Below are 57,671 nucleotides of genomic sequence, written 5' to 3'. Positions count from 1 at the left end.
AACACCTATAAAGAGGCTGAAACTACATTTTTGATTAAATTTTAGTGTTAACTAACCAAAAAGGTAGCCTGAAGGATTTGAAATGTAGCATTGACGATCAAAAAAGTAGCTCGGCGCCTTGACATGCTCACTAGACATTTTTCATGTAGCGGCAAGTGATGATAATTGAGCTCTAGATAATTCCTCATGTAGTTTAGAACATTGAAAAAGTAGCTCCAAACCGCACTATGAGATTGAAAATAAAGACTAAAAGAGACGCTTAATAGGTTAATGGGTCAATAGCTCAATATAAAAACAGGGTTGTTTCCTCCTAGTTCGTCAAAAACCAGCGAAGGTCCTACCTAAATCCACACGGGTTCGCTTTCATCCGTTACCGGTAGAAAACAAAGCCTCTTTCCTGCGAAGAACGTCACCGAGTTTGGTTAGATACCATTGTACACATCAATCACCCACAGAATGATTTCATTGTGCTATGCTGTTGCCCAATAGTGATGATGTGCTCTTTTTGGAGGTATCACCTCCTTCTGCGAACATTGATCTATGTGAACAATATTCGACCAGTGAAGGTGTCGCGCAATGGTGAGCAAAACCGAATCAGGTAAATGGCTTGGTCCTGGTGAACAAACGGATGAATACCTGGCACAAATTACGGAAGCCGGATACGACATCCTGGAGGATGCCCGAAGCGAGGTATATTCATTTGAAGAGGCAGGCAGCAATCGTCCAGCCAAACTCTGGCCAGCTAGTCAAGCTGCAGCAATTTTAGGACGATCGGTAGGATGGTTGCGCGAAGTTGATCCAGACAATCCTATCCGCAACGCTAGTGGACACACCGCATGGTCTTTGAAACGTTTGATGGCTATCGCTGACCGTGTTGGCGGTCTACTTTACCAGCGGCCTCCAAGTACAAGGGCCCTTATTCTGGCGATGGCGAAATTCAAAGGTGGTGTTGGCAACAGCTGCAATGCTGCACATATAGCTCATGGCCTTGCGATTAAAGGTTTAAAAGTACTAGCAGTCGATCTTGACGCTCAAGCGTCTTTGACTGCCGTTCTAGGAGGACTCATTCCGGATATACATCTGGAAATCGAAGATCTACCGAACGAGGCGCTCATCCGGGATCCTTCAGTGATTGCCAATCCTGACATGGGCGTCATCAAGCCTACTTACTTTCATAATGTTGATTTGGTCTGTGCCAACAGTTACCTCAACCGGGTTGAGCAGCATCTGAGTAGCTACCACCACGGCACTTTATCTGATGAAAGTGGACTGAATCCTGCTGAACGCCTCAAAGTAATGCTTTCCCATGTTGAGCAGGATTACGATGTTATTCTCCTAGACTGCCCACCTACCCTGGGTATGTTGACGACCAATGCATTGGAAGCCGCAGATGGCATTATCAGTTCCGTTCGCCCAGAAGCTTTTGACAGAACCTCATTGGTAAGTTTCTTTGATACGGTGCAAGGGCATGCTGAAATCACTGGTAAAAATTACGACTATATCCGTATTCTGATTAGTCAGTCCCGAGATCGGTTGCCTTTGGCTGGTCCAGACAACGCGCAGGTCAATGTTTCTGGTATGAAGGAGGAGGACGTTCGCGAGGGGCACCGACGGAATGAATTCAAGCTTCGTCGTGATTATGGTGACGCTATTATGAAATCGACAATGGATTGGTCTCCAGCGTTTGGGCAGGCTATTGGTCGATTCTCGACGGTTTTCTCCGCGCAAAAGCGAATTGGTTCGCGATCATCGTGGGATCGGGGAATTTCGATTGCACAAAGTGTTGTGGATGAAGTCTATTCAGATCTAAAAGCGATCTGGGAATTGCACATGAAAGATCAGGAGGAGGCAGCATGACTCAAGCTTCTGATTCCACGTCTAAGCGGTCTCCGCGCAAGCGCGCACGGGCATCAACTGGAAATGAAGTGTTGAAGAAGACCTTTGGCAAGACGGAAGAGTCCGTCACGCCGCTCTCTGGTAGTGAATTGCCGGCAGATGAGGTCGTCCCTGGCACTCCGATTCGCTCAGCTACGTCGAGGACCGATAAAGTAGAGCCAAAACAAGTGCCGGAATCGACGCGCAACATGGTGGAGGCTGTTAGTGCTAAAAGCTCTGATGGGGATGCGCTGCGGCAATATCAATGCACAACCAATTACTATATTCCAGCAAATAAGATTCGCGATTGGAAGTACAATGACCGGAGTCAAGAAGCCGTACTTTCGGATCCCAAATTTCCTGAGCTTAAGGACAGTATCGAATTGGCTGGGCGCCTTGCAGAGGCGATCGTCGTTAGACCTTTATCTTCAGTCGATGAGGATGGCTTTGAATTTGAGCAGGTTATTGGCTGTAAGCGGCTAACTGCTTGCAAACTGATTAGCCCAAACTTTCCAGTCGAATGCTCTGTTCAAGCCCTAACAGACGCTGAGGCTGCTGCTCTGCAGGCAGCTGAAAACAAAGGCAGAAGTGATCCACCGATATGGGATAGGGGTTGTGCTTGGGCTAGTTTGCTAGATCAAAAGGTGTATGGATCGGTAAGAGAGCTGGCCCTTGCCTTGGGGGAAAAACACGAGAAAACAGTTGCTAATTACGTACGGTTTGCCAGGTACATTCAGGCTGAGCCAGAGTTTCGAACGCTGCCGTTGAGTCGCTTGGCACAGGCACCGCTTGAGTTACTCGCAAACATTGCTAAAGGCAAAGACGTGCCAGTAGAAGAGCGTGATGAGCTCGTTCAACGTATTGTTGAAATCGAAGATGACCTGAGGGCGCGGCCAGAGCGGGCAACGAAGCTACTTGAGAAGGCTATTGTTAAGTTTAAAGCAGAGAAGAGCAATTCTGGTTTTGATAATCGATCCGTTGAAAAACCAAGAGTGTTTCAGTCAGAGTACGGCAAGACACTCACCCTTACTCGAAAAAACGGTGAGCTGCGTATGGTTTTGCATGCTGACGTCGCTAGTGAAGTTGATCATGACGAATTAGAGGGGATAGTTGTTTCCTACTTGCGCGAAAAAGGTCTACACATGAAGGAGAAGGCCGGTAAATAGTTTCCAGAGTTTGGTCACAACGAGTTTAACGGACATTATTAGGAAGCAGCTCAATTAAACACTAGAGGTAAGTCAACTCACTGCGAAGGTGGAAAATAGAGCGGCAGTTTGTGAGGTTGTCGCAGATTTCTGGTATTTCGAGTGACAACAAAACATAATTGTTAAAACTATAGTAAGCATGCTAACTGTTTGGTGGTGCAGACAATGGTTATTTGGCAACTCCGTTAAATATTTATAACGGTTACGCGTATCAACTGTGCTTGTGATTAAACCAAAAATCCATTTTTTGGAATCTTATTGAACCGCTCTGGTTTTAGAGACTTTTTTGATGTGATTGCGATAATCAAGAACGACGTCGAGCCACTAACTTATATAATTGAAACGTGCTGCGTGTACTTTTTGCCATGCCGAGTGCACATTAACTGAAGATCACTCTTCTAGACGAAATCAAAAATGCATTTCATTGATATTCATCAGAGGTATTTGGCTAATCCTTTGTTGTGCCATATATCAGACTGTTTTCGTTTAGAAATTGGTCGGAAATTGGGATGGCCTTTCATTGTTTCTTAGTCCCTCTCCCCTCCTCTCCTCTCCTCTCCCCTCCCCTCCCTTCCCTTCCCTTCCACCCCCTCCTCCTCTCATCATGAGACGGATATATTTTTGTTCATCAGATGCTAGAAGGTGTATGCGTGAGGATGTTCCGTTTGTTGATTTAGTAAGCTTTCCATTGAAAGAGATAAAGTAAAGTCAAGCTAGTGTCTTGTGTAGGCTGATGCAATATTGGAGTTTATTAAGCCATAGGTTGGGTTCACTGGCGGTTGAGTGATGCTGCAATAAAGAGAATGTCGAACGGTCATTATGACGATTTTTCGGGTGTACTCGCATGCGAGTACGGATCTGAGCGTACAGTAACGCTGAAGTTAGACCACAAAAATTTGCTTTGTTAGTGACCTCTCTAAAAAAATGACCAAAAGGCTATTCGCTACAGCAAAGGTTGGAAGTCCAGGAGTTGTGGTAACTATGCGCAGATTTATTGTCTTCGATTGTGTTTGCAAAAAAAGAAACGTTCAGTCTCGCCGCCTCTATTCCCCACTTTTTTAAAAAATTCCAACTTATAGCGACAAGGCTTTCTTGAATAACCCTATTTCGATTGGGCCCCCACTGGTTTCAACCATGCCCTCCTGCTGGGAGGATGTGAGCAAAATACTAAATGTAATGGCGCCTATAAACGTGTACTCCACTCCTAAACTTGGGGGAGCTTCTGCATCTCTGTCGCGCCTGTTGATCGGAGAGCCGAAACGATCATAGCCTGCGCCTTTAAAGCTAGCTTTGATCTCTTCTGCGTAGCGTGGAACGTACAACGGTGCTGGACTTGAACCTTCTGAGAAGGGTAGCACCCTAATGAATATCACTAACATAGTTAATAATGGTCACGGTATCTATAAAGTAGCTGAGTCAAAAGTCCAAGACGCACAGTAATACGTGTAGTAATTTGGCTGACTGCTGTAATGCGATTGGAATGGCTGCTCTGTAGGAGTGTGCTCTCAATTATTTGTTCCGACTACTGCTAATAAGTGAAACGCATTTTAACGCTTGGTGATAGATCTGCATCTGGATGTGGAAAGGTCAACGTTGAAAGCTCTAGAAATTTCCGCACCTGTGTAGTAAAAATCTCATAATACCAATAAAAGGGAAGCTGGTACTAAGATCGAAACCACTTTGACAGGGAGTGCCTGACGTAAGTTAGCAAGATTTGTTTTAGAAGTATTTTCTTAAGTTGGCCTTTGGAAGCTTGTTATGGAATGAGCGCACTATGACTCTCCCATATACCTGGCATCTGGATCGGCGAAGGCGCACGACGTGGTCAATAGCATTATATCTTGTGAGCGAAAGTTATTTTTTCAATGGCAGCGCTCAACAGGCATGTGATTTGTAATTTTAAATAAGTCACAGGGGCGGGCGGCATTAGTGGCAAAGCCTTTCAAGTATTCGGTGGCAAACTCCTTTCCTTGGGCATTGGCTGATTAGAATAGAGCTGGCGACATCAAAGGCCTGGCGTGTTCGTGTTGTTGGGGCAAGTAAACATTAACCATCGTGGTGGATAGGTTCCATAGTCTTCCACGGTAGTTCTTGAGTTAGGGGGCTGGAATATGAGCATCATTACGTACTCGTATGCGAGTACAATGTCCAAAGAGTTAATATGGCTACCAAGTTATGGCGTAGAAAGAAGGTTTTGGGCTGCAGTCGTAACCAAATGGGTTAGTTTGGCCCTGCCAGGCGTAAAAGATCGGAGCTATCGTTTGAGGTGTTTGACACAAGGTCTACGTGTAGTTCAGCCTTACGAAAGAAAATAAGTCCCCAGTCGAGCCTGACGAACACACGTCTGTTTATAAGTTTAACCAGTTTAAACAAATTGAATCTTTAAGTGACGTGGACGATTTCCATTAAAGATTTGAACTCGATAACAGCTTTCAAGGCTCGCCAGCCAATGCTAAGACAAAATTCAAAGGATGAGTACTCGTGTAAGAGTACAGGGCGTATGTTTTGGGAGAGAGAGACATTTCGAGAGTGACGAATCTCGTGCTAGAGCATCAAAAGAGCTAGAGCAGAAGCGGCACATTCATATGGATATCATTAGAGGGCGCTCCTTTGCAATTTACAGCCAGCTCAAGAAGGGGCGAAGATACCTTGGGCTCGAGACATTCCAGTCCAATGCTCGTAAGACCCATCTATCAATCAAACTGTAATAAATGATAGGTAATGGTTTGCCCCCGAAAAGCAAGTGAACACTACAAACCTACAATTGTTGTATTAAGGTATTGAGCGGACAGGTCTCGACTATAAACTTAAATTTTGTCAAATGACCTTAATTGAATCAGCATTTTATCACTAGTTGTAAATATATGGCTTTTATAATCCCGACCGCGATACTCGTGCGCGAGTACAAACGCGACAGAAGTATAGCTAAAATTATTGTCGTGGATATCTTTCTCCTCGATCTTTTTTGGGAAAGCCGGAACCCAATCAGTTGTGACAAGATATGATGTTGTTGCTGTCGAAACTGGCGGTGCAATAATAAACAGATAACAAAAAGCTCCAGTGATCCAAAGCTTTCTCATAAACATACTTCTAATCCTAGTGATCCAAATAATCACTGGCTACGGTTCCAAAACGTGCGCAAGTTCACTTAATGTTGTTTTGGCATAGTCTGCCGTTGTAGAAACGTTAGCATGACGCGCTAGCTTTTGCGCAATCGTGAGGCTACCCGTTTTCAGTGTTATTGCTTTAATGGCCGAGTGTCGGAACCAATGGGTTGAAGCACGACGAATAATGGTGGCATCCGCCGATTGCGAAGGCTCGCGCTGTTCCAACTCGCGGGCAAACTCGCTGAGCACGCTTTTGATGTGCTGGTAAAGACCAGCTCGACTTAGGGGCTGAAGTTGCTCCGCATGGCCGTTTCTTTTGAAAGTCTTCAGCCCAGGAATTAATGGAATGCGTGATTCCCCGGGGGAGGGTAGGGCAGTCAGTCCAAGCTGGATGCGCAGGTTAGAAATCTTAGTCATAATCGACTTGGGCAAAGGCAATACACCCGACTTGTTCCCTTTCCCATGAGGAATGTGCCACACCCAATCGACACCCGCATTGGCGGGGGCCGGACGAATATCCGTCATAGTTGCGTTCAACAAATCGCTTGAACGCGCAGCCAACACGCTTGATAGCTCAAGGATCACCGCAAGGCGCGCCTTAATGATTCGCCGGCGTTGTTGGCTGTGCGCGTTATTAGACCCTCCCTCGGGGGCAGTTTCGGGCGTCCAGTTATGTGCAAACTGGCGCAGTTCCTCCAAAAGCCGCGGAGGAATTTGACGTTCTGCAATTTGATCGGCCCGGTCTTGTTTTGCGACAGAAACGAGATTCCGTGGGTCGGGCATAGGGTTTACTGCAAGCCACCCCTTCGTATGCAAATAACTGATCAGGGATTTGAGGACCGTGAGCGATTGTTTGGCGGTCCCTGGTGATAATGGGCCCTCGAATGGTCGCCACCTCGGATCGCTTCGTTTCACACGGATACCGCTGCACCACTGCTCGGTGGGTTGCGGGTTTCTCAGGAAGCGCGCGTATAGAAGATAGTGCTCTCGCCTGGCGTCTGAAAGTGTTAAACCTTGATCGCCCAGCCAAACCACGAACCGTTCGGCTTCTTTTCGATAGGCGTTTGCGGTATGGGTGCTTGCGCTGGCTTTCTCTGCCAACCACACAGCAACCGCCTCCACATCGTTGTCGGCTGTCCAGCCTATTGGGTCGGGTACCCGCAACTTTCCGGCATGACCAGGCACCGTACGAAATTCCTCGGGCGTTTCCCAGGGTAGAGTGGCTCTCACTTTCGACTGAACACTACGTTCGGGCGTCAGTTCGGTGCTGTCTGAAAAAGGTTCCACGGTTTTGTCGATGCCTGTTTTCTGGCTCATGGTTTTCCTGCCCTAATCCTCTCTAACCCCTGCCACGCCTACCTTCCGTTTCGGTGGGGTAGGGCGGTGCCTGGTGCGGCCGCCCCTTGTTTCGCAGACGTTCCACGGCTCAATGTTCATAATACCAGGCTAAGCCGAATTCAGCAAACATAATGATACGTATGTTGTTTGATATATTTTTGAAATTTGGTATATACCGGTATATGAAAGGTGTACGTAATGATATTGGCTGCTACAATATGGCTAAATTGAGACACAAGGATGCCGTTATGCGGTTCCACAAAATGTGCGTACTAACAAACGACATCATTGGTACCAACTATTTAGTGAGCGACCTGGGCTGCCAGTGCAAGCGGCTCGTGGAAGTGTTGGGCAAGATAGGGTTTTATGCCCACAAAGACCGCTTTCTTTGTGTTGGCGATCTGGTTGAGCCATGGCGAAAGTACGCGGTGTCCTCACGGTTGCTGATAAATAGCGTGTTCTGTCATGAATTGGCAGACACAAGCACGTTAAGCCGAAAGCCGTGTTTTATGATTACGACAAAAACCTTCAATCATTGGAGGAACGGTTAATATGGCAGGTCGTCCCGCTTCCTTTTCACCTAATGATGTTGCGCGTATTGCCACTCGACTGATCGGGCAGGGAAAGAACCCTACCGTAGACTCGGTACATGAGCAGTTGGGCCGACGCGGATCGCGGACCACGGTAAATAATTATCTAAAGGCCTTTCGAGACGAGTTTAAAGAACGAGGCTTAACCGCCCTCCCGTCGGCGATACCGGAGCCTTTGATTCCGATCATTGAAGACTTCTGGGCACATGCGCTGGTTAAAGCAGGTGAACGTTATGATGAAGAACGGCAAAGCGTTGAGCAGGAGCGGCAGGCCGAACAAGAAGCTTACAATGCTGTTCATAGTGAGCAGATCGGGATTATTGATGAGCAGGCGGCTCTTCTTCAAGATCGTGAACAGTTTATCTCCGAGCAAGCTCGGACTGTTTCAGAGCTTGAACAACAAGTTCGTACGTTGAAGTCACTTTTATCTGGATACGAAGAAACTATCCTTGATTTAAAACGAGATAAATCCCGCTTGTCAGATCAATTGGATGAGGAGCGTCAGGAATCACATCGGCGCTTTGATCAGGCGAAAGAAGACTGGTACCGAGAGAGGGCAACACTTCGACAGTCAGTCGATGATGCTCGCAAACAACTGTCCGAAGATAACGAGAAGAATGCTCGCTTGGCCGATCACTGGATGCTTCAGCTCGATGATGCGCGCCAACAAGTTCGGGAGCTTAAGGAGCGACATCAAGAGGATAAGCAGCGATGGGAGGCAGATATTAAGCTTGAGCGTGCGCGTGCAGATCGATTGGCCGGTACCGTATCCGGTTACGAGCAGCGAATTGAAGAGCGGGAAAAAGAGGTAGAGATCTTAAACGCCCGGCTTGTTGAAATGGAGGAACTCAATTCGTCTCAGGCTCAGACCATTACTAGTCTCGAACACCTCATTGCCGATTGGGATGTTGACAACAAACCCTTCAAGTCTTGACAGGCGCTTTTGTAAACATCTAATCGGGGCAGGCGGTGCCTGCCACTGGCCATGAGGGCTGTTCCCTGTGGGATGGTTGGTAGGTTTGTTGACTAAGCTGCCGGCTGGGCACCAGCAAGTCGCACTCAGTACGTGGCAGTCGTATACCAGAACGGACGCTTGGACATCGTACGTATCGCTGTGCTGGTCGGAGCCCGCTTTGCAATAGGTTTTGTATCCTATAGTCGTGGATCTAGTCGATCCAGCGAACCCAATATGTCCGTTGGAATAGACACTTTGTGAGCGACACACTCGCGATTAGATCAGTTCACAGGCAATTTTGTCTGGTGGTTAGAAGATGCGCCTAGCTCAATGGCTGCCCCTCTAACACGCAGAATTTATAATCATGGCAATACAGGCAAAGGGTTGTCGATCAGGGGCTCTCTCTCATGCCCGTCATCATGGGCTTCCGTGCCCTTGAGTATTCAAATCCTTTTACCCTTGCCAGTCCGACGTTGAGTTAGTTGCTTAATGGCCGCTTTTAGTAAAGTCAGTGATGAGGGGGCGCCACTCAAGACGCCCACGAATGGAAGATGCTGTATGCTCACCTTTTCTCACTGGGATTATCCATTGGGTTTGACTGTCCTGCTGAGATTGCGATGTCCGTGACAAACGGGGGTCTACCCAGCCAAAACTACCTGAACCAGAAACTTGTAACCACCTGTTTCCGCCCGTGACTTCATAGCTCTGGCTTTGGGGTAAATTTTTCCAGTACGAACTTTGCACGTTTGCCTCGACGCTGTTTTGCGTAAAACGCAAAAAAGGCCGTTGGTTACTGTCATAGACAGTCAGCATGTCGGTCGCTTCATAGCGAATCATGACTGCTGGTTGGGGAGCGTCAAGTATCACCACAGACATGCCAGCAATGTCGCCTTCGTCGCTAATCGTGGCAATGTACAGGCCTTTAGGTACCTCGCTCGCTCCTGGCGGCTCGTGGGCTAGCACTACTTCAGCCAAACCAATCAATCCAACGAGGACGGCTAATAAATATACGTTCTGTATAGGATGGCGTTGTCTCATAGACGTCATGTGGCCTCCTATCGCTGACCGAATAATGTGGAAAGCAGGTTAGAGAGTGGACTGTCGGACGGCGCCACCGTGTTTCCACTCTCGTCTACCAACTGAGTACCACCGCTGCACTGCAGAGAGTCAGGCGTTTGCACGCTGACAGAGGCAGCAACAGATGGTACCCGTCCTTCTGGCGTATCTTTGCTAATAAAGAGCATATACTGACCTGCGGGGACAACGCTGTTCTTTTGCGGCATTGCTAACTTCAGTTCATTTCCGCTCTTTTTGGCTATCGGTAACTCAATTGCTCTTTGGTCGCTGTCAACGGCATGTGTCATAACGGTTCTGCGGATCAACAAGACCTTGTCGATTGCGTCTGCCTGATCGACTTCTATACTGAAGTCGTCACCGGGCATTAGCATTTCAGGCGCGCTCAGGATCTTTGGACGATCGTTTCGCATAGCATATGGCGGCGTGTAAATCTCGAAACTTGGATCTCGACCGTCGTAAGGTGCAAGTCCAAAATCTTGGAGATCGACAAATTTGAGATAGGCGGTATTGATTGGTGAGTGGCCGCCAACAAGAACCCGACCGTCTGGCAGAAGAATCGCTGTGTTGTGGTAAGTGCGGGACCGAATGCCGGAGGCCATCTCAGTCCAGGTGCCAGTCTCGGGATCAAAGCGTTCGGCGGTTTTGATCGGACCTTCCAAGCCAGGGACGACAACGCCGTCGCGGTTGCCGCCGCTGAAAACCATTACGGAACCGTCGGGTAACAGGACATTTGTGCCGTACCAACGTGGCTGATTAAGGGGCCCTGCAAGGCGAGATTCGTAGTCAATGTCGTCACCGTTTGTACGCACTGTATCGATGCGTGTTTGTGCGATAGGCAGGTATCCACCGGGATTGGTCAGCAATGCGTAGCTCGGAACGCCGCCTGCTGTTAGAAATTCAGCGTCGTTGTACTCGCCATTTTCATTGGGTTTCAGAGGAAGCATAGTGGACGACGTTGATCCCCGCATGCCTCCTCCAATGGCGCTTTTCAGGGTTTCAGCGTCAATATCCAGCTCAGACGCGACGGTCAGTAGATTTGATGCCGAACCGAGGAGGTCTCCGACGAGTAAACTAGCTTGCTTTAAGGAAATGTTTGTAACGTTGAGCGTACTGGCAAGTTGTCCTAAACCTATCTCGTCAAGTCTCAAAGGAAGTCCCGCATATCCTAAATCCGTCCACCGATTTGAAGCCGGGTTAAAGGTAGCGGCAATGTTCCACAACGCCTGATCATAACCTTGGCCGAACGGGTTGAAGGCTTGGCCACCCGCGTTATAGAAAACGTGACCGTTTGGTAGCAAGTGCAGTCGGGGATAAAGTGGCAAAGAACGATCTGCGGTGGATGGATTAACGGCCCAAGTGCCAGTGCATGGATCATAAATCTCGGTTTGCACAATGTTGCGGCCCGAGTTAAGTGGGTCGCTCGGGTACACCGGTTTAAGGAGTTTTTCAACGCCACTGGTTACGAGTACTTTGTTATCCGGCAGGGTGACCAGTGACGGATACCAGCGGCCGTACTTCATATCGCCACTTTGGGTCCAAGTATTAGTGCCCGCATGAAAAATCCGTGAGTTTTTAATGCCTTCAAGTTCAGCTACGCCCAGAGGCAGACCATCAATTCCTGGTTCTGAGTAATAATCGGTGCCACCAACCGCCATGACACTTCCGTCGGCCAAACCTACAACATCACTGCAAAATAGAGCGCCATCGTTTTTGTCGGTATTGTTTGCGGTGTCTAAAAGGCCATCCAAAACCGCTAGAGGAGTGTTGTTGAACAGTGTTTCGCTGTCTGCTCCGTCTGGGTTTGCTCCCGCCCGAAGAGGACTCGGTTTGAGCCAACTCGGTTCGTCGTTTTGACTAAGGGAAAGCACTCGGCTTTGGTCATTGACCGATACTTCGCCGAACTCTGCAACAATGGACAGTTCGACATTTTCCGTGCCCTCCAATGCATTTAAGTAAAGAATCCTCCCATCGTTGAGAAGTGCGACGGTGCCGGCTGCCGGTTTGCACTCAGCTAACCCATCAGCTGTTTCAACGCATTTCCCATCGGTTTCTACAATCTCCCCATCGACAACAATGGTGGGTTCAGCGAATGGCTCGCTGAAAGACCCTTTAGGTGAATAATTTGCTTTGAATGTCGGCGTTGGTTCGATATCGATGTTCGGCTGCTCTTCTGCGGGGGCATTTGCTTCCCCGGGTTGAGGCACAATGGTTGCTGATTCACTACTATCTGACGATTCACCGCCACAGGCCGTTAGACCAGCAATGCTTAGGACCAACGCGATGTGACGGAACCGGAAATTTATGTTCGGATTCATTGTCGCTCTCCTGAGTATTTGTTGTTGTATCGAAGGAGGTAAGGTATACCGTACAAACTAACTTCAGTTGGTAGCGTAGCAAAATTTGTCCAATGTAAAACAGGTTTGTGAAATATTGTCCTACAAGGCCACTTTTTTGACTTGTCTTACCGACACATAATCACTTGATTGGTTCGGGATGATGAGCGGCTATTTACTTCCCTTTCTGCCGGAGCAGCGCTCGTCTCTGGGCGCTATGGCCAAGGTTTGCTGTGCCCTTGCGTACTAAGTTGGCGACATCGGCAAAAATCTTGGGAAAACAATATGAGCACTCCTTTACTGAATGCTTGGCCGGCTGCCAGGGCAGCTCAGAAGTATTTGCTTCGAGTAAAGCGCTGTGAAGCAAGTATTGACGGGCACAGAATGGTTTTCTACGAGCGCGGACAGCCGGGGCCAAGGAGCCCAACCATTGTTTTGGTACATGGCTTTGCCGCAATGAAAGAAAACTGGGTGTTATGGTCGCAGTTTCTGCCGAAAGAGTGGCACTTACTGGTTCCGGATTTGCCCGGATTCGGGGAGAGTGACTACTTCCCTGACGCTTGCTACCAGTTTGAAACGCAGGCGAAGAGGTTGCAAAATTGGCTTTCGGAGTTCGACACCACAAAGGTTCACTTGGTCGGAAGTTCGATGGGCGGTGCGATCGTTGCGGTTTTGGCCCATACACTACAACCGGCACCGAAGTCCGTTACGCTGTTAAATAGCGCAGGTATTCCGGAACATAATCAAGTGGATATCACCGCTCCTTTTGAATCGAATCGTGATGAGATCTTAATTCCTCGGAGCATGGGAGCCGTTTACCAAATGCTTACAAAAGTTGGGAACGGCAAACCGACTATTTCAGGCCTTGCAATGGCGGGCTTGCTTGGACCTGATTTATTGAGCCGGACCGAATCACTGGAACATATTTTTGGCGATATGGTTGCGGATGCCTTCGCCCCAGCCCGATATTTGGGTGTAAAAACACCACCGCTTCAGGTCCAGTGGGGTGATAGGGATACCATTACACCGACCTCGTGCAGCGATTGGTTTATTACAGCGGTGCCTCACGCAGAAATTCATTTGTTCAGGGGAGTAGGGCACCTGCCGATGCTTGAGGTTCCATTTCGCTCTGCCATCGTGTTTGAACATTTTGTGCGTAAGTACAATTCCGCCGGCGGCGTACTTTGACCATTTTCTCATTAAAAAATTGGCAAATACCTATAGCGACATAGCGATGATTGTTCCACCTGGGCGACGCTGTTGTACCTGTTCAGAAAATTCGACCCATCAGTTGGCGTAAAGCATGTCTGCCAGAGGCACAGTGATCAGATACCATAACCCAGAAACTTCACCAGCGTAGAAGGTTGAGCCCCCTCGGAGTCGAGGAATGAGCGAATGCGCTCTAACGTAGGTGAGTCTCTAGGGAGATTTGCAGCTCTGTACCTCCTGCCGGCTAAACGCGCCAAGGATCGGTGTCCCATGGGCTCTGAGAACATATTCTATGTCCTGGTGCAGTGCGTGGTAGCGGTAAAATGGTACCCGTGGGAAAAGGTGATGTATCGAGTGTAGGTTTTGCCCTAACCAGAACCACTCAAGGGGTTTCATCCAAGTTGGCATGATAAGGCTACAGGTATTTCTGTACCGCTGAGTTTCTCGATACGGTATGTGTGGTCTGTAGGCGAACCAGTAAGCGGTGAAGGCACCGCCGGCTACATATCCCACAAGTACTACTGCTGCAGCCGAAGGATTGTCGATCATCGATAAAAAAATGACTCGCCAACCAATTGATAGAGTTAACTCGGTAAGGTACGTCAAACGCTTGCCAAACGTTGCTGTTTTCCAATGGCGAGTGACAAAAAAGGTATTTTGAACCCAAACGAAACGAAGGACTGTTAGGAAAGCACTCCAGGGACCATTGCCGATGCGACTTACGATAAAATCCGGGTCTTTTTCTGGTTGGTTGGTGTACCGATGGTGGGTCATATGTTCCACACGATGCGAGGCATATGGCACTGCGATGAGAGGAGCTACCAGATAGCCGCAGAGGTCATTTAGCCATCTCAGGGTCTCTATGTTGCCATGTATATTTCCGTGAACAGCTTCATGCAGCGGGGTGTAGGCCATATAGGTCAGGATCGCGAGGAATAGCAATGCGAGCCATGCTGGAGTATTGCCGATGGAAAATAGCCACAAATTCACAATAAAACCTGCACAGATGAAAACCGTAAAAACAACGGTGAGCCACGCAGGTTCTCCCATGTATTTGTGAGCCGCGGCAAGTGCTTCTCTATTTTGACGGGTGAGTTCCTCTTGCATCATGGGCTCTCTTTATTGTTGGACAATGTGACAAAGTAATTCGCTTTTCCTGCTTCTTAATTGTCTTTCAAGGCCATTCATTCGATTTGCATCCGCAGCTTCAATGCAAAAGGGCTGGGGTCGCGCTAGAACTTGCTCACTTTGTCTATCGGGGCTCGCGGTTACTGGAGCCGATGAACAGGTACACGGAGTGTCGACGAAGATTTTCTACCCGGTGCAATGAAATAGACGGTAGTTCGGCACGTTCAGTAGCGAAATCGATACGTTCTCCTGCCGGCTTATTATCGCGTTCACGAACACTTTTTGCAGTCTGCCAATCCGGACCAAGGCATTCAGCGAGTTGGCTGGTGGCTATGGCCTGTAAATTTCTGGCGACGTTTTTATCGGGCGCTGAGATCGTGCAGGTGTAAGCAGAGTCTCCGTTGCCCCACGCCCATATCTCACAATAGCCCTTTATCAACTGTTCTTTTGCCCGGTAAATAGTCACTGAGGAAAAGTTACTGCTGCTTCCGCGAAAATGTGAGAAATCGTTAGGGTAATCGGCGACGATGTTTTGAAGGGTGACGCATGGGGCTGTTGTGCCACTTGTAACAGGTTGAAAACTGCTGCACCCGGCCATCGCCGTACCCGTAAGGATGACAACAAAAGCGGCGGTTGTTTTTCTAACCATTAATCGGTTCCTTAGCTAAATGGGGAGTTACGGATGGACTGTGCTTAACTCATCAGGTGAATCAAGGCGCGTCCATATTGTCGCGCAGCATAGCTTAAATTGACTACAATAGAATATCGTTTAACGGGAGCCATTCAATGCCTGCTCTGCCCAGCTTCGCCACGTTTTACCCTCTAAATCATCACCATTCCCAAGGCGCCTGTCAGTGCGGCTCGCCGATTCTGTCTCAGTTTCACGAGCGCATGATGGCGGATATCAGCCGCAGGCAGTTCATTGGGGGGGCTGCCGGCGTTATGGCGATGTTCGCAGGATTACGCGCCCCTAGAGTTCTGAGCCAGCAGCCCTCGGACCACAACCGCCCGATTCTGCTAAAAAACTTGAGGCTTTTCGATGGTAGCGGCGGACCGCTGCGTGAAGGCGTTGCTATCCGCATTGAGGACGGTCGCATTCAGGCCCTGCTTGCCAACGGGGCAGATTCCGGCAACGCGGAAGTTGTGGACTGTGGCGGCCGTGTTGTGATGCCGGGCCTTATTGACGCCCACTGGCATACCACATTGGCCGGAATAAGCCAGTTTGAAGCCATGACAGCGGATCCTGGATATGTGCATCTGGTCGCAGCCAAAGAAGCGGAACGTACACTGATGCGTGGCGTCACTTCGGTTCGAGATGTTGGTGGTCCCTCCTTTGCCCTCAAACGCGCAATCGATCAAGGAATTGTTAATGGTCCGAGAGTCTTCCCCGCCGGTGCCATGATTTCGCAAACCTCCGGCCATGGTGATTTCCGGATGCGGCACGAGGTGCCTCGGAGCGCCGATTCGCCTTTGAGCGAGCAAGAAAAACAGGGAGTCGCTGTCATCGCCGATGGTGAAGCCGAGGTGCTCCGCCGTACTCGTGAGCAATTGATGCTGGGGGCCTCTCAGATCAAACTGATGGCGGGCGGTGGTGTGGCTTCCACTTATGATCCGCTGGATAGCACACAGTTTACCGAACGGGAATTACGCGCAGCAGTTGACGCCGCAGAGGACTGGGGTACTTACGTTGCAGTGCATGTTTACACGCCTAGGGGTATTCAGCGGAGTCTGCGGGCGGGTGTGAAGTCCATCGAGCACGGTCAACTGGCAGATAAAGAAAGCGTTCGTATGATGGCAGGCGAGGGTGCTTGGTGGAGTTTGCAGCCGTTCCTTCAAGATGAGGATTCCAATGTCTATCCTGATGCCGAACGCCAAGAGTCACAACGGATGGTGGCGGAGGGAACGGTACGGGCTTACGAAATGGCGCAGCATTTTGATGTCAAGACAGCCTGGGGCACGGATATTCTGTTCAGTCCTCGGAACACGCAGAACCAGTTGCGTCACCTCGCCAAACTCACGCGTTTTTATGATTCGCTCACAACGCTGGCAATGGCGACCGGTCGAAACGGTGAGCTCCTGGCAATGTCTGGTCTTCGAAGCACCTATCAAGGCAAGCTCGGTATCATTGAGCCTGACGCCTTAGCGGACCTTTTGGTAGTGGATGGTAGTCCGGAACAGGGACTAGATTTTTTGAATGATCCAAAGGCTAATCTTCGGCTGATTATGAAGGGCGGGCGCGTTTACAAAAACACCCTTTAGCACAATAGTCCGTATGCCTGCTATGGAGCGCCAACCAACGAAGGCTGGTAACGAATTGGGTTTAAGCGTTTGCGTTTGCAGGGTGAATTTGGGTCCAAAAAAGTTCACACTCGATGTTTCGTGCAAAACAGGTCAATGAGAACTTTTAATACATCTGGCCATTTTCCTCGAGGAACGGCTTTTTGCTTAGCTAAGGTCATCTCCTGTATAAACTCACCGGACGTTTCAATCAGCGCTTTGGCCATCGTGGTGTGCACGCCTGGGGGAATACGCCACTTGAGCTGGTTGTGGAAGCTAAGATTGCTCTTCGGTGAGTTCCTTGAACTAATAGACTTCTTCTGTCTTTGCCAACCTCACTCTTGATCGCATGGTATACAGGCATACGCACCGGAATCATTAATAGGTGGAAAATCGTTCGATCAAGTTCACTTCGGCGTTAAAATGTTATCTTGCGCTATTGCGACTGCGACGGGCGAGCCGTAGCGGTTTGAGTACCCATTGAATCCATCAACTTACGCTGACTCGAATTGACGAGTTCGTTTTTCAGCAGATGCTGTAGAAACCGATCTACACGAGTTATGTCGTGAACCATATTAGGGTCTGCCAGAAGTTCTGGAACCCAATCGCGCACGCTGTCAACACAACGCCTGAATGCAATCAGAGCATAACCCACCCCTCCATCTCGGAAATTCAAGGCTTGAGACAATCGCAAAATAGCCGTTTCGCTACCACTGGCCGTTGAACGCTCTGTTTCAATTGCCAATCGAAACTGTCGATTTTTTCGTCGTTCTAGAATCCATAATACAAGGAAAACAGTCGTTGAGAGCGTGCTGGCAGCGGCAATAAAGGAAAGAAAATGGTCCACGTTTACACTCCTTACATTCGATGTCCAGCAAATTGGTACGAATGATATTCCTAAATAGGTTTTCAAAGAGCGGCATCGTCTTATGTCACAAAACATCATTTCCCAAGCGGTAAATGGGAGAATTCGGGGTCGTTTGCCGAACGGTTTAATACCATTTGTTGGAGCACTGTGAGAAAAGCAGATGTTGGTGACTCGTGGTTGAAAGGGGTACGAGCTGATGGTGAAGGTGAATTGGCACATGCGCCTCCGCCACAGAGACGCTCGTTAGCTGGTTGGAAGGGGAGGTGGGCCTTGCTGAATTATCAGCACTGATATTTTGCGAGTGTCGAATGCATCGGTCGTGACTATAACAAAAACGGACCTGACTTTTGTCGTGTTGTTTGGCCTGATTCATGGTCGTATCTGTTTGACGGAGCCGTTTATTTGCGTCCACGGATTAACCGGATACTATGATTCAACGAGAGGTTGAGGCTGACATAGGCATAGAAAGCGCTTTAATGGGTAGTGATCTCGGGTAGGCAACGGTTTCCGGTGGGAAGGGAGAGTGATGTGTGAGGTCCTGTTAACAGAGCGATTACCCGTGGAATGTGCCGAGATAGCTCGTAATCCGATAATTTGGGGACTGTGTTACCGACAGTCCCCGATAACCGCTGGTAGCAACCATTACAAGAACTTATTACCCGGCATTGCAAGCCAACTACTTGTGGAATTCGTAATGTTATACAGCACAAAATAAACACTATAAATTAGGCCATGTGATGAGTTTGTTGATCTGCCCATCATTTGGCAATGAGTGGGCATAATTCTACAAAGAGGTCTGACTTTGGTACGACAGGAAACCTGCGGCGCGTGGATGTCACTGGGAGAGTCTGATGGACGTATCGATATATGGCGAAACGAGGGACATGGGCTCGAAGTCGAGATATACGCGCCAGGATCTCTCCAGAGACGCGTTGATCTGCCATCGGACCAGTGGGTTGTTCTTTTGCGTCGATTCGACTCCTTGCTTGAAGACGAGCGCATTCTTAAGACGTTAAATAGCGGTGATCAGGCAGCTGCATTTGTGGCCGAGTGTTTCAAGGTGTGGAGCATGGCTGATTCGCGGTTAGAGGCATTACTTCAAGAATTGAGTTACGTCGGTTATCGGTTTCCCGATATAAATCGAACTATTTCCCTGACTGCCGCGGCGCCTATGGTTTTGGCAGAAAGGCTTATATTTGCAATTTATCAAAGTGGCGAGTCTCACAAACCTGACACGGACTTAGTGACGAGCCCATCAGAGATTGCGGATATTCTTCAGCGGTATGGGTTTCTGCTTGAGGATATTGTTTTGGTTTTGGATTCCATGGCGCGATTTGAGCCGGCATACAATTATGACAGAGGGTTTTGGGGCTTTGAGGCGGTGCATCGACACATCCCGATTGGTTTACGTCAGGGCCCTGATGGAATCAGTGAAGCTTTTGCACCGATACTGCCCGGTTGTTTGGTTAATGGAAAATCGATTAGTGAAGTGCTGTCCCGCATTCAGCCGCGTGTTAAAGACGTTCTTGATCATTTAATTGCCAATGGAGAGCCTTTACCAAGGCAACTGGACTTGTATATGGCGCGCCAACGAACTGAGTATCAGGATGCTCGCTTTTTCACGTTGGCCGTTGAAATTAGCTAATTGGCCGTTTTGTGTCGTTCGTTGCCAGCCCATGGTCTCTCTATGAAAGCGACAAGACCGTTACCAGAGTATACTCCGGGGGTTGGATCCAGTGTACTAAAAACTACCTCAATCCTCAGTAAAGGAGGCTTACACTTAGGGCATCTCAAAAGATGTTCTTACTGGCAGATAGGCACGGTGATTAGGGCAAATGATCATAATGGCGTTGCTTGTTTTTCCAGTGTCGAGAAATTTAGAATGCTCTGTACGTAGCTCGGCTTGAGAACAGCGTTACGATGTATGCTCCAGACTCCGAAGTTAGCACTATTGAAAACCGAGAGCCGATATTTGTTCAGATGAAATCGGTATCAAAGTCCGCATCTTCGTCAGTGACCGAGCAATGTTAAACCGCCCAAGTGCAATAATGGGGTCAACAGCATCTAGGTTTTGAAAATTGAGTCGGGTCCATTGTTTACGATGGACAAGGACGCTTATGAGGTAGACGTTGTCTGCCTGACCTGTTGCATCGTTAATTTCGGTTTTAAACGCGGTCGCCAACACGGTGTTGATATCAGAGTGCACAGTGAAAGCTTCCCCAATAAGTCTGAAGAGCATGGAGTGCGCGTAGCTGCAAAATCTTTGCTGTTTTTTCCGTTGGGGGAATGGTTTCACGGACAGACCGATTCCTCGCTTATAGGCAGCTACATCTTCCGAAGGTACTTGCTCTATATCAGGTAGCTCTACCTCGATGCTAAACAGTCTTTTCAGCTCATCTGTGTCTACAGCTATGTCGCCTTCAGTCGGCCAATCAATATCTTCCAGAACATCCTCAAAGACCTGCGTAATGGCGCTCCAATCTCCTTGCTGGCAAAGTCTATAAGCGGACTTCCTTTCTGCCTCAAATTGCTCATGTTCCTCTTTTGCAGATTGCCAATTTTTTGTCGCCTCTCGGTGAAGTAGAAGGGTCGCAAAATTTTGTCGTTCGACTTCCCCGCGCTTTTTGGACATGAACCGTTCAATGAGGCCTAATTTTCGAAGGCGTGGAGGCTCGGGCGCTGGTTCTTCAAAGGTCGTGGGCAGATAAGTTGCCGTTTGCTCCGGAGACGGCGTTTGGGCATGCAGCGAACGGAACGACTCGAGAAGCGCAGAGTGTCCCTGCATATGAGTATCCAAAGCTTTGCGTAAAGACTCGGCGGCAAAGCTCTTAGCGGCTTGTAGGCCGTCTTCTCCAAGGTCTTGACCGTGCTCATCGAAAACCCGAATTGATCCGTCTACTGATCGAATGCGCACTTGCTCTATTCGACGAGCAACGTCGGGAATGTCTGTCGAAAGTTGCAACGAAGGATAGGCCTTGGCATTGCGAGTTGTTTCACCAGCAATGCGTTCGCGATAAGTTACTCCGGCGTCTGGAATATTTAAACTCTCCCATTGGCCCCGTCGATGTAGGGAAAGTGGAGTTTTGCGAGTTCCCGCAGACAAACCCACTCCTCTTTTACCGATGTTAACGCGAAAGCCGGGTGCGATTCGGATTGATGTGCGATGGCGGAATGCCATAGTAGCTCCGTTTAGAAAAACTAATGATCAAAGAATATATCGATAAGAAGTCATCATACGTTCGTGGGGTTCTGCATATCTCGAACATATAGTATTGGTCCGCTAATTTAATACCAATGCTCGGCGTAGTTCGTTGCCCATGCTTTTTACGCTAATAGAGGCTGACTTGAGAACAAGATGGTGTCTTTCATTGTTGGTGTATGAAAAAAACCGCGCCATCGTGGCGCGGTGAGAGTAAGGCTTGCACATAAAAGGACGCACTTGACATGCATGAGACATTACGCCACGCCATTGTAGATAGATGCATGCGGCATTCACGGTGGCCTGATATGCCAAATATTCGAAGATTGTCTCGCTTTAGCCGGGACATGGCGAAAGGCCCTTTCGCTTGAGGAGGGGAGCTGTAAACCCAAGTTATCGAAAAGCGCGTCCCAGCGATGACTTCAACCGCCTTTTGCTCGACGATACTGATCTGGCGTTATTCCGTACCATCGTTTGAATGCTCGACGGAAGCTCGCACCATCGTGATAACCCAATAATGTCGCGACGGATTCAATAGAAAGGTGTCTATCTTTCAGATAATTTCCGGCTTGGCGGGCTAAAATTCTATCTCGAATCTCGCGAAATCCTGTACCCTCACGCTTCAAACGTCGAGCTAATGTGCGCTTACTGATGAACAACGCAGCGGCTGCGCTATCCTCAGTCAATTGGCCAGCAGGGGAGGAGATCATCATTATCTCAATTTTTCGCCAGCAGGTATTCGATTTTTCTGGGAGGTTTGCCAACATAATTTCGCATTGTTCGCGCACTAAGGCGTAGCTTTCGTTACTCGCAGATGCGTTGGCGACCTCGCACAACGTCATTGGTACGCGCACGAACAACTCACCACTTGAAAAAAAGACCCGGCCAGGAATGTGATCCGCATACCCCGCCGCCGGCCCCGGATCTTTGTGGACAAAGAACGTGTCCACCTCATGCGCAGGTCGGCCAATAATAAATTCAGCGCAAGATAGCAAAGTCAATGCGCATATCTCAGCCATAAAACGGCTTACTTCAGGATTCATTTTGGCATCAAGAATCGCGCGCACGATTAAATGATCATGATCAATGTATCGATCCAGCCTGACAAAACTTATTCGTGTTGGCAAAAACGCCTGAAAAGCTTCAATGGCAGACAGCAAATTAGGGCTGCTACACGCGAGATAACCTAGGGGACCATGAGCAGCCGGGGTTAGCCGCCTGCCAATTCGCACCCCCAGTTTGTCGTCCTCGGCAAGGCGCAAAGCGTTTTCGATGACTCGTATTTGTTGATGGGCATTAAGTCGGGTGCCTTCGTCCAACAACTCTTCGACAGTGAGGTGCGTTTCCCGCAGTAGCTTTGGCAGGTCGCTCGCTTGCATGCCCAGTTCCTGCGCAATAAGCCGTGTATAGCTGGTTGGAATACTGGCAAAAGCGAACGAGTCTAAGTGCGTCATCTGGCTTATCAATTGATTAATTGTAGGGCAGTCGTACGATTGTCTTTTTATGTCCCTCTCCTGTCAATTGATGACCTTTTAGCCTCGTCTTCTGCACGGCAATCTAGAAAGCATCCAAACTCATTCGCTTGTGGCTGATCTATAGCCATCCGAGAACTCTGGAGGATTCATGGGCCATATCACGTTTATCGAGCACAACGGTACTCAGCATAAGATAAAAATTGAGCCAGACAAATCGCTGATGCAGCATGCCACAGACAACATGGTTCCGGGCATTGATGCTGATTGCGGGGGCGCCTGCGCTTGCGGCACTTGCCATGTGGTTGTCGATGATGCTTGGTATGCGAAGACCGGCAAGACCAACATTGTCGAGCAGCAGATGCTAGACATGACACCTGAGCGCGCGCCGACCTCTCGCTTGGCTTGCCAAATTGAGATCACCGATGCCATGGATGGTCTAGTGGTTCGCTTGCCCGAATTTCAGATGTAATGGAGACGCCTGATGAAACTTCAAACCCGTGCAATGAATCTTAGTGCCCGTTTTGTGCCGATACAGTGGCAAGTGAGAGCCGCCCATCTTGCGCAACAGGCGCTGGAGAGGGTTGGTTTGGCACCACAGACTCCGAAGTTTTCGGAGCATCCCTTGCCCGATGTGTCTTCGCTAGCGATTGAAGATGTCGACGTTAGCAATCCTTTTCTTTGGCGCCAGGGTTTGTGGGACGCCTACTTCAGGCGATTAAGAAACGAAAAGCCGGTGCACTTTCAACAAAACAGCGCGTTTGGGCCTTTTTGGTCTGTGACCCGGTTCAGCGATATCCTCTTTGTAGATAAACGACATGATCTATTTTCCGCGGAACCCATTATCACTTTGGGCGATCAACCGGCGGGACTGGCAATTGAAACGTTCATCGCGATGGATCCTCCAAAGCACGATAGACAGCGACAGGCAGTGCAGGGCGTGGTTGCACCCAAGAACCTCAGGGAATTGGAAGGCTTAATCCGACAGCGAACTCAAGATGTGCTGGATCAACTCCCTGTTGATGAACCCATTGATTGGGTCAATGATGTGTCCATCGAGCTTACGGCTCGAATGTTGGCAACGCTGCTGGACTTCCCCTACGATCAACGCCGCAAACTGGTGTACTGGTCCGATTTGGCTGCCGCGAGCCCTGAGACAACCGGGGGCGATGTCGGGCGAGATGAGTTTTTCCCAGCTGTTGCCGACGTCGCACGATCCTTCTCCATGTTGTGGCGCGAAAAAGAGGCACTTCGGGATTCGGGAGAAAAACCGGGCTTCGACGTGATTAGCATGATGGTCAATAACGAAGATACAAAGGACCTGATCCATCGCCCCATGGAATTTTTGGGCAACCTGGCACTGCTTATCGTTGGTGGCAACGACACTACCCGCAACTCGATGACCGGTGGCGTGTTAGCTTTGCACAAATTCCCAAAAGAATTCGATAAGCTCAAAGCTAATCCGGCCCTCATTCCTAATATGGTATCCGAAATTATCCGGTGGCAGACGCCATTGGCTTACATGCGCCGAGTTGCAAAAAAGGACGTTGAGCTAAACGGTGAAAAGATTCGCAAAGGCGACAAGGTAGTCATGTGGTATGCATCCGGCAACCGGGACGAGCGAGCGATTGATAAACCGGATCAGTTCATCATTGATCGTAAAGGAGCTCGTAACCACCTTTCTTTCGGTTTCGGTGTGCATCGGTGCATGGGCAACCGCCTAGCCGAGATGCAACTCCGGATTCTTTGGGAAGAAGTTTTGGCACGCTTTGACCAGATTGAGGTTCTGGATGAACCTGAATATGTCCAGTCAAACTTCGTTCGAGGCTATACCAGGATGATGGTCAAACTCACTAAAAAGAATCAGGAGTGAGTTACAGAAAAAGCAAAGCTTGAGCGTGAATAGGTAGAGGCCCAGTTGCAGGCGAGCGAGAACGCATTGCAAGGGCGGTGATAATTTAGTTATGCGATCGTGACATGTAACTCTGCTAGTCGACTGTGCCTCTTAGATGTCAGTCAAGTCGATATTTAATCAATGGCCTGATGGCCAAAGGTCAGGCCGTTGTCAATAAAGCGCTGCAAAACAATACCATAGGTGCCATCAGGCAGTTCCTTGGCAATTTCGAAAGGTTTTCCGGCGCTGTTAAGGGGTTCTCTGCTCAAGTCCAGAAGGCGGTATTTTTTCGGCCGCTGTTTTTTCTCATCTCTTACCAACATTACCTTCGGTTTCCGACGATTTCTCGGGTTAGAGGCAATCACGATGGCCACCTCGCCCGATTTCATCTCAACGATGGAACCTGGCGGATAGATGCCGATCATAAGTACGAACTCGCGGGTTAAGTCAGGATCAAACTGATTGCCTCGGCATCTGTGGATGATTTCCAGTCCCTCCATGGACGATCGACCTTTGTCATAGACTCGATTGCTTGTTATCGCATCGTAGGTGTCTACGATGGCAACAACTTTTGCGAAGTAGGGGATCTGATAGGCAACTAGTCCTCGAGGATAACCTTTGCCATCCAGACGTTCGTGATGGTTATATGCCACGTCTACCGTGGCATGAACGACTTTGGGTAGAGCCATTAACATGTCACGGCCCCAGTTAGTGTGATTCTGCATAATCCCGTATTCCTCTGGGGTCAGAGCTCCTGGTTTTTGCAGAATATCGACAGGAACTTTGGATTTGCCGACATCATGCAGCAGACCGCACAGTCCAAGCGTGCGAATCTCCTCCTCTAACAATCCCAGCTTCTTGCCAAAAGCAGCTGACAGGATTGAAACGTTTAGGCAGTGCTCGGCGGTGTATTCGTCCTTGTGCTTTAGTTTGGTGAGCAGCAGTAGCGCATCATCATTTCTCAATAGACTGTCGACGCAATCGTTGACAACTTCCCTGGCTTTGTTGAGATCCAGTGCCCTGCCAATACGAAGCCCGGACATGATGCTGCTAGCGACCGATTTTGCTTCTGTATAGTAGCTCTTTGCCCGGTTCACCTCCTGCTCGACGCCGATCTTATTAATATAGGTCACTCGCTTGCCGGTTAGAGCCTGCTTGTGGCTGTTCCGATCTTTGCTGCGCGTGTTTGGATTGTTGCGTTGTCTGACGCGCCCTTGGATGCCATTGACACGAGATACCGGACGGTTTTGATGATCGTCCGTGGGTTGTAATTCTGATTCAGTGTGTTTGACCTTACCCTCGATAACAACCTTTCGACACTGGGATTGAATAGCATCGATATCGTCTTGCCTCTGTATAATAAAACCCTGAATCAAAAAGTCGGTTTCTTCCCATGGACGGTCAAGCCTGACCACATGCATACCGATTCGTAGTTCGGAGACGTCAATTTCAAGTTCGATTGTTTCGTAGCGCATGTAGTAGTTTACCTATTTTCCCAGCTTTAACTCCTGACCCGCCCTCTCAGCGGTTTAAAACAGCTCGGGCGGTCGTGCTTGATTTGGCAAAAGCCTTGCCGCTCTATCACTGTGCTCTACAGCAGTCACCGATAGGTCGACAGGGCAAGATTTGCTTGTCTAAGAACTAGATCATGGTGGCTGCGCTAAGTTGAGTAGGTTTGCCGCCTCCTGCTTGGCCAGTTCGGCATTGTAGGGCCGTTCATTTAATATCTAACGCTGCCCCGGCTGGGTCAATAGCATCATTAATAGACCTACTGGCCAGCGGAATTGTGAGCTTGCGCCAGATATCGTCATAGTATGTCAGGTTGGGCTCCTTCGGACGTTGATAACGTATGACTCGAGTGGTTCGAGACTCTAAATTGCCGGCGTGGTACGTCCGCAAGCTTGCCTCGTACTAACACTGAGGCAAAGCTCGGGCTTTTAGTTTATCGGGTTCGATCATGCCGCAGACGCAATTGATGGGTTTTTAGTGTGCGAGTGATGAGGACACGGTATGCAATTACACGATAGAGCGCCGTTGATTTTTCAGGCGGAGAATGATCATGGGGCGTTTGAGCTACGCGTTTTGGTCCAGCTGGATGGTAAGCTAGCGGCTTACGGGCGCGAGTGGCTTAATCAAGATCAGCGCAATGCGGTTCTTGACGGCAAGCTGCAAGTCGCTCGTCTTCTCTGGGTACCAGAGACAGCGACGCTTAACGATCAGGTGCATTGGTGCGTGTCCGACTGGCGTAGGCAGGGCTTTGCGCCATTGGTCCGCAATGATTTAGCGTTCGATGTTCGCCAGCGCCGCCTTATTCCCGATGTGGATCTTGGCTACCTATCCCTCCCGACACAGCGGCCCAGCAATTCGCTATGCAATGAAGTAGGGTGCTGATTCTGCGAGGTTCTGAATTGATCATCGAGCAGGTTGCTCACCCCCTCCGCAAGCGAGGGGAAGCTGTCAATGGACACGTGTCCGGTATCATCCGTGTCAGAGTCAGACACTTGTGTAAGTTTCTGGGAGAGTGAGGGCAATTTAAATCACTGCCACGCCACATTTGGGAGCGTGCCGTCGACTTGTTTGAACCTCTGACACTCAGACCATGCACTTGATTATGCTTGCGATTCCGGACGACGATGTGCTGATCCATGCCGGCGATAGTCTAAGGTAACGGGCGTTAGATTTTGAGGCACTTTGGACGGCAACATATGCAATGTCCGAAAAGTTCCTTACGTCTCGTTGAGCCGGAACCCACGACGCCGGTTCAGCCTTGACCGCACAGCAAAAAGGCAGCAAGCATCGCTGAATGTAAAGGTGAGCTTCAGGCCTGATGATCAGGTTTGAGTAGGTCGCTCCGAACTGATCCGATTAAAGATCTTTGCCTGAAAATTGCAGAACGGTTATGGGCGTATTGCCAAACGCGAATTACTCAATGGTCGGTAGAAATGAAACACGCGCAGTATCCCATGCAGCTTGTGTTCTATTTTTTGGACAAACCAAAACGCGAGATCGGTTTGGAAAGAAGCCAGCCCGGAAAATCGAGTAGAAAACCGGGCCGGCTCGCCCCATGTTGTGTGTCCATCAGCTACGATGATCACAATCAAAGGTATACGGGCTACATTATCCGTTGGATTTTAGACTACTCAGTTTAGTTGTTCCCAGCTGGCAACGGCTTCCGCGCCGTATTCTTTGCGCCACTCGTTTAGCGTTTTTTGATTTCCGCCCCGTGTTTTGACGATTTCACCAGAGTGAGGGTTTTTGTAGGTTTTCATTGCACGCTTGGGCCCATCGGAAGTGGGCATGGTGGTTGGTGTCAGTGAGGAATCAGCAGCGGTAAGGACATTGAACGCATGTTTTGCGGTGAAATTATACTCTTTGAGCAACGCTTTAATATCGGCCTCAAATTGTAGTTCCCGTTTTAGGCCAGTATCTTCTTCGAGCTGCCGGAGTTCATCGGCAAGCTTTGCCATCAAGCGTTTTTTCTCAAGATAATTGGACAGTTTTGCCATAAAAATAAACCTTCGATTGAAAGTTGGTAGGAGATGAATAATTAAGAGTCAAATATATAGCAATAGGCCCGAAAATTGAAGGTAAAGGGTGTTGTACGATAGATAGCCTGGTCTCAAAATCGGGAATATCACTTCTAATTGCACTGTCAGACATTGACTTCGTAGTTCGTTGACATTCACGTAATCAACAAGGATCGAATTTGGGCGAAGTTCTTCCAAATAACGCTCGGCCTTAGTCCGGGTCAGAAGTCTCCCCCGATCGTTTGCCTTAAAAATCTTGATGATGAGGCCTAGTGGAATGTTTGGTTTCTCGGCAGCGGTATGGAGAACAGCATCGCCCCAATAATTCTGGTCCTCTCTCGGAACGCTCAGTTCGCTAAACAATCCAACAACACCATCGAAGCTTTCAATGAGCGGAGGTTTTTGCGCAAGCGTGAAAAACTCATGAAAGGCAAACTCATATTGAAAGGAGCCTTCTTGTTATTCGCTATTCCGCAAGCTCAATTCAAATATAGGTCGCGTGCCAATGCATGGCTGTCGACATCGACCGCGCGTATCTGAACGTCGACCTCTAACCAGACTTTGACCTCGCAAGTCTCAGGGAATTGCCGTCGGCACTGCAGGAGGAAGCTCTGGCGATTATTCGTCTGGATTGGTGCGGCGCGGCCTTGCACGCCTATCTTCCAGATGGGCATCTCCACCTGGATCAGTGGGCAGGCGAGGGCATTTCACAGTTTGAGACGCCGTAGATCGTTGCGCTGGTTTTATCCGTGGAGTGCTCCCCACCCCTTGCGAGCGGGGCGGGGAGAGCGTAAGTCGAGTTAAAAAGCGGTACCAAGTTCAAGGGCAGCCCCGACATCAGCGTCGCTGTACAGAGCTGCCAGATCAAGGCGAGCACCGAACACATTGAATCCTGCGCCGGCGGTGAACTGCGTGCCTTCCTCGATTCCAGCCGACTCCGTTTCGTCGGCGATGTTATGTCGAACCCCGACACGCAACTGGGCATAACGGAACGCGTCGAATTCAGCGCCCACGGCAACCCATTGACGGTCGGACTCAAAACCAAAGCCCTCTTGCTTTGTCAGATCAGCCTCGGCCGTCACCACATGGTAGTCGCCGTAGTGCGCAATGCCGGCGGTGACTCTCGGATCCAGTGTCAGTTCGCGTTCCTGCTCGCCCAGATCGGGACGTTTTGCCGCGGACTTGAGGTCCATTGGAATCACGTTTTTGATTGCAGCACCGGCTTGCCACCGATTCGTCTCGCCAAAGCGATACGCGACGCCGAGGTCCAGGTTAAAGCCGCTTTTTCGGTTTCAAACTCGCTGCCGTCGAACTCATCTTCGTCGAAACCGGACACCGTTTCGGTGTATTGGAAGGTCCGCAGGTTTACATACTTTGGAGAAACCCCAACCTGAATTTTTTCCCCGTTATTGAGCTCAAATTCGCGCGCAAAGCTGACGCCCACCTCGGACACGGCAGAAGCTAGCACGCGGCCCCGAGACTCCAGGTCGGTCGAGATTGGTGTTCCAGGGGGCGGGAGAGTGCCCGTCTCGATGGCCTCCAGGCGAGCATCATCGTCTTCGTCAAATTCACCCCGGACAGTTGCCGTAAGATTGCCGTTGACAAAGACGCCTACAGAAAGCGACTTCCCCGGAAAAGCGACAGCCAGCCCAACTCCGACATCGGCCCGAACGGTGTCCTGGTCAAAGGCCTGAAGCTGATCTCGGAGCCGTCCGGCTTCGGCTTGTACATTCGATGGGTTGGCGGGTAGAGCGGTGGCTGCGGCGTCCAATCGGCCGATGGTGTCCTGGATAGTATCCACCTGGTCGGTCACTTCTTCCTTATCGGCAACACGGGCGTTTACCGAAGGAAGTAGGAGGCCAAAGTCGTCGGACCACCCGTGGTGATCGCTTGCCATGAGTGCCGGGTTTGTACTGGCCGCGTCCACAGGCGAAGCGGCTGCCACCCCGGTACCACCCATCCCCAATGAACGAGCGGATGAGAAGGAGGCGGGCGCTGCGAGTGCCGTGGAAGAAATAAGGGCAACCGAAACGGCCAGAGCATGAGGTGCCAATTTTAGATGCATACTTAATCCTTTGGGTTAGAGGGACAAACAGTTATCTAACATAAAATAGAATAACCCGTACTATGCTGCCAATTTGTAGCTGAACACGGCGAAAAGCCCCTTCGCTTGCGGAGGGGAGCTGTCAAAGAAACCGATTCTAATTAGCGTATTAAAGTGAGAACTATGTACAGCACTACTGTCAGACACCTTATATTGCTGCAGTTGATCCCTCGGGCGCCTCGGTCGACGACAGCAAAACACCTTGTGCAGCCGTTAGCAGACTGGGGTATTCGAGTGACGGTTCGTTCGGTACAGCGAGACCTGGACGCCCTCAGCGTCCGGTTTCCGTTGATTCTGGATTCAACAGACCGAAAAGCTTCTTGCTGCATTGGAGCATACGGGTGTTTTGAGCGATGAGCAGTTAATGGCGTTGCACATTGAGTGTCTAAACGAAAAATATAGCGATTAAACTTCTCTAGCTACAAGCTTAGATGCTGTCCGTTTCACCTGCTTCATCTCATTCTAGAGTTCGTTGGTCAGGATGACCCGGGCTCAGAGCTGGCAGGGATGTCTGGCAAACGCGACATCCATCTAGGGGTGCGATGGTCCGAAGAGCGGCTTGGCTTCGTCACGAAGGAATGGCGCAGAGCGTTCCATATGGCAGCTCAATATCCAGTCGTACTTTGGCCTCAGTGCCCTTTACATGCCGTTTCACAGAGGATAGCCGCAAATCTTTCCCAATTTTTCCATACGAGCGATTGCTGGCTGAGGTACTCCCATAGCTCCACCCGCCCTTGGCTGATTAAAACAAGAGAGCGAAGTTTTTGAAGCTAACAGCCAGAGTAATTGTGTGTATCTATAGAAGATGACTTTCCCCTTTTAGGGGCACTCAGTTGCTACCAACTTAATGCGGAAAAGCCTCCTTCGTGGCTGTCTTTTCATTTCCGGCTCCGAGCTTTCTGGTCGGGATGTGGCCGTATGAGAACGAATGTCTACGTCGATGGCTACGACTTTTCCAGAGCACTTCGAAATGGCACCGACATATATCTTTCAGAGTACTGGCGACTAACCGCATATAGCATTGATGTAGCGGTAGCTCGCCAAAAGCGACGCCCGAAATCAGGTTATTAGTTGGGATGTCTTGCGTTGCGTATAAGAAGGAACCAACTGTTTTTGGTCGACTGAACGACGAGAGAATGCCGATACGCTGGCAACATTGTTGGACGCCGTATAGACCAAAAATAAGCCCCCAATCATACCCTCCAACACGATCTGGAAACCCATTCCCTATTCGCCACGATGTGCCGGGTTTCAGGCCGTTTACACAATTGGCAACGGCATATTTGTGTGATTTAGAGATAAGCCAAGCTGGATTTTTTCTTCATCGCTGAATTCAAACTTGTGCGAGAGGCTGACGCCCGATTGTTCAAGGCGCTTGGTTCCTGCGGTATGGGTGTTGTCTGGCCCTCATGGCTTTCCAACCCGGGGACGGGGCTATCCACCGGAGAAAAAGGATGCTTTTTCTTGTGCGAAGTCTTTATAATTGTACGTCAGAATACAAGATACTATGCGAGAAAAAAATGAAGCGTTTACCAATCGTTGTTGCTTTTTTTGCTCTTCCGTTGAGCTCCGCTTTGAGTGCGGAACCGGTTAATCGCCTATACCTTACACCTTTTATTGGTTATCAATTTTTTGATAGCAAAACAAACGTTGATGATGCAAAAACTCAGGGGTTGGGCGTTGAGTATCGATTCTCTCAGCAATGGGCGATAGAGCTATCTTACACATCGGCAGACCCGGATGTGAGTTTTGATAAAACTCATCTTGACTCGATGTTAGGCGAGCCCGAGTTTCCAATTATTGAGGACCCGCTGCCAGGTAGTCCGGCTCAATCGGTCGGAGCTACTGGTTCATCGGAGTTCAGTGCCTTTCGGGTCGACGGTTTGCACTATTTTGCGCCACTCTCGCAAACTTTAAATCCGTACGTCTCGGCTGGGGTTGGACATGCGTCGATCGATCAGGGTGATCAAACACGACTAAATGTGGGTGCCGGGCTTCGGTTTGACTTCACTGACCGACTTTCATTGAAAAGTGAGGTTAGGCAGTTTCATGGCGTGGACGACAGCGTTTGGGATACGCAGGCTCTGATCGGTATTTCATTTGCCTTTGACCGTGCGCCTGTTCGACGTAATGAGGTGCGCGCTGTTTCAGAGGTTGCGATGGTTGAGCCTAAGCCGGACGGCGTAATCGACAGCGATGGCGACGGTGTCCCTGATGACCAAGATCAATGTGCTGGAACGGACGCCGCTCGTGTTGCTGAAGTTGATTCTGTAGGTTGCCTTGGAGAAGTCAAGACTTTGCGAACTGAAGTTGTAAGTATTACTTTTCCGTTGGATAGTGCAAGCATTCCGGCCGAGTTCGACTCGGAGATCGATCGCATTGCCGCTTTAATCCTTGAGAACACGGGTACAGTAATCGAAATAGCGGGGCATGCTGATGCTTCGGGAGACTCTGTCTATAATCAAAGGCTGTCTCAACGTCGAGCTGAATCTGTAGCGTCGGCTTTGATATCGCGGAATGCAACGATAGCGGATCGTATTAAGGCTGTTGGTTATGGGGAAACTCAACCAATAGCGACAAATGAAACGGCACAAGGTCGGGAAATGAACCGCCGCGTTGAGGCTCGAGTACAAGTGCTGCGTTAATGCATTGGGATCTTCCCTGAACAGACAAGGTACTTCGACCTTTGCTATGTCGGTTAGCGCAAAAAAATAATCTACCGATGTTCGGACGCGTTGCGTCGCGTTTGTGGGTATACAAATGGGATTGTTAATCCCAATATTTTGTTAGCCCACTGAGTCCGTAATGAAAGTGGGCTTGTTGAGTGTCCACAAGAACTGCAGTGGACATTCTTTTATCGACCATCCTGCCAGCCGTTGATAGGGATACTAGGTTGTTTGCTTGTTAAGGAGTGATAATTGAAAGAAGCGATGGGTGTTTCACTAAACTTCGAACGCCATGGGCGTGATCCTCATTGAAAACATTTGATTCACACCAACGACCCACAGACGCGATATTAACCTTGGTAATTTTCGGTCGCATCGTTCAAGCAAGCACCGAGTGTTGGCCCCGGTGAAACGTTTGCGGTGAAATGCACGTAGTGCACTTCAATAGTGTCACCGGGATGCAAGCTGCCGCATTTAAACGAGCAAATGTCAAAGCGTTGCTGTCGTCGACTATCACCATGGGTGAGAGAACGGTCGCTTTGCGCCAGTGTTGAAACGATCGGTCACGCTTGAGAACGGCCTTTGTGACGTTCGATTTCTTGGGCCAGATGAGCCGCGAACTCGCCTAGTTCTTGTTCACCCCAGAAGTCATCAGACGAGGATCCATTCCGACCTTGAAGAGTTTCTGACACCTTGCGGCGTTTTAGCTCAGCCCGCTGATGTGCGAAGACAAAGTGTAAGGCATCGACTGGAATGTCATGGCCTTCGTCGTTCATGATTCTTCTTAGATATTTGAATGCGTCCGGTCCGGGTTTTTTCTCTTTTCGAATACGATCTGCATCCTTTTTACGAATCTCAAAAGCACTCGTCCATTGGTCAATCGCAAGGTCCCATGCCGCATCGAAGCTCTGTTCGGCACTGATAACGAACCGTTGGGTTTGCTCTCTCAAATTCACTATAAATTGACAGTGATACCGTTCAGAACCGGGGTTTCGGAGGATTCCAAGAGTGACTCCTCTGAAGCCAAGCCCTCGTCCTGCCAGTGTACGGGGATGATCTGAGCGCAGTTGGTCGAAGTATTGAGCCGCAAACGAGCGCATCCTCAGCCGAGCATAATAATGTTGTGCTCGAAGCCGCTGGTACTCGTTCCACTCAGAATCCCGTATGAACGGGTGGGTATTGCGAATCGAAAAATATTTTTGATAACGCTTGTTTCTGACGGTGCCGCTGACTCTCCAGCCAGCAAATCCGCTTTTCAGTTCACCATAGTCGTAAAAGTCGATCGCCATATTTTTCGGTTTAGCAGGTGTTGTGAACAAAAAGAATTTGTCTTGATAGTTTAAAAGATCCATCAAGAAATGTCAGTATACAGTGTGCTCTACGAAACACCATCGTTTAAAGAGCTGCAGCCATCATCACCACTGAATGTTAACTCATTTAAGTGGTACGCAAAGACACTTGGTCTGTATCACGAAAACCATAACAAACGGCCCTGCCGGCCATTCTTCACGCGCGGCTCTGCTTGGTTATCCGGTTTTAAAACAAGGCTATGAGTGCTCTGTTACGAACTGACTAACTGCTTGTGCGACGCGTTCCGGTTGCGTAATTGGCGCCCAATGTGGTGCGTCAATTGCGAGTATTTTTAAGTCAGCAACCCAGCTAGAGAGGCCATCCATTAGTTGGGGTCGGACATAGGCATCGCGTTTTGGAACGATGACCTGGACGGGGCAGCGAGCAATTCGAATCCTGGGATTTAGGAGTCGCGACACAAAATTAGCTCGGTACAGTTTTACGCCATATTGCCCATCATCTCTTTGTGACGAATGATATGTGGCGTCTGATATTTCCTCATGCTTCTTCAAATAATCTGGCCAGTACTTATCGAGTCCAATGCGCCAAATGGCCTCCGGCACAACAGGAATTTGAAACATAAATACATACCAGGAATGCGCTAACTGATCAGCCATTCTCTTGAGTTTCGGAAGGTTTGCTGAGGATACTGCGTTGCGAATCCACCAGCCTACATGATCCAAGCAGGGACCGGATATTGAAGTGTAAGACAGTATGCGATCTTTCAAAGTGTTGCCAGTGACGGACTCCCAGCACTGAATCGAGCCCCAGTCATGAGCGATCAAATGAAAGCCACGCCCAGGAATCAGGGCATTGACCACGGCCTCTAGATCCTTTGCAAGCAGGGGCAGTTTATAACTGTTTGTCTTACTCGGTTTGTCTGACTTACCGGCGCCGCGGACATCATATCGGATAATGAGATATCGATCTTTCAGCCTCTGTGTGACTTGATCCCAAACCTGGAGGTTATCCGGATAGCCATGAACTAACACAAGAGGTGTTGCCTTCGAATCGCCCTCAATCACGGCATGGATTAGGAGATCGCCGCTGATGATCCAGTGTGTTTTTTGCTGACTCACGGTGTACTCCCTAGCCTCGACGGTGTCCCGATCATAGCCCAACTTGTTGATCAGCGTTGGCAGCAGAGTGGGCCAAGACTCGACAGCCCCTCTCCGCAAGAGAACGGGATTCTTGGTTAGGCCGCAGAATCCATCGTTATGTAGAGCTACTCAACTTGCAGGAGTTGATGCGGTGGTGATTTGGCCCGAGAAACCCTTCCGACTGTCGCGCTTGTGCGTCGATAGTGTCGGGAAACAATGTGAGTGAAGCCAAAGGTGCAATATGAAGAGTGCGGATTACATCATTATTGGGGGTGGGTCGAGTGGCTGTACCTTGGCAGGCCGTTTAAGTGAGAATCCGAGATCTGAGGTTGCATTGCTGGAGGCCGGACCGGACCGGGGGAGTAGCGCGTTGATTAGAACGCCGGCTGCCGTGGTCGCTATGGTCCCGCGTAAGGTTAACAACTGGGCCTTTGAGACCACACCCCAGCCTGGACTGAACGGCAGACGGGGGTATCAACCCAGGGGGCGAGTACTGGGTGGGTCTTCAGCAATTAATGCGATGGCCTATATTCGCGGCCACGCAAGCGACTACGACGCGTGGGAAGCCGCAGGCAACGAGGGTTGGGGCTTCAACGATGTCCTTCCGTATTTTAAAAAATCAGAAGCCAATCAGAGGTTTCATGACGATTGGCATGGAAATAGTGGACCGCTGAAAGTTAGCGATTTACAAAGCGATAATCCCTTCCAGAAGCACTATCTCGAGGCCGCTCGGCAGGTCGGTTATCCGATAACGGAGGACTTTAATGGACCTCAACAGGAGGGAATCGGATTATACCAAGTTACACAGCTCAACGGTGAGCGCTGGAGCGCTTATCGGGCTTACATAGAACCTCACAGGTCAAGCCGAAGAAATCTTTCTATTCATACGGAAGCAATTGCGCAAAGAATTGTTTTTGAAGGCAAGCGGGCCATCGGTGTCGAGTTCACCAGGCGAGGGCGGTTGGAGTATATTCGGGCTCGGAAAGAAGTCATTCTGAGTGCTGGCGCATTTCAGTCCCCTCAATTGTTGATGTTGTCTGGTATTGGCGACAAAGCAGAGCTGAGCGAGAAGGGCATTGAGGTAATGCATCACCTTCCCGGCGTCGGCAAAAACCTTCAGGACCACCCAGACTTTATTTTCGGCTACCGATCCAATGATAGTAACCTGCTAGGCCTTTCGCTCAAGGGAGGTATGCATGGCATTCGACAGTTTATCAAATACAGGCAAACGCGGCGGGGTCTGCTTGCGTCGAATTTTGCAGAAGGTGGCGGATTCCTGAAGACATCCCCAGAGCTTGAGGCTCCAAACATCCAGCTGCATTTTGTAGTCGCTTTGGTCGATGATCACGCAAGACGTTTGCACCGGGGCCATGGGTTCTCATGTCACGTATGCCTGTTGAGACCAAAGAGTCGTGGAACTGTGGTGTTGAAAAATAACAACCCTGCATCACCGCCGGTAATAGATCCGGGGTTCCTTAATGATGCAAACGATGTCGAGGAGCTCGTGGACGGCTATAAAATGACTCGAAGGCTCATGGCAGCTCCCGCCCTGGCCAAGTTCTGCACTGAGGACCCGTTCACGGCAAACGTCAAAACCGACAAGCAAATAATCGATATTCTCAGAAATCGCACCGACACGGTCTATCACCCAGTTGGCACGTGCAAGATGGGTACCAGCAAGGATTCAGTGGTCGATCCACGGTTGAGGGTGTATGGAGTGGAGGGGTTGCGTGTCGTCGATGCTTCCATTATGCCGACCATTATCGGCGGCAACACCAATGCACCAGCGATTATGATTGCCGAAAAAGCGGCTGATTTGATAGCTGAGGATGCGGACGACACGCAAAGTTGATCGTATGGGTTGAGTCGAGCTTCGAAATCAAGTAAAGCCTTAATATCAAATGCAATTGTCCTCCCCAAAGGCTTTCGTTGTCTCGATCATCCAGTGGTTTCTGGTCCTTAACGAAAAAACACTTGGTGCAGAATCTGATGTTAAAAAAGGCTTTTCCTAGACAGAGCCAGTATAAGATAGTCCATGCGAGGAATGTATTAATCAGGCTGGAATCAGCACGCAGCCTAAGAACTGTAGCGAATCCTGGAGATACCCGATGGGTCAGAGGGAGGAGAATTGGGGACCAACACCGTGAATGTGGAGTCGCAGTCGTTGCGACTGGATAACTCCTTGAAGAAATCACTGATTGGGCAGGTTTTGTCCGTCGAAATGGCAGGCAGCAGTCGGACCGTTTTTTGGTTGGGTCATGCGAGCTCCGAGAGTGACGAGAAGGTATCTGGCCAACCCGCACGAGTAATTTATCAAGGGGGAGTCGAGGTTGGATCATACGTACAGGTAATTGGCTCTTGGCACGAGCACCCAAAATATGGGCTTCAGTTTCGTGCCTCTTCCATCCGGCAACGCCTACCCCAAACCGTGGGCGAAATAGAGACATACTTGGTGTCTTCCAACGCTCCTTTTATTGATGCTGAGCTTGCTCAGAGGCTTGTAGCCACTTTCGGTGAAAAAACCTTAGATATAATCGAGTCAGCACCGAGAGCCCTGACCGCCGTTCAAGGTATTCGGGCAGAGGATGTCAATGAAATAAGCAAGTTCTTTAGGGCCAACAGCGAAAATGTGCGCCGTATCAATGAACTCGTCGAGTTGGGAGTCGATGCGCCAACGGCCATTAAGCTGTACAAGCGCTACGGAAATGTTGCATTGAGTCGCGTTAAACGAAATCCCTACGAATTGTTGGGAGGGTTCCCATTTTTTGACTTCAGGCTTGCGGAGACGGTTGCGTCAGTTGTTGGTTTTGAGTCTGCGCTGTCGAGAACGTCTGCACTGATTGGTTGCGCTATCAGACGATTGGAAAGTTCGCAGACCGGGTCTATTTATGAGCTTAGCGACGTAATTCGCTCAGCGCAGGTTTTCGATTCCGAAGCGGGCGATCTCATCGTAGCACGGCTCGGGCAACCGATTCCGGGTGTTAAGGTTCTTTTTGATCAACGCCATAATCCTGCTGTCACTTATTTAACAGTGCCCAAATATTTTAAAGATGCCACGTTCATCGTAGATGAGTTAGCGGAGAGACAAACAATTCGGTCGTCCATCGGAGAGGCTTTGAAGGATCCAGGCCTGTCGACTGCAAATGAGGCTCTTTCTCCGCTGATCTCACCGGCATCTTTTGACAAGACACTGTTGGTCGTCCAAACGGTCTCAATAGAGGTGGCTTGTGATACATCGGTCGAATTGGCAAGTGCCGTTTCGACGTACTTGGATTCACTCAGTGGAAACCTGGTATCGGTTACGGCGGTGGGGGCGGAACGTATCCGCTCCACTACGGGGCAACAAAGTCCGACGTTGCATGCGTTGCTCAATGACTCAGATTTGGATGGCCAAATGGCCGTTTCCAACTGGGATTGGATTATCGTTTATTCGGCAGATCACCTGAGTGCAACGTTGTTTGCGAGACTCTTGAAAGCCGTCAAGACGAATTGCTCCATCATACTGATTGGTGATTGCGGCAATGCGAAAACCTTGCACGGACGTTCTATACTCCCCGATCTCGCAAAATTTGCGGAGGGCCATGGCGGGTATGTTGACCTTGAGAAAGAAGTGCCTCCGACGCCCAACTCCGTTATAACAGTTGCAAAGTCATTTTCTAGGTTTGGGGCGCAGCGGCCTGTCCTCTTGCAGAACGCTGGGTCGTATCCGAATGCTTGCCTTGGGCAGATTCAGAACCAACCACTATCGGCTTGGTGGACGAACGATGACGCGCATACCTTCAGTGTCCTACCACGTCTTATCAAGGCTGCTGTCGCTCGCTTCACAAGAGACAATGTTTTAGTATTTTCTCCGAGTGAGACCGGCTTCCTCGGTTTTCCCGCCTTGAACGATCATTTGCTTAATATCTTTAACCCCTCAGGACGCGAGGGACCCTGTTGGTCAACGGCAGAAAGACTTCCACCGAGGATAGAGGGGTTGGCTTTGCAGCCTGGAGATCGATTGACTTTGATTAAAAACGTACAATCCAAAATCTGGCGCCAGGGAGATTTTGCGACGATTACGTCAATTAATTACGAGCGGAAATGCTTTTCTGTGAAGACAAGTGCGGGTGCAGAGGAGACACTTGGATACGCAGCACTCGGTCGAGCGCGCTTGGGGTGGGCAGTACCGCCAACGCGAGCTCCCGCAAAACTCCCGATGTACGGGATTTTCGTGCTTGACGAGCGCCCCGGCATTGTTACCGGCGAAACGATTTATCAAGCGCTTCGCAATGTTCAAAAGGGCTTGATGGTCGTGGGCCCCAAGAGCGTTTGGGAGAGGGTCATTGAGGAATCCCGAGACCTCATCCATAAGACTCATCCAGGCATTTTATCGATTATGTTTGCGCAGCGGGATGCTAAATGACGTTAATGTGGATGTCGTTAAAATTATCCGCTTAGGAGGACGGCCTAGTCTGTTGGCTAACTAAGCTTCGTTGCATGGAGAGGTCGGTGTGGCGAGCGATCATTAGCAAACGTCGCTTGCATGGCAATTTCGTTATTGTGGATAACTTGGCCATCAGAGAAGCAACGAACTCCAGTTCTTCCTGCAGATTCTGGGGTGTTCGCTGATGAGCCTGATCGGCCCAACCAGGAGATTTGAGGCTGACCTTTTGAAACTGGCTTGGCCTAACGGCTTGGTTAGCTTGATGGGCAATCAAGACCTCCGTCAGCTCAATTTGTGCAGGGATATTCTCGATCCCGGAGAAGCAGGACAGGATGATTAGGCGTTGAGCTGCTAACTCAGCTGGTAGATCTAAAGGCGTACTCTTGAAAAGCGGGCGTGCCAATCGATTATTTGATCGCTGTTTTGTGCGTCGATACAGGGAACCCAAGCCAACTGCTGCCCTGTCCCAAGCCTCTACTGTCATGACACGTGATAAAAGTGGATGCCTGAAAAGCGCGTAAGCAAGGCTGTCGCGGTCAAGTCGAGCATGTGGGTGTCCCGCTCTGCGATACCGGTTAGCTTGAATGTCACTCGCAGTTATGAGTTCGAGGCGGCTTGAATCTTCGCAACGATATAAGAAATGAGCCCCTGTTGGTGACCAGAGTAGCTCACAGTCATCAGTTAATTTTCTATCGTCGTGACAATTTGCCATGCACTGTCTCGTTCGTCAAAATTGTGTTTTCTGTTCAGAATCTGTCCTGAGATCATCGACACCAAATTTGAACCGTCAATTTGATTTCTAGATAAAGAATAATCGCATACAGTAATCTATGCCATATTGGCTAACACCGCTGAAATACTTAGTTGGCACGGTGAATTATGCGAGGTCGATTTCTGAGGAAATTATTTTGCCTTTACGGGTCTAAGGCTTTCCTATCTGGGCCTTGCCGCTGTTCGTGAGAGTCAAGAGGTCTGTTGAACGGTATTCTGTCCGATGCCGCCTTCATAAATAAGGCGCGCCGGATCATCTGGGCTGGCTGTCCAGCCTTGTCGCTGCAAACAGAAAAGGAAATGAGTCTATGAATACGGCCTTAGCGGAAGCAACTGAACAGCTCCAGTTCGATGCCAGAGAAAAGCCCAATGTGCCAGTCCGTCACATGGAGTTTAACTTTGACTCGGCGAATCTGGACGACAGATTTTACGAGGGCACCGAACTCGCCTCTGCGTATTTTGAGGCACTGTCCATATTTCTGACGTACGGCGAAGACCTGGTGATTGATACGGCGCGTTATCATCGACAGTTCGTCAAAGACCCCGAATTAAAGCGTTTGGTCACCGTTCTGATTGGCCAGGAAGCGATCCATTCGAAAATGCACAACGAGTTCAATGATGTTTTAGCTGAGCATCGATTCCCGGTGACATTTTACCGATTCCTGGCCGACAAGGTATTTGAGTATGGTTTCAAACGCCTCTCGAATCGTATGCAGCTATCTCTGATGGCGGGGATTGAGCATTTTACGGCGGTACTGTCTGAGTACATGATGAAAAACGAGGCTGTTTTCTACACAACTGACGATGAGAAGCAGCGTGCTCTTTGGATGTGGCACATGTTGGAAGAGTCCGAGCACAAGGACATCGCCTTTGATGTGTTCCAAGAGTTATCTGGAGATTATGCCCTCAGGATGCGGGGCTTCGCATTGGCAGCTTTTACCATCCTAGTCCTCGTACCCCTAGGTGGTTCTTTGATCCCGTTGATTCGAAAACCTACAAATCTCATTAGCCCCCGCTATTGGAAAGACGTTAGACGAAGCCTTGCTCTGATTGCAGGTCCAAAGAAGGGTGTTTGGGGTAGTACTCTCGGTCATATTATCGATTATACCCGTCGGGATTTTCACCCACAGGATCATGACACCAGCGCCTACCTTGAATATTACAAAGCGAAACTCTTGCACCCTGACACTGGATTACTGACTCCGTTCATGACTCGTGAGTTCTCTCCAGGCCTTCGCGGTTAACAAAATCTACGTGGTAAACATGATGAATATTCTTAAATTCCGTTCTCGTAAATCGAGTCATAATGGTTACGCGGTGGTCACTGGTGCTGGCAGTGGTATCGGTCGAAGCTTTGCATTGGAATTGGCAAAGCGCAACACGGCCGTTGTTTGTGCTGATCTCAACAAAGAAAACGCGGAAAAAACTGTGGAATTGGTTGAACGAGCCGGTGGTGTTGCTTATGCGATTTCCTGTGATGTGGGTAAGGCTGCCCAGGTCAAAAGGCTGGCGGAGCGATCTGAAAAACTGTTGGGTAATCCCGTAACCTTATTAGTGAATAACGCCGGCGTTGGTATTGGAGGAAAATTCGATGAGTTGAGCCTGCAGGATTGGAAGTGGGCAATGGATGTAAACCTGTGGGGAGTGGTTCATGGTTGCCACTATTTTACGCCGCGCTTTAAGAAGCAAGGTGGTGGTGCGATCATTAATGTCGCTTCAGCTGCCTCTTACACCGCCGCACCTGAAATGAGTGCGTATAACGTAACTAAAGCTGGGGTTCGAGCACTTTCAGAAACCTTGTATGCGGAGCTCAAGCGCGACAATATCAGGGTAAACGTTCTATGCCCAACGTTAGTGCCGACGAATATTATAAAAGATGGACGTATTCCTGACCGGTACGCAAAGCTCGCTGATCACGCTCTGATGAACTATGCCATGACTTCGAGTGAGTCAGTGGCAAAGCTAACACTCAATCGCCTTGATAAAGGTGAGCTCTACACGACGCCCCAGGTTGACGCCAAATTGTTTTGGGTCATGAAACGCGTGTCGCCGAATTTGTATGCCGATTTACTCGGCTTTTCATATCGTTTCGTCAAGCATTGAGGGGTTGCACGTTATGTCGACAACCAATCCGAGGGTAAAGTCTAAAGAGCATGTATATGATTCTCTAATTGTGGGCGCGGGTATTTCCGGCTTGTGTGCTGCAATCAAGATGAAAAAAAACGGGTACACAGATTTTAAAATTATAGAAAAGGCGGAGCGTGTTGGAGGTACCTGGCGAGACAACACTTACCCGGGTTGTGGTTGTGATGTGCCTTCGTCTCTCTATTCTTTTTCATTTGCGCCGAGTAGTAAATGGAGCCATTTGTTCGCTCGCCAGCCGGAAATTTTGAGTTACCTGGAAGAAGTGGGTAAAGACTACGGTATTAGTGAGCTGATCGACTTTGGTACTGAATTAGAAAACGCACAATGGAATGAGGAGGAAGGGTTATGGGTTATCGATACGCTGGTTGGTGAACGACGCGAAATAACTTACGCGCGAACAGTCGTGTTCGCTACCGGTCCTATTACTGAACCTCAGATTCCAGCCCTACCGGGCCTTGAGACGTTTGAGGGAGAAATGTTCCACTCGGCCAATTGGAATCACGAGTACGATTTAACCAACAAACGGGTTGCGGTTATTGGTACTGGTGCATCGGCGATTCAGTTTGTCCCTCAAATCCAGCCGAAGGTAAAAAAACTGCACGTGTTCCAGCGCACGGCGCCCTGGGTTTTGCCTAAACCTGATCTGGATTTAGGAGATGCCAGTAAAAAAGTTATCGGTAGATTTCCAGCCATTCAGCGGACCTGGCGTAAAAGTGTGGCTCAGACCTTGAATGTGATTAATTTTGGTTTGCGCAACCCCGCGGCCTTGAAGCCAGTTAGCAACGCTGCGAAGCAACTACTTCGCGTTCAAATTAAAGACAAGGAGCTGCGAAAAGCGGTTACGCCAAACTTTACCCTTGGTTGTAAACGCATCCTATTTTCCAATAACTATTATCCGGCTTTGCAAGCCGACAACGTGAATCTGATTCCGCATGGACTCGTTGGCGTAGAGGGTAACAGTGTTATTGGCGCCAATGGTGAACGCCATGAAGTTGATGCGATCATTTGGGGCACAGGTTTTGAGGTATCTCATCCGCCGATAGGCCGAAAGGTCTTTAACACTAAGGGGCAACGGTTATCTGATCTGTGGAAGGATAGTTCACCAGAAGCGTATTTGGGGACAGCGTTGAAGGACGTACCAAACGCATTTCTGGTTTTAGGGCCTAACGTCTTGGTTTATGATTCGTTCATTCGGCTCGCCGAAGCTCAACTTGATTACATTATTGATGGCCTGAAAAAAATTAAAAGAGAAGGGCTTAGGCGGGTCGTCATTAAGCCCTCTGTCTTGCAGAAACACAATGAGCGAGTTCAGGAGAACCTTAAATCCACTGTCTTTAATAGTGGTGGTTGTCAAAGTTACTACCTCGACCAAAACGGTCGGAATTTTGCGGCTTGGCCTTGGTCACTCCGGGTGTTGCAACGACGTCTGCGGAGTTTTAACCTCGCCGACTACGAGGTCATTCGAAAGGTGAATTCGAAGCAAGATGCAGCTTAACACCTCCTTAAATGGAATAGTTCTTTCCCTTGGAACTTGCGGCTGCTCTGCTTCCAGTCCGCATTGTTGAAAACTTAAGCATTTTCTGACCCCTCACAACCCCTTCCTCGACGGAGGGGGTTCATCCTGCTGGTTAACTGAATCTCGAGAATAATGAGTGCGCCGGCAATTGGCGAAACTGACGGTGAACCCTGGAAGCAGGTCAATGATAGGTTGAGCGTTTTTTGATCCACTATCTGCAAAGTACAAGATAGATGCAAATACACGATAATAAAAAGGATCAACCTGATGCTCCGTTATTATATTTTTGCGGTAGTTCTGTTGGGTCTTGCAGGCTGTGGTGGCGATAGCGGGCCAATGCAGACACTTGACGACGGCCTTAACCATAATTCTCCTACTGACAACAACGGAAATGGCCAGCAGGATCCTGATGCAGCAATGGAAGAGGGCGCAGAGATGCCGGCCTTAGGCGAAATGCGTGCTGGACGGAGCTTTGAAACGGATCAGCGGGACAGTGACCGGGATGGCATAGCAGGTTTGGATCCAATTATTTCTGATGCGCCTCCAACCTGTGCTCGGCCCGCGTTCAACGTTGACGACGGACCTGCTTGTACTTCTGTAGGCACCAACGCATATTACGAAGAATCAGGCGACACTTGGATAGATGCACAGGTTTTTATTCCACCTCATCGCGATGGTGAAACCTTACCCGTTATCCTTCACAGCCATGGTTGGGGTGGCAGTAAGAAGTCTGAATTGGATGCGCTCCCAGACTGTGAGAATCCACAGGCCTATGATTGTCCGATTGCGGAGGGAGACGGCCTACTAGCAATGTTCGGCCAGCTAGACTCATTGCTCAGTGATCTCTACCGAAAAGGCTACATTATCGTCTCGTTTAGTCAGAGAGGATGGGGTGAAAGTGAGGGCGATGTGATGGTGATGAATTCCTATCACGAGACACGGGATGCCCAAGCAGTTATCGACTGGATTGCACGCCAGGCAAGTCAAGGTCATCTCCCCGTCGCAATTGATGAAACTGGCGATTTTACACTGGGTCTCATGGGTGGTTCCTATGGAGGTGGCTTCCAGCTTGCTCTTGCGGCGATTGACGAACGCGTCGACACGATTGTACCTGTTGGAACCTGGCATTCGCTTGAGCAGGCAATTCTACCGAACGGAGGTGTGAAAGGCGGATGGGGAAATCTGTTGTGCTTACTTTCAACGGGGCGGCCTCGGCATCCTTTTTTAGCGAACGCTTGCGGTGCCCTGACTGCACCCTTTATCCGACAAGCAGATATTCTCAACCCCTCAGGTAACTTATTAGAATTTGTCAGACAGAACGGGTTGAGCTTTTTCGCGGATCTGCAACTTGCCGAGCAGCCGTATCTGGCTGGCGAAAAGCCGTTTGAACTGCGTCCCGTGGATGCCTTTTTAGTTCAGGGAACTCGTGACGTTCTATTTAATGCTCAGGCTGCGTTTGACAATTACAGATATCTCCGTGTGGCTGGGGGCGATGTTCGTCTGATGACGAATCAGTCGGGGCACATGAATCCTCTGGCCAGCCAGATAGATGGAGCAACATCCTGTGGCAACGTGGATATGTTTGACTCCATTCGCCGGTGGCTTGACGTCAAACTACGGGGTGCAGATGAAGATGTACTTGAGGAGATCCCTCGCCTGTGCTTGTCGCTTGACGATGATCGAGGTGTCATTTTGGATGCGATACCGGGAGAGTCGAGCCGCACGGATTTACAAATGAACGTCGATAGAGCTTGGAGACCGTTCGATATTCGGATCGGGAATTTACGGGGGCCCCAAAAATGTGAGGTAGTTTATGAGGTGCCGTCTGACACAACCCAGGTATTGGCTGGTATTCCAAGACTCAGGGATTTTTCAGTACAGGGCGGAATTGTAGGAGGCGGCGGGGCTGCTTATCTTGGATTGTGTTTACAACGTGGTGGTCAAACTTTGTTAATCGATGACATGCTCACTACTTTCGCGCCTCAGTTCAGATCGTTCTCTGAGTTGGTTGGAGTCGGTGAGGTTCTGAAAGCGGGGGACAAAGTAGGGATTATGGCCTTCAAAGCACAGGAACAAATGAACTTTTTGACGACCGCCACGCTTGGTCAGGTCTCAGAACTTTTGCTTGACACGATTGTTCCAGGGCAGGGCCTTGAGGAAACTCTCTTAGGTGATGTATTGGATCCGCTCCAGTCATTGCTTAGTGCTGTCAATACAAACGCATACACGGTTCGAGGTGAAATAAGACTGCCCATATTTGCGGCTGAAGCGGCGAGTTATAGGACAGGAGCCGAGCCTCCTTTTTCAGAGCAAGTCGACCGATTTAATCAGTTTCCGTTGCAGTAGCGGGCTGGCAGTTCGATGTTTTGCGCAGGGTATGGGCGATGCATCGCCTCATTATTTCGAAGTTCATTGATGAGTATCGCTCATTGGCGGGAGGCTAGTTAGGTTGTCGTATCAATATCGTTAAGTGTTATCCGAAGAGCACCCGTGTCAATCGTGATAGGAAAGTGTAGATGAAAATTTGGCTGGTTTTGGTGGTGCTATTTGGGATCGCCGGTTGTGGTGGCTCTGAATCCAGTGGTGAAACCACGAACAATGAGAGCGATGCCACTGAGCCGGTCATTGGCGAGAAAGAGCCTGAAACTGAGCGTCCGCAGTCCAATCGGCTGCTGCCTACGACACCAGTGGATCTCGACATTCGCTGTGATAATGCACCTGCGGGTAGCAAAGTATGGACGGAGTGCGAAACGACAAACTTTGCCAGAACCTTAGAGGCGCCGGTTGAGCAACTTTTGACCCCATTTTTGCGGCGATTTGTCGACCAATCATTGATCAATCTTGGTGAATTTGCCGAAAGATCAATTGCAGATCCCTCGTGGCTGCTATCGTTGTCGTTGAACGAGTCGCTGTTCCCTCTATCACTGACTCTAAATTCTCCCGTAACTCCATTATGCGCGACATACGGATTGCCTTGCACCGGTGACCCTTTCCGTTATAGGGAGGCGGAAGGTCCTGATGGGCGACTTTTCTATGAGACCGAGGCTGATGTTACGGATGTGGTTTTCTATGACCGCCAGTGCGCCCGTTTGTCAGGTAAGATGTGGATACCAAAGGGGGCAAGTGCGAACAACAAGGTTCCAACGATCGTGATAACGAACGGGTCCGTTCAAGCTCCTCAAACAGCGTATACATGGGCTGCTCAGGAACTAGTGAGGGCTGGGTATGCTGTACTAACCTATGACCCTCGCGGTCAGGGACGGTCAGATCTTTTCACACCGCTTTTGCAGCAGGGGGGTAATTTAAACCCCAGGGTGTTTTGGGAAGGTCAGGTAGACGCGATCGATTTTTTTCGCTCAACGCCTGACAAACCATACCCACACCAAGAATCGTGCGAGGAGAGCGGAGCTGCATCGGCCCTAGCATTTAATCCTGAATGGTTTCGGTTTGATCACTCGCGATTAGGGATTGCAGGACATTCATTGGGCGCTATCGGTGTATCTGTTGTCCAAGGGTACGGAGCTTCGGGGGCTGAACCTTGGCCTGGTTTGATTGATGAAGAGAATCCAGTTGATGCGGTCGTTGCTTGGGACAGTTTGATCACGCCGTCTGGTGATGGACTGACGACGGCCTCAAATTTGCAATTACCCGCCCCGCTTTACGACGTGCTGCTTCTGGCAATCACACAGGGTACGCTGCCGAACTTCGCACCTCGAGTACCCGCGATGTCTTTTTTTGCTGACTACGGGTTTGCGCCGCTCCCTTATTTGACGCCCCCAGACCCTGAGGGTGGCAAGGTGGCCTTTAACGCTTGGCGCTCTGCTGGTGTTCCCGTCTATGCGCTGGGCTTTCAAGGAACTACTCATTTCGACTTTTCTTTACTCCCGTTGTTTCCAGCATCCTCATGGTGCCCGGATGTAGCAGCAAAGGCCTGTGTTGGCGGGTGGGGACGACCTTCGATTACTCACTATACTGTGGCTTGGTTTGATCGTTGGCTAAAGGAGCCTGAAGAGGCGGGCTATGCGAATGCTGATTTCCGACTCATTGATGATGCTCGAATTGGCGGAGCAGATCGTATGAGTTTCCATTATCAGTCTGCGCGTTCGTATCCAGATCGTTCTGGTGTGCAACAGGAATGTGGGAATATCCGAGCAGGCTGTCTTGAATAATTGGGTTATTAGACCGAGTGAACAATGTCAGAAACGCCAACGGATCTGAGTAATTTTCCGAGATTGCGAGACTTTCAAGATCAAAAACGAATTCGAGATACGGGAATTCAATGGCTCGCACTTTTGGTGGGTCTGGTTTTAATGCCCGTACTGATTGCTCTGAACTACAGTGAAGTGGATTTTATTCGCGAGGCACCGTTTGCGTTTGGAGCTGCTCTCTTGTTACTGGCTGCGGCAATTATGGTCGTCGTGTTGTCCGCTCAGAACCTATCTCAAATGCAGCGCCAAAATCTTCAGGCGTATGTTGTACGTTTGGATGAGGCGTCGACTGAAAGACTACTTTTTGCGTTCCGGAAAAGCCATTTATTCTCTGATAGCGAAATCACAGCAATTGTTGGGCTTTTGGATCGTCGTATGCCTGGATGGAGGGGATAAACGAGTTAGAGCTCACGTTCTAATAGGTTCTTTGTGTGATCAAACAAAGTCGATGATCCCTTCTGAAACCGCTTTTCTTACACAGGCCATTCTAGAACCGACGCCGAGGATACTGTAAATGTCCTTTAGGTATGATTTCAGGGTATTGAGGTTTATCGACAGTTCGTCGGAGATTTCGTGATTGGTTCGTCCTTCTGATAACAAGACCAAAATCTCAACGTAGCGTGGTGAAAATTGGTACTTTGTTTCTGGCATTAAGAGAGAACGTTCAAGCTTTGAAACTTGACGAGCAATGGCAGGGTAGCAGTATCGATTACCAGTGAGAACTTGTCTGGCTGCTTGATAAAACTCTTCAACGGATTGTGATTTGGATACGAAACCATCGATGCCCTGAATAAACGCTTTGGCGATACTGGCGGGGCGATGATGGGCCGAACACAGTAATACTGAAGGTAAGTTCTTGCCGCAGATTACTTTAAGCTGACCTAAGAGACCCAACCCTGATTCGTCCGCAAGCTCGAGATCAAGGATGATCAAATCGACGAGGTGCGACATCAAAAAGTCGGAAGCACCCCTTAGATCGTGCCTGGCTGTTACCAAAAACCCTGGGTCATGGCTGCGCAGAGCTACTGACAAGCTGTCTGCAAAAAGGGCATGATCATCGATTAGTAAAACGCGAATGTTTTCTTTGTGTAGTATTGTGTCCACGTTTCTTTCACTGTCGAAATGGTGGCTTCTGCAGCCCTAAATTGATTGTACGCGAATTGAGACAACCGACCAGGCGGTCGGTTGTCCTTTTTAAGCCTTAAACAGCTACCGCTGGAGGCTCATTTGGATCTGTCGGTTTTGGCTGAATGACGGGCTCGTTCGGATCTGGTTGGGGTGCAGAACCATCCGGATCCGGAGTCTCAAACTCTGGAACATCAAAGAAAATGAATTGTCCCGGGGTAGACGCGCTCATGCACAACCCTTCAGAGTCGGAGACAAACGTGAGGGCGCCCAAGCAATCCATACCAACCTGACCGAGGCTCTCAAATCGCGTTGTTGCAGGTGACGCATCGCCTGTTGGCTGAGCATCCCGACCATCGAAGGAGGCAAGTCCTTTTGCATTGGGCTCACTGGCATCATGCACTGCGATAAAGCGGGTCGTTCCCGGCAGTTGCTGGAGTGAAGATAGCTCCATATCGTCTGGGTCAACTCCTGTGAAGACGTTGTCATCCTGGTCAACAATGGGTCCGTCTGACCCCACATTCGTGCGGCCGAGTTTTCCATCAGTTTCGTTGGGATCGCGAACGGTCACCAGCGGTACCAGGCCATCGAATACAGCGAGCTCCACCGAATCCACAAGGAATTGATCGCTTCCGTCATTCTGAGTTGAAGGACCGCTAAACACAAGGTCCCGATCACCGTTACGGATAGTTACCACTACAGAGTCGTCATCCCAACTGTAAACGACTCCTGGCTCAAAATACGCCTGCGACCGCTGTTGAATATTTTGGTTTGAGGACGAGCTCTGGGTGGTATCAATACCCGCACCGGAAACCAAAACCGCAAAGTCGGTTTCACCAAAATTCACTTCGTCATTAACAGCAACGGATAAGTCGTTACAGTCGGTGAGAGCTTGCTGCAGCTCAACACCTTGACCCGGCACGAAACCCCGATAAACAATTTGTGCAAACTCTGCCGGGCTGCTTGGACCAGGTTGAGTTAACTCCTCGCCTTCCAACACACTCGTGTTCGCGAGATCGTCGTCTCGATATGCGACCAGGCCAACAATTTCCGGTGCAGCGGCTGCGTCGAGTGTGTTTTCTGCCGGATAGCAAGCGACAACCAGATTGTCTTTCGGTCTGACGCCATCCACCTCATCGCCAGTTATGACGGTGATTGCATCAAGGCCGCCCACACGCTTTCCGTCCAGCTCCTGAACCACTTCAAACTCATTTGAGCCTTCCGCAGCACGCAAGATTACGGAGTCAAAAGTTGGCTCCACTGCGCTCTCGACTCGGAAAACGCCGACGACAGGCCGGGTATCAACCCGCGAAGCGTATACCACCCCGTCAACGGCCGTGAGGCCAGTGTATTCAGAGCGGCCGGGAATAAAACCTGGGTCGAGGATGAATTGACCACCGATATCCACGCCGCCATCGTTGTCGCCAGCGTCATCTGCTGGGGCGGGGGCGTTGTTTGATGAACCGTTACAGCCGACTAAGAGAGAGCCACTGATCAGCGCAATTGACGCTGCGAGAATCATTTTTTGCATATTAACTTCCTAATTTATTGGTGGTGGGCGGAGCATTAGTGCCGGGCATAACGTTCGCCCGGTATTCCTCCGCCCTGTGTCTGTTAGTCGAAGAGACTAGAAGCAGCTCCGGGATTGATATCCTTGAGGAGAATCGTGCCCTGTTCTGTACCATCGGACACCCATGGCTCAAAGCCCTGACTGCCATCATTTGCAAAAAAGAAGTACTTGCCTTCGAGCGATCCCGTGACAGTTGGCGGCACCTGGTACGCAATCGGAATCAGCGGAGAAGGTACGGAGTCTGCGCCAGCCGTCTGGTCGTTGATATCTTTGACTAGCTGGGTTCCCGGGTTGTTACCGTCGGTTTTCCAGAGCTCGATGCCGAAATCAGCGCCGCCAGAACCCTCGGCTGTTGCTGTGAAGAAGACCGTGCCGTCCACATCCACTAGGTTAAAAGCTAGAGAAAAGGAATTTGCTCTACCCGTCGGGCCGCGCAGAGCTCCACCGATCCCTGTCGAGCCGCCAGTGTTACCCACGTAGAAAAGATACGGATCCACTCCAGAGTCGCGCCTTTCCACAGGCATAAACACACCTAGTGAGGTGCCTGTTAGATTTTGTTGATAAGGACGGCTGCCCTCTCTGGTAGTGAGGTTAGTCACTGTACTGCCGTCATACTCGAAAATATGCAGACCAGCAGTCGAGTCCGCCACGAAATACACCTTGCCGTTGCTGGCCACCACATTCTGGGTGATATCCAGCCTTACTGTGTTGCCGCCATCATCGAACGAAATTTCCTTGATAACGCCATTCCGATCAAGCTCGTAAAGACGGGTTTCTGCATCGAGTACATTGAAGCGTCCGGTAAACAGAAGCTTGCCGTTGTAGCCCAGCCAATCACCATCTTCAATGAGTTCCGGATATTTCGCCAGCGAACTGTTCGGGTCGTTAGTCGTGTCGTTGTTGGTCGCGATCTTCGCCGTCCCGGCTAACGTACCATCAGTGAAGTAGATATCGCCGGCAGCTCTATCAAAAAAGAACAAACCGTCATCCACAGAAGTCAAAGACGTTGGAGACGTGTTGCTTGTTGGGCTTCCATTGATATTTGACGACAGCACTTGTTTATTTCCGGAAACGGGGTCGTAAACCACCAGCTCGCGGCCAAAGCCATCGACCACTGCATTCATAAACAATTTTCCAGCCGCCGGCACCATATTGTGTGGCTGACCATTGCCATTGGGATAGATATCCGCCACACGCTCCGTGCCCGCGCCGGTTCCGTCAGTGGCCCAGAGTTCCACATCGCCATTGCTATCTTTGCCCGCGAAGTAGAACGTGCCGTCCAGCTCCGCCATGTAACCGCTGCCAAAACGCCCAACTTCAAAACCGTTGCCGTTGTCATCGACAATTTTGATCGTACCGTCAGGGGTACCGTCGGTTTTATACAGAAACTCGCTCGGGGCTGCAGCGAGGGCTGTGACCCCTCTTGGCTGTACCACTGAACCACCACTATCTGACGCTGCAAAAACCAAAATTCCGCTATCAGAATTATTTCCGTCGTTTCCGTCATCGTCGGCGGTGGGAGGAGTATCAGTGACCGGGTTATTGTTTGATGAACCATTACAGCCCACTAAGACTGAACCACTCAGTAGCGCAATCGCCAAGGCAAGAGTATTTTTGTCCATGTTTCCTTCCTGTAGAAATCGAGTGTAAACAGAAGCTATGTGGTATTGATCTCGTCGCATGGCATTAAACTCTGTTTCCCTAGCCTGTCGCCCCCCTCCTTTGAGTGAGTAATGTAACAAAATGTAACGGCTCGATACCATCGTAGGAACTATCCTAAGCCAACGTTACTCGCATCATCAGATATTCTGAGTATTGGCTATCAAGTTTTGCAGTCAGACATGTGTGCGAGAGGCTTGTACAGTGGCGCCGTGGTTAAAATTGGCTTAAAATGTCAATTAAAAGATAACCTGGAGTTTTGCTGTTGCTTTTAATCCTTATTTCTTTGTGAAAACGATTATGAAAGTTTTAATTTTATATGCTGTTTACAAATAATGAGGGAATGATTTGAATAATGTTAATCGTTGTCAGGTAAACGAGCCGAGTAAAACCCGTTCCGTCTATGATGATGCAGAATCTGAAGCGGCCAAGTTTGAAAGTGACTATGCCGATTTACTAAACGCAGCGGATCAAAAGGCTCTTTTGGCTGTGCCAACCGATTGGGAAAATCTGCAACAGTTGGCGCTTCCAATATTGGATATGTCGGAACTGGATTCTCTCGGTAGCGTTGAGTGTAAGCGTCGGTGTCAAGCAGTACTCGGAAATATTCAGCACGCATATCGACTTATTCGCGATCAGGCGCAGGTTGTTCGCGACTGTGTTGTGAAGGACGCGCGCTTAGGACACAAGGCAATGATGGCTCGACCTGTTCATCAGACTGGGTCTCACGCCCGAATGAGCATTCTGAACGCCATATCTAATTGGCACTATGCGGATGGTCAGGATGAAAAGGAGACCTTGCTATACATGGGGGCGATTTCTGGGAGCCGCTCTACACTTAAGGCAGTTATCGAACTGAACAAAAGGAAGACGGAATTTGGAGCTTGGCTTCAACATTTAAAAAGTGCTTTGGGGCAAGAGAGCGGTAAGGAAGAATTGGCAAAACTCTACGCTGTTTTAATGCCAGAGGCACCGCTGAATATTCGACGGAAAGTCGCGGGCAATATGGTGCGGGAGCTGTTGCATAAACGGCTTAATATTCGACAACTGACTCGACAAATTCCGGTTGTAAGCGTAAATCCTGATAAAATTAGTTGGCGGTGGTCGGTGACACCATCGACATTAAAAATCAAAAAAAATGAACTTATTCAGTTACTGGGCAAAAGAAATGATGCTGCAGCTCATCACGATTTAAAGATCCTCGCAAATGAGAAGGCTGAAGTTTACAGCTGGCGAAAGGGAGAAACCTACGACAGTCGCATTTCAGTGTTCTGCGCAACGGCGTTTGCTAAGCAGGATCCTCTTAACCCCATTCTCAAAAACAAAAGCCTGGGAATCAAAAGCCGTTTGCCTGTATTTTACTACGCTGAACATCCGCGTGAGCAGATACCAACTTTCCAAATTGCTTCAGACGATGAATTGCGTTACCAACGTTCGACGAAAATTGAACGGGACCCTTTTCTAATTTCTTTGCCAATTCATCGTTACGTTGCAGACCAATCTGCTTGAGCATCAGTATGTTTAGCTAATTTCAGATGGCACGTTTGCGGCCTGAGGAACGACGTTTACGTTGATCAGCATTGACATAAATTTGCTCAGTAAATCCTGCGCTCGAGTGACCGAGCTCTTCGGAGATGTGTCGTATATTCGCTCCACCCTCGATGGCTTGGCTAGCACCGGTGTGCCTTAAATAATGAGTCTCTGAGGCTATCGCTGCAAGTTGGCTTGCCTCGTCGAGGAAGCCATCCGCTGTCATTTGTTGAACCGCCAGCATAATGCCCTCTTCGCAGATGCGCTGAATCTGCCGCGAACCTAATCCTCCGCCACGCCTTGATGGAAGGATTGCACCGTGTTCTCCAGGTAACGGAAGGGGAGAGGGACACCCGATATGGGAACGCCATCGTTTTATATATGGGATATACTCATCTGGACATGTTATTGAGCGCTTTTTGTCACCTTTACCTAACGTGGTGTATACCCAGAATTCTTCTCCATGTTGTACCTGTTGCTTGAAATCCGAAAATACGGGCAGTCGAATTTGGCCATCAATGAATCGAACGGATAACTCACTGATTCGTAGGAACAAGGTTTTCATTGTTATTATGATGAATAAATGGCGTTCAAAATACGAATTCACGTTCGCGGACTGTTCTAGTGTGTTCCGTATGTAAGACCATTGCCAATCGGTGTAGCGACGGACAGTATTTTCTTGTTGATTGAGAACGGTACTTGGTTTTGCCCGAGTGTTTCGGCGACGAACCTCTAGGAATGGATCTCCCGAGATAATCTGATGTTGGCGTAGGAACCGAAAATAACTCGTTAAGGCCGTTCTTGATGACTGTAAGCTGACTGAACTTGCTTCGTATCGTTTGGCTTTTGATCGCTGATTTGTGAACGGTCTCCAGCGAGGGTTGATTGCTCGGCTTCCTTGGTTGTTTTGAAATCCCGAAAAAATGCTCGGCGCGACCCATGAAGCTGGAGGCGTTTTTAAAAATTTGAAGTAGCTGGTGACAACTTGTGAGTCGACGTGAACAAGCGTGCGCTCTGAAACTACCCACAGGTAGTTCAAAAATCTTTGAACTTCGCTTCGAAATCGATTGTAGGTTCCCGGGACTGCTGAGTAATCACTGAGATATTGGAGACTTACTTCCAAATCCCGAAGCGCTTGCTCGGAATTAACAGATAGACTCCCAATGGCATTGCGCACTGCGGGATAACCACCCTCCTGAATTTGGCGATCCAGGTGAGATGCAGCGTCAATAATGGGGAAACCCTTAAAATTTGTCATTGTTAGGTATCTTGCTGGCTAGAATCGTTAACTCGAACTTTTCGAGGACGAAGAGTAATCAGGTTATGCGGCAGTATAGCGAGAGAAATCCCTATGTCAAATACTGATAGGTATTTGACATAAGCAGTCGAGCCCCTCATTTGTCTTTGGGATGTTCTCTCGGTGAAAGCAATGTTTTGGTGAAGTCTATCACCTGAATTACTTTCAATATCGCCATTGTTGTACGTTGTCCCAATGCAGAGCGAATTTGAAAAATAGGATGGTTGCTGTTCTCAGCTTAAATTTTTAGAAATATGGGTTTAATTAGGGTAAAGCGCTACTTATTCTTGTGACGTTGAGGATTCAGGCAAGATTATGGGTTTTTGCTGCCAGGGACAACGTACAACATAGAGGAGTGAAACGAATACGGTCGGCTAGCAAAGATATTAGTACCAAGCACTACTTACTCTAACTCGCCTCTTCTAGTTTTATCGTGCAAACATCAACAATTTTGTTCGACGTCGACTTGCCAAAATAAAACCCAGGATCAAACCGATCATGATGAGTAGCAACTCACACGGAGCCGCTGTTGTATCTACCAGCAAGTCAGTATTCTCCCATACTTCGACAGTTTTCAATAAGTTCAACCATGTGGCTGGCAAGAGGGACCCCATCAACCAAACGAGCAAAAAGAAAACATAATGCCAACCCATCCATATAATGAGTGGTACTTGCTGCCTGATTGGAGAACATGGATATTTTTTGTGTATTCTTTGAAGCCTCCCGGCATCCCTCAAGGAAACGAGGCCCACGGCTGAGCCAACAAAGCCAACCCATGACCCGAGGGCCTGTTTCACAGGGTTAATTGCATTCATAATCGAGTTCGATGGTGATAGTCGAACCTCGGATCCGGCAATGGTTAACAAAAGATCGAGTAAAGCCAACCACCAGAGGGGCGCCGTTACAGCGACGAGGCCCATACCGAAGCACGTTAGAAGCAGTTGATGGGTTAACCAGGCCCATTTCCATCGTCTGGGGTTAACGCGCTTCACCTTTCAAGGCAATCTCATATGCTTAATGATTTTCTCCAACTGATAACTCCCTATCGTTTTAATCTCCCAAACTGGGCACGACCGGTAAAACAAGGCTGGAAGGTGTATCCGGTCCGAGATGCAGGGTCATTTTTCCAAGGAGCGATGGGATCAGCGACGTCAATACCGGGGCAAGGCCCTGTGCAACATTGCTCGTATTAATCGACACTCGCAGGGACTGGCCTGGCTCGACGAAAACACTCGTTGGGAAAATTTCCACCGATACCTTTCGGATTTCACCAGGCGTCAAAGGGTCTCGGTCCTCTAACCGGAAGGTGTGCCACGGTTGAAGCATTTCGCCATCGATGATGCGTGATCGATTCTCGTCGACCGCATTCATGCTAGCGGTCAGTAGCCCATTGGTCACCGGAGTCGTCGTTCCATTGGGATTTACCAAGTCAATCCGTACGGATAACTGAACATCAAATGCGGTCGTCGAAACCCAAAGGTCAGCCTGCATTGGACCGTTGAGGTACAGGCCTCCGGCTGGCGCATCCAGTTCGAATTTTAGAGCTGCCAATTCCGATAAACGGTTATCCTCCAGGCATGGAATAGGCAGTAATCCCGTCAGACCGGCCGTCCATTGCGTTGTACTGAAACTGCATAACCCATTGAGAGGCTGTTGCAGCGTGGACAACTCTGACTCGCTTGCCGGAAGCATCTCCGTCATGGTTCCAGATTCACCTAAAAAATACCGTTGTGCTTGAATATCAGGGTGGGGCCACTGACTGGTGGTTTCATACCTTTCGAGACCTAGAATGTACTGCGTAACGTTTGGCTGCTGTTCTACGTCGGTATCCAATCCCATGACGTACTCATCAAACCATTGCAGCCGCATCTGATCCAGTGTTGGAACGCCATCACGTGGTAAACCGTCGTCTGGTATCCCCGCCGCTTCTATATGCGTCCACGGACCTATAAGCAATTTGACAGGGACTCTCCCGCTCAACCGTTCGAACCACAATGGTTCGCTTCGTTGAAACAAATCGAAAAGACCGCCCACAATAAACGTGGGTACGTTGATACTGTCTACTTTTTCGATGGGTGACCTGACGGCCCAAAACTCTTCATCAAAAGCGGTATCCGACGCACCGAGTAAGGCTTTTAGGATAGTCGGCA

36 protein-coding genes and 2 pseudogenes (1 of these 38 cut by a window edge) are annotated in these 57,671 nt (G+C 49.4%); 19 read left to right on the top strand and 19 right to left on the bottom strand.

Annotated features, from left to right (window positions below; genetic code table 11):
* Nucleotides 1-576: 576 nt before the first annotated feature.
* Together HP15_RS21555 and HP15_RS21550 are read left to right on the top strand one after the other, a co-directional pair.
* Nucleotides 577-1,857, top strand: a complete 1,281-nt coding sequence (locus HP15_RS21555; RefSeq protein ID WP_014579453.1) for an AAA family ATPase — start codon at nucleotides 577-579, stop codon at nucleotides 1,855-1,857.
* Nucleotides 1,854-3,041: a ParB N-terminal domain-containing protein gene (locus HP15_RS21550; RefSeq protein WP_014579452.1), complete on the top strand. Its 1,188-nt coding sequence runs from the start codon at nucleotides 1,854-1,856 to the stop codon at nucleotides 3,039-3,041. Before HP15_RS21555 ends, HP15_RS21550 begins: the two co-directional genes overlap by 4 nt.
* Before the next feature lie 3,158 nt (nucleotides 3,042-6,199).
* Here HP15_RS21550 and HP15_RS21540 read toward each other — a convergent pair.
* Nucleotides 6,200-7,504 carry a tyrosine-type recombinase/integrase gene (locus HP15_RS21540; protein ID WP_014579449.1) on the bottom strand — a complete coding sequence of 435 codons (1,305 nt, stop codon included), beginning with the start codon at nucleotides 7,502-7,504 and terminating at the stop codon, nucleotides 6,200-6,202.
* 573 nt (nucleotides 7,505-8,077) lie between these two features.
* On the opposite strand from HP15_RS21540, the gene HP15_RS21530 reads away from it, so the two are divergent.
* Nucleotides 8,078-9,049, top strand: a complete 972-nt coding sequence (locus HP15_RS21530) for a DNA-binding protein (protein ID WP_014579447.1) — start codon at nucleotides 8,078-8,080, stop codon at nucleotides 9,047-9,049.
* A gap of 507 nt (nucleotides 9,050-9,556) precedes the next feature.
* On the opposite strand, the gene HP15_RS21525 is transcribed toward HP15_RS21530, so the two are convergent.
* Nucleotides 9,557-10,117, bottom strand: a complete 561-nt coding sequence (locus HP15_RS21525) for a hypothetical protein (RefSeq protein WP_041646824.1) — start codon at nucleotides 10,115-10,117, stop codon at nucleotides 9,557-9,559.
* Between the two features lie 8 nt (nucleotides 10,118-10,125).
* Complete coding sequence (locus HP15_RS21520; protein WP_014579445.1) at nucleotides 10,126-12,462, bottom strand: galactose oxidase-like domain-containing protein; 2,337 nt, start codon at nucleotides 12,460-12,462, stop codon at nucleotides 10,126-10,128.
* Between the two features lie 303 nt (nucleotides 12,463-12,765).
* On the opposite strand from HP15_RS21520, the gene HP15_RS21515 reads away from it, so the two are divergent.
* A complete protein-coding gene (locus tag HP15_RS21515) occupies nucleotides 12,766-13,668 on the top strand; it encodes an alpha/beta fold hydrolase (RefSeq protein WP_041646822.1) in 903 nt (300 codons plus the stop codon).
* A 231-nt stretch (nucleotides 13,669-13,899) separates the two neighbouring features.
* Here HP15_RS21515 and HP15_RS21510 read toward each other — a convergent pair whose 3' ends face one another.
* Together HP15_RS21510 and HP15_RS22155 are read right to left on the bottom strand one after the other, a co-directional pair.
* Nucleotides 13,900-14,799 (bottom strand): fatty acid desaturase family protein, encoded by a 900-nt coding sequence (locus tag HP15_RS21510; protein ID WP_014579443.1) that lies wholly within the window; start codon nucleotides 14,797-14,799, stop codon nucleotides 13,900-13,902.
* 142 nt (nucleotides 14,800-14,941) lie between these two features.
* A complete protein-coding gene (locus HP15_RS22155; protein WP_014579442.1) occupies nucleotides 14,942-15,466 on the bottom strand; it encodes a hypothetical protein in 525 nt (174 codons plus the stop codon).
* A 137-nt stretch (nucleotides 15,467-15,603) separates the two neighbouring features.
* Here HP15_RS22155 and HP15_RS21505 point away from each other — a divergent pair, with 137 nt between their 5' ends.
* Entirely contained in the window at nucleotides 15,604-17,076 is a 1,473-nt protein-coding gene (locus HP15_RS21505) for a metal-dependent hydrolase family protein (protein ID WP_014579441.1), read from the top strand.
* 454 nt (nucleotides 17,077-17,530) lie between these two features.
* Here the strand turns inward: HP15_RS21505 and HP15_RS22450 are convergent, their stop codons facing one another.
* Entirely contained in the window at nucleotides 17,531-17,941 is a 411-nt protein-coding gene (locus HP15_RS22450; RefSeq protein ID WP_156484309.1) for a hypothetical protein, read from the bottom strand.
* Nucleotides 17,942-18,944: 1,003 nt separating this feature from the next.
* Here HP15_RS22450 and HP15_RS21500 point away from each other — a divergent pair.
* Nucleotides 18,945-19,607 (top strand): type II toxin-antitoxin system HicB family antitoxin, encoded by a 663-nt coding sequence (locus HP15_RS21500; RefSeq protein ID WP_169702255.1) that lies wholly within the window; start codon nucleotides 18,945-18,947, stop codon nucleotides 19,605-19,607.
* Between the two features lie 303 nt (nucleotides 19,608-19,910).
* Here the strand turns inward: HP15_RS21500 and HP15_RS21495 are convergent, their stop codons facing one another.
* Complete coding sequence (locus tag HP15_RS21495; protein WP_014579437.1) at nucleotides 19,911-21,140, bottom strand: DUF4236 domain-containing protein; 1,230 nt, start codon at nucleotides 21,138-21,140, stop codon at nucleotides 19,911-19,913.
* 443 nt (nucleotides 21,141-21,583) lie between these two features.
* Nucleotides 21,584-22,540, bottom strand: a complete 957-nt coding sequence (locus HP15_RS21490; RefSeq protein ID WP_169702254.1) for an AraC family transcriptional regulator — start codon at nucleotides 22,538-22,540, stop codon at nucleotides 21,584-21,586.
* Between the two features lie 244 nt (nucleotides 22,541-22,784).
* Between HP15_RS21490 and HP15_RS21485 the strand changes: the two genes are divergently transcribed.
* Nucleotides 22,785-23,105: a 2Fe-2S iron-sulfur cluster-binding protein gene (locus tag HP15_RS21485; RefSeq protein WP_014579435.1), complete on the top strand. Its 321-nt coding sequence runs from the start codon at nucleotides 22,785-22,787 to the stop codon at nucleotides 23,103-23,105.
* A gap of 12 nt (nucleotides 23,106-23,117) precedes the next feature.
* Nucleotides 23,118-24,506, top strand: coding sequence for a cytochrome P450 (locus tag HP15_RS21480; RefSeq protein ID WP_014579434.1), 1,389 nt, complete (start codon nucleotides 23,118-23,120; stop codon nucleotides 24,504-24,506).
* A 155-nt stretch (nucleotides 24,507-24,661) separates the two neighbouring features.
* Here the strand turns inward: HP15_RS21480 and HP15_RS21475 are convergent, their stop codons facing one another.
* Nucleotides 24,662-26,002, bottom strand: coding sequence for an HD-GYP domain-containing protein (locus HP15_RS21475; protein WP_014579433.1), 1,341 nt, complete (start codon nucleotides 26,000-26,002; stop codon nucleotides 24,662-24,664).
* Between the two features lie 535 nt (nucleotides 26,003-26,537).
* Here HP15_RS21475 and HP15_RS21470 point away from each other — a divergent pair.
* Complete coding sequence (locus tag HP15_RS21470) at nucleotides 26,538-26,918, top strand: hypothetical protein (RefSeq protein WP_014579432.1); 381 nt, start codon at nucleotides 26,538-26,540, stop codon at nucleotides 26,916-26,918.
* Between the two features lie 749 nt (nucleotides 26,919-27,667).
* Here the strand turns inward: HP15_RS21470 and HP15_RS21465 are convergent.
* Nucleotides 27,668-28,033, bottom strand: a complete 366-nt coding sequence (locus HP15_RS21465) for a histone-like nucleoid-structuring protein, MvaT/MvaU family (RefSeq protein WP_014579430.1) — start codon at nucleotides 28,031-28,033, stop codon at nucleotides 27,668-27,670.
* An 821-nt stretch (nucleotides 28,034-28,854) separates the two neighbouring features.
* Nucleotides 28,855-30,119, bottom strand: a pseudogene (locus HP15_RS22960) (conjugal transfer protein TraF).
* A 1,493-nt stretch (nucleotides 30,120-31,612) separates the two neighbouring features.
* On the opposite strand from HP15_RS22960, the gene HP15_RS21450 reads away from it, so the two are divergent.
* The gene (locus HP15_RS21450; RefSeq protein ID WP_041646815.1) at nucleotides 31,613-32,803 is read left to right on the top strand and encodes an OmpA family protein; all 1,191 of its coding nucleotides are present in this window, start codon (nucleotides 31,613-31,615) and stop codon (nucleotides 32,801-32,803) included.
* A gap of 259 nt (nucleotides 32,804-33,062) precedes the next feature.
* On the opposite strand, the pseudogene HP15_RS22130 reads toward HP15_RS21450, so the two are convergent.
* The 3 genes and pseudogenes from HP15_RS22130 to HP15_RS21440 all read right to left on the bottom strand — a co-directional run.
* Nucleotides 33,063-33,315, bottom strand: a pseudogene (locus tag HP15_RS22130) (delta-class carbonic anhydrase); the annotation flags it as partial.
* A gap of 72 nt (nucleotides 33,316-33,387) precedes the next feature.
* Complete coding sequence (locus tag HP15_RS21445; protein ID WP_014579421.1) at nucleotides 33,388-34,176, bottom strand: hypothetical protein; 789 nt, start codon at nucleotides 34,174-34,176, stop codon at nucleotides 33,388-33,390.
* A gap of 195 nt (nucleotides 34,177-34,371) precedes the next feature.
* Entirely contained in the window at nucleotides 34,372-35,253 is an 882-nt protein-coding gene (locus HP15_RS21440; protein ID WP_041646873.1) for an alpha/beta fold hydrolase, read from the bottom strand.
* 262 nt (nucleotides 35,254-35,515) lie between these two features.
* On the opposite strand from HP15_RS21440, the gene HP15_RS21435 reads away from it, so the two are divergent.
* From HP15_RS21435 to HP15_RS21395, 8 genes are all read left to right on the top strand, one after another.
* Nucleotides 35,516-37,126 (top strand): GMC family oxidoreductase, encoded by a 1,611-nt coding sequence (locus tag HP15_RS21435; RefSeq protein WP_014579419.1) that lies wholly within the window; start codon nucleotides 35,516-35,518, stop codon nucleotides 37,124-37,126.
* 291 nt (nucleotides 37,127-37,417) lie between these two features.
* Nucleotides 37,418-39,679, top strand: coding sequence for a helix-hairpin-helix domain-containing protein (locus tag HP15_RS21430; RefSeq protein ID WP_014579417.1), 2,262 nt, complete (start codon nucleotides 37,418-37,420; stop codon nucleotides 39,677-39,679).
* Between the two features lie 1,100 nt (nucleotides 39,680-40,779).
* A complete protein-coding gene (locus HP15_RS21420; protein WP_014579414.1) occupies nucleotides 40,780-41,715 on the top strand; it encodes a metal-dependent hydrolase in 936 nt (311 codons plus the stop codon).
* A gap of 19 nt (nucleotides 41,716-41,734) precedes the next feature.
* Nucleotides 41,735-42,574: an SDR family NAD(P)-dependent oxidoreductase gene (locus tag HP15_RS21415; protein ID WP_085987860.1), complete on the top strand. Its 840-nt coding sequence runs from the start codon at nucleotides 41,735-41,737 to the stop codon at nucleotides 42,572-42,574.
* A 13-nt stretch (nucleotides 42,575-42,587) separates the two neighbouring features.
* Nucleotides 42,588-44,111, top strand: a complete 1,524-nt coding sequence (locus tag HP15_RS21410) for a flavin-containing monooxygenase (protein WP_014579412.1) — start codon at nucleotides 42,588-42,590, stop codon at nucleotides 44,109-44,111.
* 288 nt (nucleotides 44,112-44,399) lie between these two features.
* On the top strand, nucleotides 44,400-46,478 hold the full coding sequence (locus HP15_RS21405) for a CocE/NonD family hydrolase (RefSeq protein WP_014579410.1): 2,079 nt from the start codon (nucleotides 44,400-44,402) through the stop codon (nucleotides 46,476-46,478).
* A gap of 170 nt (nucleotides 46,479-46,648) precedes the next feature.
* Nucleotides 46,649-48,301 carry an alpha/beta hydrolase family protein gene (locus HP15_RS21400; RefSeq protein WP_014579409.1) on the top strand — a complete coding sequence of 551 codons (1,653 nt, stop codon included), beginning with the start codon at nucleotides 46,649-46,651 and terminating at the stop codon, nucleotides 48,299-48,301.
* Between the two features lie 24 nt (nucleotides 48,302-48,325).
* On the top strand, nucleotides 48,326-48,736 hold the full coding sequence (locus tag HP15_RS21395) for a hypothetical protein (protein WP_014579408.1): 411 nt from the start codon (nucleotides 48,326-48,328) through the stop codon (nucleotides 48,734-48,736).
* Between the two features lie 39 nt (nucleotides 48,737-48,775).
* On the opposite strand, the gene HP15_RS21800 is transcribed toward HP15_RS21395, so the two are convergent.
* The 3 genes from HP15_RS21800 to HP15_RS21380 form a co-directional block, all read right to left on the bottom strand.
* Nucleotides 48,776-49,444: a response regulator transcription factor gene (locus HP15_RS21800; protein WP_014579407.1), complete on the bottom strand. Its 669-nt coding sequence runs from the start codon at nucleotides 49,442-49,444 to the stop codon at nucleotides 48,776-48,778.
* 97 nt (nucleotides 49,445-49,541) lie between these two features.
* Nucleotides 49,542-50,996: a hypothetical protein gene (locus tag HP15_RS21385; RefSeq protein ID WP_014579406.1), complete on the bottom strand. Its 1,455-nt coding sequence runs from the start codon at nucleotides 50,994-50,996 to the stop codon at nucleotides 49,542-49,544.
* A gap of 83 nt (nucleotides 50,997-51,079) precedes the next feature.
* Complete coding sequence (locus tag HP15_RS21380) at nucleotides 51,080-52,657, bottom strand: hyalin (protein ID WP_041646807.1); 1,578 nt, start codon at nucleotides 52,655-52,657, stop codon at nucleotides 51,080-51,082.
* Between the two features lie 385 nt (nucleotides 52,658-53,042).
* On the opposite strand from HP15_RS21380, the gene HP15_RS21375 reads away from it, so the two are divergent.
* Entirely contained in the window at nucleotides 53,043-54,203 is a 1,161-nt protein-coding gene (locus HP15_RS21375) for a hypothetical protein (RefSeq protein ID WP_014579404.1), read from the top strand.
* A gap of 22 nt (nucleotides 54,204-54,225) precedes the next feature.
* On the opposite strand, the gene HP15_RS21370 is transcribed toward HP15_RS21375, so the two are convergent.
* Nucleotides 54,226-55,482, bottom strand: a complete 1,257-nt coding sequence (locus HP15_RS21370) for a tyrosine-type recombinase/integrase (protein WP_014579403.1) — start codon at nucleotides 55,480-55,482, stop codon at nucleotides 54,226-54,228.
* A 1,089-nt stretch (nucleotides 55,483-56,571) separates the two neighbouring features.
* Nucleotides 56,572-57,671, bottom strand: partial view of a CocE/NonD family hydrolase gene (locus HP15_RS21360; RefSeq protein ID WP_014579401.1) — the 3' portion only. Its footprint extends 898 nt past the window's final position; 1,100 of the gene's 1,998 nt are visible here — the last part of the coding sequence; the start codon falls outside the window, past its right edge; its stop codon occupies nucleotides 56,572-56,574.

This window comes from Marinobacter adhaerens HP15, assembly GCF_000166295.1.
GTDB lineage: Bacteria > Pseudomonadota > Gammaproteobacteria > Pseudomonadales > Oleiphilaceae > Marinobacter > Marinobacter adhaerens.
Note: the sequence above shows the minus strand (reverse complement) of the source record. Positions and strands in the feature narration are given on the sequence as shown.

Excerpts from the sequence above, each read along its gene's own strand:
- HP15_RS21555 (WP_014579453.1), top strand. The coding sequence starts at position 577 with ATGGTGAGCAAAACCGAATCAGGTAAATGGCTTGGTCCTGGTGAACAA.
- HP15_RS21550 (WP_014579452.1), top strand. The coding sequence starts at position 1,854 with ATGACTCAAGCTTCTGATTCCACGTCTAAGCGGTCTCCGCGCAAGCGC.
- HP15_RS21540 (WP_014579449.1), bottom strand. The coding sequence starts at position 7,504 with ATGAGCCAGAAAACAGGCATCGACAAAACCGTGGAACCTTTTTCAGAC.
- HP15_RS21530 (WP_014579447.1), top strand. The coding sequence starts at position 8,078 with ATGGCAGGTCGTCCCGCTTCCTTTTCACCTAATGATGTTGCGCGTATT.
- HP15_RS21525 (WP_041646824.1), bottom strand. The coding sequence starts at position 10,117 with ATGACGTCTATGAGACAACGCCATCCTATACAGAACGTATATTTATTA.
- HP15_RS21520 (WP_014579445.1), bottom strand. The coding sequence starts at position 12,462 with ATGAATCCGAACATAAATTTCCGGTTCCGTCACATCGCGTTGGTCCTA.
- HP15_RS21515 (WP_041646822.1), top strand. The coding sequence starts at position 12,766 with ATGAGCACTCCTTTACTGAATGCTTGGCCGGCTGCCAGGGCAGCTCAG.
- HP15_RS21510 (WP_014579443.1), bottom strand. The coding sequence starts at position 14,799 with ATGATGCAAGAGGAACTCACCCGTCAAAATAGAGAAGCACTTGCCGCG.
- HP15_RS22155 (WP_014579442.1), bottom strand. The coding sequence starts at position 15,466 with ATGGTTAGAAAAACAACCGCCGCTTTTGTTGTCATCCTTACGGGTACG.
- HP15_RS21505 (WP_014579441.1), top strand. The coding sequence starts at position 15,604 with ATGCCTGCTCTGCCCAGCTTCGCCACGTTTTACCCTCTAAATCATCAC.
- HP15_RS21495 (WP_014579437.1), bottom strand. The coding sequence starts at position 21,140 with ATGGCATTCCGCCATCGCACATCAATCCGAATCGCACCCGGCTTTCGC.
- HP15_RS21490 (WP_169702254.1), bottom strand. The coding sequence starts at position 22,540 with ATGCAAGCGAGCGACCTGCCAAAGCTACTGCGGGAAACGCACCTCACT.
- HP15_RS21485 (WP_014579435.1), top strand. The coding sequence starts at position 22,785 with ATGGGCCATATCACGTTTATCGAGCACAACGGTACTCAGCATAAGATA.
- HP15_RS21480 (WP_014579434.1), top strand. The coding sequence starts at position 23,118 with ATGAAACTTCAAACCCGTGCAATGAATCTTAGTGCCCGTTTTGTGCCG.
- HP15_RS21475 (WP_014579433.1), bottom strand. The coding sequence starts at position 26,002 with ATGCGCTACGAAACAATCGAACTTGAAATTGACGTCTCCGAACTACGA.
- HP15_RS21470 (WP_014579432.1), top strand. The coding sequence starts at position 26,538 with ATGCAATTACACGATAGAGCGCCGTTGATTTTTCAGGCGGAGAATGAT.
- HP15_RS21465 (WP_014579430.1), bottom strand. The coding sequence starts at position 28,033 with ATGGCAAAACTGTCCAATTATCTTGAGAAAAAACGCTTGATGGCAAAG.
- HP15_RS21450 (WP_041646815.1), top strand. The coding sequence starts at position 31,613 with ATGCTTTTTCTTGTGCGAAGTCTTTATAATTGTACGTCAGAATACAAG.
- HP15_RS21445 (WP_014579421.1), bottom strand. The coding sequence starts at position 34,176 with ATGGATCTTTTAAACTATCAAGACAAATTCTTTTTGTTCACAACACCT.
- HP15_RS21435 (WP_014579419.1), top strand. The coding sequence starts at position 35,516 with ATGAAGAGTGCGGATTACATCATTATTGGGGGTGGGTCGAGTGGCTGT.
- HP15_RS21420 (WP_014579414.1), top strand. The coding sequence starts at position 40,780 with ATGAATACGGCCTTAGCGGAAGCAACTGAACAGCTCCAGTTCGATGCC.
- HP15_RS21415 (WP_085987860.1), top strand. The coding sequence starts at position 41,735 with ATGATGAATATTCTTAAATTCCGTTCTCGTAAATCGAGTCATAATGGT.
- HP15_RS21410 (WP_014579412.1), top strand. The coding sequence starts at position 42,588 with ATGTCGACAACCAATCCGAGGGTAAAGTCTAAAGAGCATGTATATGAT.
- HP15_RS21405 (WP_014579410.1), top strand. The coding sequence starts at position 44,400 with ATGCTCCGTTATTATATTTTTGCGGTAGTTCTGTTGGGTCTTGCAGGC.
- HP15_RS21400 (WP_014579409.1), top strand. The coding sequence starts at position 46,649 with ATGAAAATTTGGCTGGTTTTGGTGGTGCTATTTGGGATCGCCGGTTGT.
- HP15_RS21395 (WP_014579408.1), top strand. The coding sequence starts at position 48,326 with ATGTCAGAAACGCCAACGGATCTGAGTAATTTTCCGAGATTGCGAGAC.
- HP15_RS21385 (WP_014579406.1), bottom strand. The coding sequence starts at position 50,996 with ATGCAAAAAATGATTCTCGCAGCGTCAATTGCGCTGATCAGTGGCTCT.
- HP15_RS21380 (WP_041646807.1), bottom strand. The coding sequence starts at position 52,657 with ATGGACAAAAATACTCTTGCCTTGGCGATTGCGCTACTGAGTGGTTCA.
- HP15_RS21370 (WP_014579403.1), bottom strand. The coding sequence starts at position 55,482 with ATGACAAATTTTAAGGGTTTCCCCATTATTGACGCTGCATCTCACCTG.